The sequence below is a fragment of the Sporosarcina sp. FSL K6-1508 genome, assembly GCF_038007465.1.
Classification (GTDB): Bacteria; Bacillota; Bacilli; order Bacillales_A; family Planococcaceae; genus Sporosarcina; species Sporosarcina psychrophila_B.
In genome coordinates this window covers 4,691,402-4,738,966 of sequence record NZ_JBBOXF010000001.1, presented here as the reverse complement: position 1 = coordinate 4,738,966, position 47,565 = coordinate 4,691,402, and the positions used below count along the sequence as shown (strand labels likewise).

Below are 47,565 nucleotides of genomic sequence, written 5' to 3'. Positions count from 1 at the left end.
CCCGTCGGTCCAACAGCCCCATCAGCTCCGGTAGGTCCCGTAGCACCTGTAGGCCCAGTAACTCCATCGGCCCCAGTCGGTCCGGTTGGTCCAATAAGTCCGTCAGCTCCAGTTGCTCCAGTTGCGCCGGTAGCGCCCGTCGGTCCAACAGCCCCATCAGCTCCGGTAGGTCCCGTAGCACCTGTAGGCCCAGTAACTCCATCGGCCCCAGTCGGTCCGGTTGGTCCAATAAGTCCGTCAGCTCCAGTCGCTCCAGTTGCGCCGGTAGCGCCCGTCGGTCCAACAGCCCCATCAGCTCCGGTAGGTCCCGTAGCGCCTGTAGGCCCGGTAACTCCATCGGCTCCAGTCGGTCCGGTTGGTCCAATAAGTCCGTCAGCTCCAGTCGGGCCTGTTGCGCCAGTAGCGCCCGTCGGTCCAACAGCCCCATCAGCTCCGGTAGGTCCCGTAGCGCCTGTAGGCCCGGTAACTCCATCGGCTCCAGTCGGTCCGGTTGGTCCAATAAGTCCGTCAGCTCCAGTCGGACCAGTTGCGCCAGTAGCGCCAGTCGGTCCAACAATCCCGTCCGCTCCCGTAGGTCCCGTAGCACCTGTAGGCCCGGTAACTCCAGTCGGTCCAGTTGGTCCAATCAATCCGTCCGCACCAGTAGCGCCTGTTGCTCCTGTAGGCCCAGTAACTCCGTCTACGCCAGTAGCGCCCGTCGCCCCGGTTGCCCCAGTAACTCCGATCGGTCCCGTAGCCCCCGTCGGTCCAGTGATTCCGTTAGCTCCAGTAGGTCCCGTAGCACCAATTGGTCCAGTGGCTCCAGTAACCCCAGTAGGGCCGGTTGCGCCAGTTGGCCCAGTGATTCCGTTAGCACCTGTAGCTCCCGCTGGTCCAGTAGGTCCCGTAGTTCCAGTCGGTCCAATCGGTCCAGTAGCTCCAGTAGTACCAGTCGGTCCGATTGGTCCCGTGGCTCCGGTAGTGCCAGTCGGTCCGATTGGTCCCGTAGCTCCAGTAGTACCAGTCGGTCCGATTGGTCCCGTAGCTCCGGTAGCGCCAGTCGGTCCAATCGGTCCTCTAGGTCCCCTTCTACAACAACGTGAACAGTTATTGCATTTGTTATGGTTAGTACTCTCATCGCATTTATTACATTTGCGATTATTGTAATCATAATAATTCATTTTTTCACCCCCTTTCTGTAACATCCTATTCGAGCAATAGATGGAGGGACGGGCAATCAACTACGTGTATAAAATAATAGCTAATTAAATGAGTAGCAAAGGGTAGGTAATTTCTCGGATATTTCTAAACTCTGATTAATAAAATGGCTTTGATTTTGAATGCTCCAGAAGGATTGAAAGCTGATATTTCCACAGTAAACAGCCGCTCCGACAAATTATCGGAGCGGCTGTTTACCTAGATTAAGGGAGTCAGATGACAGTAAGCACTGGACGAATTCAACTATCGATGACTGTTTTAATCAATCTGTCGGTTACTTGTATAGACTCTTACTTTTTATCTTCTGAATCACTGATAGTTTTCTCTAAATACTTTTTGTTTTTCACTATAATATCATCATTCGGTTTGTATTTTCCAGCTAATTCATTATGTTGATAGGCTTTGTCATAGTCCTTTAAGCGATCATAAAGGACACATAATTGAAGGTTTGGCAGCCAGGTGGAAAATGAGGTATTTTGAAAACTGATCTGTTGGTGATTTTCATTAAGAAGCGCTTGACTATACCAATGAATCGCTTCGGTATTTTTAAATTGTTCCATAAAGTAATACCCCAGTCGGCAACACGCTTCGGGCCGGGGGACATCATAGGCAAGGCTTCTTAAAGTAGCATTAAGCTCTTTATCTTTGTCATTTAATTTATGGTAGCAGTCCGCAAGTTTAAAGCATGCCCTGATATTGTCTTCGACCCACCCCAGTTTTGAGTCAAGAAACATTTCATAATGAAGGATTGCCTTTTCAAAATCACTATGATCCATCAGTTCGTTGGCGTAATAGAATGTATCCCGCGGGGAGAGTGTTTTCCCGGATTCTAACAACTTTTTATAGATCGAAATGTTACGTTCACTATCATGGCTTAAAGGAGAATGAGTGACTGCTACATCACTATCGTATAGATTTCCTGACACAGAGAGAAATTCATGCACCGCTCCTATCCATTTAAACTCATTTGCTTTTTTGACTAACCGGTACCTTTTCAAAAGGGAAGTTACATTTCCTTCATGATCAAAACTTAAGTGATAATTCATTGAAATCGCATCAATCGCAGGTTGTATCGATTGTTTCAGCTTTTTAAACTTTTCCTGATCTTCCACTGTAAATACATCATCCGCATCAAGCCAAAGAATATAATCCTTTGACGCTTGTTGAAATGAAAAATTTCGTGCTGCCGAAAAATCGTCAATCCACTCGAAGTCAAAAATACGTTCAGTATACTGTTTCGCAATTTCCTTTGTCCGGTCTTCGGATCCTGTGTCTACAATATTTATCTCATCCACTAGTCCGCGGACCGATTCTAAACATCTCCCTATTACTTCCTCTTCATTTTTAACAATCATACACAAACTTATCGTTATCATTAGTCATCCCTCCAAGCTTTCTACCTATTTATATGCAGTGTCCAGGTTTTTGACGAATAAAGTGCCATCGGACGTTCCAAATATATATAGATTTTCTGAAGAAAATGTTCTAGTAAACATTTAGAGGTTTAGGGTGTATTTTTCTTTGTTTAAAAGGGTTTGTTATTGGGAGTCAATTGTGAATTCACTAAGTAATTCGGAGTTGTCCGTTAAGTTTACTGCAACTTTAAAAGATGTTATCTTAATGAAAGTTGATAAAAAAATTGTGCTTTTTGTCTGTTCATGTAATCGGTTACATAGAGGTTAAGAAAGGGGCATTTAATTCAGCGAAAAATAATGTATAGATAAGGAGAATAGTTATATGGATTTTTCACCGTGGGTTTTATTTACAGATATCGGTTTGATATCATTGCTACTGTTGGCAGGGACGATTATTCGAGCGAAGGTTAAGTTTGTCCAGCAAATGTTTTTGCCGGCCAGTATCATTGCGGGGCTTCTGGCTTTACTGTTAGGGCCGAATGGTTTCGGAGTTTTGCCATTTTCAGAACAAATGAAAGTCTATCCGGCAATCTTAATAGCAGTAATCTTTGGAACACTGCCGTTATTGTCACCACGGATTGACTGGAATGCAATTAAGACGAGAGTCGGGAGCATGTGGTCGTACTCTCAAATTGCAATGGTATTAATGTGGGGTGGAGGATTGTTATTCGCACTTCTACTGATTAATCCATTTTGGGATGTACATGACGGCTTCGGTTTGTTACTTGCGGCCGGCTTTGTAGGGGGACACGGAACTGCAGCGGCAATTGGTGCGACGTTTGAGCAAAATGGCTGGGAAGAAGCGACTTCTTTGGCTATGACATCTGCCACTGTAGGGATTATGAGTGCGATCCTAATTGGGATCCTCTTTATTAAATGGGGATCTTCGAAGGGGCATACATCATTCCTCGCTTCGTTCAAAGATTTGCCTGATGAGATGAGAACGGGATTAATCCCGCCAGAATCTAGAACGAAATCTGAAACGGATACGGTATCGTCAATTTCGATTGACCCATACGTTTTTCACTTATCTATCATTACGATTATCGCCATGGGCGGTTATTATTTAAGCCAATTAGGTGCTATGCTATTACCAAGCGTAGTTATACCGGCATTTTCACTAGCGTTTCTTGTTGGATTGTTCGTCAAGAAGATATTGAATTCTACAGGTACGGAAAAGTATGTCAGCAATGATGTTGTGTCACGGATCAGTGGAAGTGCAACGGATATTCTGGTTGCATTTGGAATCGGTTCAATCAGTGTTTCAGTTGTGCTAGATTATGCTGTTCCGCTAATTTTGTTATTTGTCTTTGGTCTTGTGTATGCATTTTTATTCTTCGCAGTCTTTTCGAAGAAGTTTTTCCCGCAATACTGGTTTGAAAAAGGCATATTCACATGGGGCTGGACAACAGGAACGGTCGCTATGGGTATGGCGCTACTTAGAATCGTGGATCCCAAATCGGAAAGTAAGACGCTGGATGATTACAGCTTGGCCTATATACCAATTGCGCCGGTTGAAATTATGCTCGTGACATTCGCTCCGATGCTTGTATTGAACTCACAAGGATTTGTCTTTGTTGCGATTACATTTGTATTTTCATTCGTTATTTATTTGATGGCGGTTAAATATAAATGGTTGAATAAAAAAGGATAACGAAATAGGACTCTTTGCCGTCGGTTGACAGCAAAGAGTCCTATTTTTATTGCTGTGTGGTTGTGTGGTGTGGTGACAGTCACCTAGTCAAATTGAGAACTATTCAGAATCTTCCTGGTGACAGTCACCCAAGCTAGTATTCGTTTAGCTATTGGTGTGTGCCTTGCTGCTCACACTTTTTTTATGTTAGGATAATACTTTAACTGAAGGAGGAGAACCTACTATGAAAAAATCATTATTGTTTGCAGCATTGTTAGGATCAGCTCTTTTACTTGGAGCATGCGGGGAATCGGATAAGAAAGATGAACCGAAAACTGATGAAGAAAAGAAAGTAGAGGAAACTGAAAAAAAACCTGAAAATCAAGGAGCCGTCGATAAATCGGAAACGACGAAATCAGACGATGACATGAAAGAAGAGTTTGAGAAAGAAGAAGGTGTTACTTCAACGAATATTATTGTAACAGAGGATAGCGGTGGCTTCGTGCTAGTGGATTTTGAAGTTGCTGAAGATGTAAAAGAAGAAAAAGCGAAAGAACTTGCTGGAAAGTTTGCTGAAAAATTGAAAGTGAAATATGAAGACTATAAAATTGATGTTCAAGCCCGTAAAAATGGAGAAACATTTGCACAAAGGACAATAGAATAACGAAATGACCTCCTGTTAAATGGGAGGTTTTTTCTATGCTCCACTATGGTATTATAGATGAATGACTGTACAAACTAAGTAAACGAGCAAGGAGGATAAATGTAAATGGTAGTAAAGAGAAAAATGAAAGGTCCAATGAAAGTGGGACTAATTATTGTTGTTCTTTCATTGTTCGGTTTTGGCATATTGAATGCCAGTGCAAATCCGATCAGTCCGAGTTTTACGGATATACATAATGATTTTTGGGCAAAAGATGAAGTTACACAACTTGTTGATCTAAAAATTATTAACGGCTATCCGGACAAGCAGTTCAGGCCGAGTTTGGAAGTATCACGGGCTCAGGCGGCTAACTTGATGACGAATGCGCTTGAGTTGCCTTTTTCACCCTACAAGCCAATCTTTAAGGATGTTAGCGCAAAGTCATCCCATTTGAAAGGCGCGATGGCTACATATGAAGCCGGCATTTTCTTAGGGAAAGAAGATGGGACGTTCGGCGTTGGCGACTCTTTGACGCGTGAACAGATGGCGACTGTCATCGTACGGGCTTTCAAACTGGAGGACACAGGAGAAAAAGTTACTTTCAAGGATGAGGACAGAATCAGTGAGTCTCATAAATTTGGCGTGAAAGTACTTGCACAGCATGGCATTACGACTGGTAAGGAAGACGGTACATTCGATCCGAAAACGCCGGTTAACCGAGCAACATATGTCGTTTTCCTGCACAGGGCAATGTTGCAAAACGGCCTAATTGAAAAATTACCCGCAACAGTATTTACAAAGCCAGACACATATGGTGCATTTGAATCGGTTCGACATGAGCAACAATTTATTGAAGTGCCGCTTTCGACTTCAGCCAAAACCTATTTACGTTCAAACTATATTATGCAGTTCGCGGGTGAGAAAACCGTCCAACATGCTCATGCTACAGATATCATTTACACATATCGAATTAGCGGTTTTCCATCTGTTACTGTAAAAATGACGAAAAGGGAACTACCAAACGGGGATTACTTTTTATTTAACGAACTGAGAAATCCTCAGAATGTACCGATTACGGTGGACGTTATTCAGACGGAATCAGAATTAACGAAAGCAGTCCTTCACGAATATAGCCGATTCCCAATCAAGAAAAGTGTCGATGAGACGTTTGGCTATGACTTGATGACGTATCCGACAGGTATTTTTGAAAAAATACAAACAGATGGTACAGTGTCTCAACGCATGATTGGAAAATCATACCAGTCGACTGAGTTGTATCAAAAGTATCCAACGGGGGCGGAAAGCCATACGAGGGAGTTGCATCAAGAAAGTGAAGCGTTTAGTGGCGTTATGCTTGGAGAAACGCAACTTTCTATTTACAGATTACAATCCAGGGGCTTCGATGTTGTCGATCAATGGCTCCTAGCTTCCGAAGAACGATTATTTGAAGACCGGAAGCAAATGGATTCCTGGATGTTGGAGTCAGCTGTGAATTATAAGAAACGAAACAAATGGTACACAGCTGAAGGTCCGTATAATAAAATGGCAGTAACGGTTGAACCGATGCCGAAGTCTGGCAGAGGATATGGCCGCAACCTTCTTCTTGTAAAAGAAGACCGAGTTATGGCGCTTTATTCTGAAACTGGCGGACGCTACTATGAAAATCTTCTCTATAATTCGTTTGCCAATCTGGACATATTCAGAGGGAAATCGACGTATTGGGAGACTGAAGTGACAAGCACATACCTGAAAAGCTTGTACGGTATAACAGCTCCGTTTGTCGATACTAGATTCAACGAACAAATTGCATTGTTCATGTATAATGGTGGCAAAGCGTTTGGACATACGGACTACAATGTCGGGCTAAAAAACTATGCGAATCTGCTTGTATCGCAAAAGGAGAAAGGGAATATCGTTAGGGTGGACAAAGAGTCCTACTACATTTCCGACTACTTCCCCTCGGCGCAAAAAGTGAAGACACACACTTCCATGAACCACGCGCTTGGCGGGATGAACATTCTTTTAATGGCGTATCAAGAGCTAAAAGATCCTGCATACTTGGCTACTGCAACGAGTATCCAGAAGGCGATTGAAAAAGAAAAGAATAAATGGATCCGTCCTGACGGTGATATCTGGTATAAAGTCTCGCCTGAACACGAATTTTCGGGTCGCGATTATGTACATTTGACATTGGAAGATTTGATCAATTCTTATGAACGATGGTCTGAAGTTGATCAAGCGAAATTGCCTGTCTTTGAAGAAATGATCCGGTCGAAAGCGGGTTATTTGGACAAGAATAAGCTAGGTTATACGACGAAAATTAAAAACGGCCTTGAGCGAATCGGCATGTCGGAACTACTTCCGGCGGGTAGCGAACATACGGATGCTCTGTAAGGGTAAGTGAGTAGAACGAAAAATCTCTCGTAGACTGGAATTAACCAGTACGAGGGATTTTTTTGTTGGGAGTAATGATGTTGAAATGTGAAATTTTCACCTTGAACAATGACTAACCCATCATTAGCCATGAAAAAAACGAATTTCATTAGCAAAAAAGTCCTAATCCCTCTAACACGAGGGATCAGGACTCATCATTTATTTACTCATTTCGAAATACGTTCGACGAGGTCTGAACGTATCCAGCCGTGCTCTGCAGGAGGATTGCTATCTGCAAGTACCTTATACCATTTAAAACCGTCGCTGCCGACTGTTTCGCCGACGATAACGAGTGGATAGCCAAATGCAGCGTTGAGGCCAGGGTCTTTTTGTTTGTAAGTGAATAGTTTAGTGCTTAACGGATCTGGATCTGTTCGTACATTAACACCTGCGGGTCCGACATATATGGTGCGTGCGAGATCCGCTTTTTGGTAATCCTTTTTACCAAGGAATGTATCGATTCGCCACATATGGCCGGCAACTTTGCTACCCCAGTATGGATCTGATGCATATTTCACGTTAAATCCAACCAATTTGTTTCCTGGGACAGCTCCGAATGAATGCGCACCGAGAGGGTTGGCATAATTAAGATTTGCATAACGCGTAACGAAGGCATCGATACTATTTTCTGGACGTGCATAGATTTCGCCTAAATCTGGACTGGAATCAAATACTTTGATTCCGAAAATATTATTTTTTGTTTGAGCATTTCCGCTTATTCCATAATCACTTTCGTGAATGGCTGTTGCAAGGATAAACAAAGCGTTGACGCGATGAGTTTCCTCAATTGTTTTTAAGTAATTTCCAAGACCAATTAACTTCGATTTGGTGGGAGCATCCTTGTAACGGGCGATACCCGTTTTTTGACGGTCTTTCAAAATTTCAGTGATAAAGGAATCTAGTTCTGCACCACTGTATGAAGAGGGTTGACGAACGGATTGGAATTGGAAGTAAGGGTAATGTGTAATAGTATTTTTGGCTCCTACTTCATCAAAATGGACGCCATCAAGACTTGTATACTTTTTCCCGTTTTTCATAGACGGGGCAGCAGGACCGATAGAATAGACACCTCGTGTTTTAGTTAGATTATTGTACGTATCATGATACAAAACTCCATCTGATCCCACTTCGTAAAAGCTGTAGCCTGTGACAAGTTCTGTTGGAACGAGGTCGACTTCACCAAGTTTAGCGTAGAAAGTTAATCCGCCAAGTTCCAAAATAACATGCTCAGCGCTGCTTCCGATATACTTCATCTCATAACCTTTTTGAATATAGGTTACTTCAGTCCGTAGAGTAGAGTCGCTGTAGAGTGAAGTATATTGTTTAGGATTTTCTGAACCAAAAGCTCGTCCAGATTTCATTTTAATAATTTTATTGTTTTTTTCAATAGCCCTGATAGATGAAGATGCATTGTAAACAGCCAATGCATCTTCATAATTTTTATACAGTGCCGTAGTCGGGACTACTTGTCCGCCAGAGATCGCACTTACTTTATATACTTCGGGATCGACGTCTGGGATACTTGGTGTATCGGGAACGCTGGGCTTATTCGGTTCTGTTGGTTTCAGCACGTCCGCCGCAGCGAATAATCTGAATAGGAAAGCCGAAGCGTGTGCAATTGTTGCATTGTCTTTCGGGTTAAAATAAACACCGTCTTTCCGGTGATCTCCCCGGATAATATTCAAATTGACTGCAGTTGAGACAGCATCTATAAAGTTAGCTGAAATCTTTTTAGAGTCTTTGAATTTTAAAGTTGTTTTTTGAACAGGAAGTTCCATATAACGCATCGCTTTATACATCATGCCTGCCATCTGTTGACGAGTGATTTTTTCACCGGCTTTGAATGTGCCATCCGGATAACCCGAAAGAATTCCCGCGCCAGCCGCATTTTGGATTTCAATTGTAAGACTAGTATTTGATTTTAAGTCTTTGAATGTATACTTTGTGGAAACAGGCAATTTGAGAGCACGTGCGATATATGAAGCAAATTCGCCTCTCGTAACGGCTTTATTGGGATTGTAATTCCCTTTTGCGTCTGCCTTGATGACGCCTTTCCCGATCCAATAATTCAAGTCGCTTTCCATCTGATGACCTTTAATGTCACTCGCCTGTGCTTCTAGCTGGAAGAAAGGAGAGAACATAAGTAGTGTGAGTAAAGTGAAAGTAATTAATTTTTTCACCTGTAAACCTCCTTCTATATTCTTACTTAATAGTAGCAGAAATCTGCTAGAATAATAGGACTAATTATCAATAGAAGAATTTGTAACAAATATGAAACTAAAGGTTAAACCACAACGTCCTATAAGATGCTATAATTACAGGGGACTTTGTCAATTATATTATGAGGCGATCTAGTCGTAGAAAGGGAAAACTATTTCATGACAACAATAAAACAGAACTTAAAAGATAAAGACACATTGTATTTCATTGCAGCATTAGCAATCCTAGGGATAGCATTGATGCTTCCGTCGTCAATTGCGCTTGTCCTAACGTCCCTGTTCTTTGCGCTATTCGCATTTTTCAGGCCGCAACAAAGTCTTTTATTCCTTGTAGTCTATGTCAGTATCCGACCACTTCTTGTAGAAGTGAACCCGGGACTTAAGCTAATCGGTGATCTCATCACATTGATCGCATTTGCAAAAGTAATCATTGCAGGAAGAAAAGATTGGAAGTCATTGTTTTCATTCAAATGGTTTGAATGGGCATTTTTTGCTTTCCTATTGTTCGGGGCTGTCAGCGGGTTGGTTCAAGGCGTGTTACCTTCCGCAGTCATTTTCCAATTACGGACGTTTATCATTATGTATGTGCTTTACTACACTGTTTCACGGATGCTGTTACCGGAAGGATGGTTCCAGCGTCTCGCATGGGTAACCGTATGGACAAGCCTAATCGTTTCAGTTCATGGCATTATTGAAAAATTGTCGATGAGACAATTTCTATTGCCGGATGTTTGGAAATATAAAACATTATCGGCAACGAACTTTGTAAGAATCTATGGACTGCCTGGAAATCCGAATTCACTCGCATTGTTACTGCTTTTCGGTATTCTTGCCATCCTGTTTCTTCAATCAATCTACAAGACCGAGAAATATAAATGGTTCCTGAATATTAATCTTGTCTTGTTCCTCGGTGTATTCATCCTTACTTATTCAAGAGGGACCTGGATTTCTGCTGTTGTTCTTGGTGTGATTTTCATTACGCTGTCGAAAAACTGGAAACTCCTGAAACGACTTGTGCTTGCAGGTGTGGCTGCATTCCTGCTGATCTATTACCCGGTCAATTTGGGTGTCCAATACTTCGAAACGCTCGGCCTTAAAGCACCACCAACCGGTCCAGGTAGCATTGGTGAACGTTTCGGTGAGACATTCGATCAAAAGAATTTGGCGCTTATGACGGAAAGCGGACGTTTCTTCTATATTAATAAAGGGTTTGAAGTATTCAAGGATTATCCTATAGCGGGTGCAGGATTCGGTTCATTTGGCGGATCTGCCACATTGTCATACGGATCGCCCATCTATAAGTATTATGGGATCCGTTCAGACATCTACGGTGGAAAGTACTTCTACTCGGACAATCAATACATCCAAGTAATTGCCGAAACTGGGGTTGCAGGAGTTGTGCTGTTTGCAGCGTTTCTCCTAGCCATGTTTGCGCTATTCTGGAAAGAACGTAAAACGGTATTTGGCAAGTTCATGATAGCCTTCTGGTTTGCAACCGGGTTTTCCGGATTCTACTATAATATTTGGGAACTGAAATTGTATACGATGTTCTATTTCATCATCTTTGGAGTATTTGCCTCCTATACAAGTCAGTATGTGAAGTTTAAAATTAAAGATTTGTAACAGAACTGTTCGAGGGAGATACATCTGCCTCGAACAGTTTTTTTGTAGAGAATATGTAATTTTTTTACGTACTCTCTTTGTCTAGCTCCAGCGCCTAGCCCCTCGAGTCGCTTCAGACCTAGAGAAAAGGCAAAAGGCGCCTTTATCTTCAGGTCTTCCAGCGCTTTTCGGAGCTGAACAGGCGCTTCCGCATTTCCTATTGTCTAGCTCCAGCGCCTAGCCCCTCGAGTCGGTTCAGACCTGGAGAAAAGGCAAAAGGCGCCTTTATCTTCAGGTCTTCCAGCGCTTTTCGGAGCTGAACAGGCGCTTCCGCATTTCCTATTGTCTAGCTCCAGCGCCTAGCCCCTCGAGTCGGTTCAGACCTGGAGAAAAGGCAAAAGGCGCCTTTATCTTCAGGTCTTCCAGCGCTTTTCGGGGCTGAGCAGGCGCTTCCGCATTTCCTATTGTCTAGCTCCAGCGCCTAGCCCCTCGAGTCGGTTCAGACCTGGAGAAAAGGCAAAAGGCGCCTTTATCTTCAGGTCCTCCAGCGCTTTTCGGGGCTGAACAGGCGCTTCCGCATTTCATATTGTCTAGCTCCGACGGCCAAATGCTCGGGTCAGAAGCTGATCCGGCTATGCGGCAAAGAACGCCGCTCCGCAGAATCGTCTTCTGCCTGTCGCATTTAAGCAGGCCGCCTCCACATTTCATAATTTCCTTCTTATGGATTATGGCAATCTGTCGAATCCTCTGGTAAGCTGTATATTCATAGGAAAGGAGAGTGTCGTTTTATCACTAGTAAAGTAGCTTCATTGAAACGTTTCAGTAAACAAGTTGCCATGACAGCAGTAGCAGCAACGCTACTTTGGACTGTACCAGCAAGTGCCTCGGCCAATCAGAATGCGTTGAAGAGTTATCCGGTATCATCAGGAGTAACTTATTCCCAATACACGCAGTCTTCTAAAAACTACATAAATCATTTGTCTGTCAATTTAGGGGATCAATATACAAAATTACAAGTCGGACTTCCTGCGCCGATAGCAAAAACACAAGCAACGACAGCATTGGCGAACCGTGATTCAAAGGATGGTAACCGTGTTGTTGGAGCCATTAATGCTTCATTTTTCGACATGAATAACGGACTCCCGATGTATTTGATTTCACAAGGGAACGAGATTGTTAATGGAGGCGTCATTTCCAATTCGACTAGTAACTATGTGAACCAACCAATCGCATTCGGCGTGACGAAAGACGGGCTTGCTGAAATCGATCAGTTTAATTTCAATGTTCGGATGGATTACAAAGGGACAAATCATCTATTGACGGGAATAAATCGTCAGCGACAAGATGATGAAACAATTATTTTTACACCGCAAAACATTGATAAATACACTAATTCCAATCAGTTTGGAATTGAAGTGGTTGTCGATACTGGACAGCCAATTACTACTACACAATACGGTCAGAAACTGACAGGGAAAGTTGTAAAAGTACGTGGTTATGGATCAAAAGAGAAAATAGAAATTCCTAAAACTGGATTTGTACTCTCTGTTCATGGCGGAAAAGGCCTTGAGAAATTTAAAAATATGCAAGTAGGGGAAGATGTATCCCTTGCATTGTCTATCGATGATAAATGGATGGATTCCGAGTTCATGCTGGCGAGCGGTCCGATGCTTTTGAAGGACGGCAAGCCAAACATTACAATGAACACATCCAATTGGCGGGCAAGTACATTAACTGCACGTACAGCAATTGCTATTAGTAAAGATAAAAAACAAGTGCATCTTGTAACAGTGGATAATCTTAAGGGTTACAGTAACGGGATGTCACTTACACAATTCGCAAATTATTTAGCTGCGCAAGGCTACGATCGGGCACTTAATTTTGATGGCGGCGGCTCAACAGCCATGGGTGTGCGAAATCACGGTAGCAATACGGTTGTGTTGGCAAACCGGACGACAAATTCTGCGGAACGAAGAGTATCCGCAATCATTGAAGCAATCAGTACTGCACCTGTAAGCGAGCCTGCTCAAATTAGCGTTTCGCGCAATCAAGTCGGCACGATGCTTGTAGGTTCGAAAACTTCTTTGACAGTGAACCATGTACTTGATGCTTATTACAATCCATTAAAAGTAGATAACAGTCAGATTCAAGTAACATCAGAAAAAGGCAGTGTTACCGGTTCTGGGCTGTCGTACAGTGCAGTGAAAGCTGGAGAAGATCGCGTTTCCATAGAATATGGAAATGCAAAACAATCATTCCCTGTATCAGTTGTCGATGCACCAGCAAAATTGACGATTTCACCTTCAACAACAAAAGTGGCTCCCGGTGGAAGTGTTACATTCAAAGCAAATGCAACGGATGTACAAGGGAAACCGATTATTTATTCGCCTGAACAATTGAAATGGAGCGTTACAGGGGATATCGGAACGATTACACAGTCCGGAAGCTTTAAAGCCGTCAATAAAGCAGGAAAAGGTTCAGTAAACGTGACACTGGGATCGAAAACAGCCAATATTCCAATCACATTAACTGACAATACACCAGCGTTCACAGATATCTCATCTACTTATGCATACTATACTGAAATCAGTTTTTTGAAAGATCTTGGGTATATTAAAGGGGACTTGGATGGTAAATTCAACCCGGGGAATACGTTGTCACGGGAACATGCGGCAGTCATCTTGAGCCGGGTGTTCAACTTGGACACAACAAAAGCCAGCGCACAGCAGTTTAAAGATGTACCTAAAAAGCATCGTTATTACAATGAAATCAACGCCATTGCAAATGCGAATCTGGTAGGGGGTAAAGGGGACGGAACTTTCGACCCGGCAGGCCAGTTAACACGAGCACAAATGGCAGCAATCCTTGTGAAAGCATACAGTCTAGAAGGCGAAGCGACTAAGAAATTCAAAGACGTTCCTTCAAGCCACTGGGCGTATAAGCAAGTCCATATTCTAGCGAAAAGCGGAATCACAACAGGGAACGAAAAAGGCAATTTCGAGCCGAATAAACCCGTAAATCGTGCGCAATTCAGCGCATTCTTGTATCGCAGTATTAATAAGTAAAAAAGATGGAACCAGTCATTCATGATTGGTTCCATATTCATGGAGTAGTACAGCTATGTTATACTGAAACCATCATGTAGTAGAGGAAGTCGGGAAATGAAAATTGGTATTGTAGGCAATTACGGCAACGATAATAACGGTGATGAAGCAATTTTACTCAGCATCATTAAACAAGTGACGTCAACGTTCAAGATAAACAGCAATGATTTAACGGTCTTCAGTAACAATCCTAAACAGACAGCAGAACGATACGGAGTCACAAGTTTTCCGCTGTATTATAAAAGTGGCAATGCAGTAAAAACATTTTTCGCAACGTACCAAAACAATAAGAGAATCGTTAAGACGTTTGATCTTCTTATTATTGGCGGCGGCGGAATCTTGATGGATTTATATAAACGGGAAGCACCATTGTTCGGATCTTACGCGATGATGGCTAAAAACTCGAAAACTCCTTACGTCGTTTACGGATGCGGAGCAGGTCCGCTTAGCAGTGGTTTAGGGAAATGGTTCATCCGCTATATGGCAAAACATGCAGACAGTATTTCGGTACGTGATCCGGAATCGGCCAACCTCTTGAAATCAATTGGCGTGAAAGAGCAAGTCTTGACTATCGGCGATCCAGCGTTTTCCCTCCGTCAAACGGGTGTTGAAAAATCGGAAGTGCCGACGAAAATCGGTATTACCGCTGTCCCCTATTACAATGCGGGGTATTGGCCAGAAGGGAATCCTGCAATCTATAACGATTATGTAGAAGGCATGGCAAAGAACCTGGACAATCTTGCAGCGGAACACAATGTTGAATTGACATTTTTCGCAACAAAATTCCCGCAAGACGCTGATGTCACTAAAGACATCGAAAAGAAAATGATACACAAAGACAATATTTCCATTATCGATGATAATCTTCTGCCCGATAAAATCCTTGAAATTACCGCACAGCAGGATATTATCATTGGCACAAGACTCCATTCATTAATTTTGGCAACTTGTACTGAAACACCTATTATGGCGATTTCCTATCATCATAAAGTGAATAATTTCATGAAACTTGCCCACTTGGAAAAATACGCATTCCCGATCGGGGACATCAACAAACAACAAACACTGTTCTTGGATGCATTCAATGAAATGAAGGAAAACTGGTCTACGACAATCGAAAATACAATAAGACTTTCTCAAGATTTATACGATGAATCGATGAATGGGACAGAACAGTTTGTAAAAGCAGTAAAGAAAAAGTGAATAACAGTAAAACAGCCGTAAGAGTGGATCACACTCTTACGGCTGTTTTGTATTTTGATTAACTGGATTAAAACTCTCATTGACAAACAAATCAATGGCTTGGTATAGTGTGTGTAACCGGTTACACATGCGGGAAGAAAGGGTGAAATAGTTGGCTACTATTCGGGATGTAGCGAAAGAGTCAGGTGTCTCAGTAGCGACTGTTTCACGCTTTATCAATAAAAAAGGCTACGTTAGTAAAGAAGCAAAAGAAGTGATTGAGCGAGCGATCAAGGAATTGGAATATAAACCGAATCTTGTGGCGCGATCATTAAGTACGAAGCAAACGAAACTAATCGGCTTAATTGTACCGGACATTATGAACCCTTTTTTTCCGGAACTTGCACGTGCAGTTGAAGACATCGCACTATCGTACGACTATACAGTCGTGTTGTGCAATTCGGATGAAAAAGCGGAAAAAGAAATTCATTATATCGAAACTTTAAAACAAAAATATGTATCCGGTTTCATTATTACAACCAATCAGTTGCAGGCGAGTTACTATCAGAAATTGGATATGCCCATAGTCGCTTTGGACCGGATGATTGATGAAACAATTCCAACAGTTTCATCGAACAACAAAGAAGGCGCACGTATAGGAACCGCCCATTTAATTGACCAAGGTTGTCAACATATTGTTTGCATGCGGGGACCCGCAGGACTAGTACCGGCAGATGATCGGCTTGACGGTTTTCTGGAGGCTATAAGAGGAAAAGGAATTGCGACGCATATTATCGAGTGTCCATTCCATTTCGAACAGTCGGAAGAGATAGCACGAAAATTCCTGTCAGAAAACAAAGAGATTGATGGCATTTTTGCAAGTAGTGATGTGTCTGCGGCAGGAGCGTTGAAAGCCGCACACTCGCTAGGAATTGCCGTACCCGATGAGTTGCAGATTGTCGGGTTTGACGGGATTGCGCTTGGCGGTATGTTGACGCCCGGACTAACGACAGTAGCGCAGGATATTTATAAGATGGGCGCACTTACTACACGGATGCTCATTAAGTTAATTGAAGAAATCGAGCTCGAAGAAAGAGATATACAAGTTCCGGTTGAACTGATTATTCGAGGGACAACGAGGAGTGAACAGGAATGATTACAGTCGTCGGAAGTATCAATATGGATTTAGTTGTGCAAACAGATCTATTTCCAAAGCAAGGTGAGACAGTTTTAGGCCAATTATTCACAACCGTACCAGGAGGCAAAGGAGCAAATCAAGCAGTTGCCACCGCCCGTCTCGGTGGAAATGTCCATATGGTGGCGAATGTTGGGAACGATGGTTTCGGAGAGGAATTAATCGAAAACTTGATTGTCAACTCAGTGGACGTTTCTGGAGTAACGGAGAGTACAGAGGTAGCCTCTGGAATCGCAAATATATTGTTATCGGATGGCGATAATCGAATCATCGTCGTACCGGGAGCGAATTATGAACTGACGCCTGCCTGTATCGATGAAATGAAAGAAACGATTAAAAAGAGCAGGCTTGTTTTATTGCAACTCGAAATACCGATCCCGACGATAAAACATACGTTGGAAATCTGTGCTGAGCTGAACGTTCCTGTCTTATTAAATCCGGCACCTGCTGGAGGTTTCCAAAAAGAATTCATGACTTATCTAACATACCTAACGCCGAATGAAACCGAATGTGAACAACTTTTTGGTTTAGATATGGAAGCCGCGCTGGAAAGCTATCCAAATCAATTAATCGTAACGCTCGGCAGTGCGGGTGCCCGTTACTTCGATGGAAAAAAACACATTATCGTAGAAGGTTTTAAGACAGAAGTGGTTGATACAACCGGAGCGGGAGATACATTCAACGGTGCATTTGCGTATGCAATTGTTGAAGGATTTGAGTTAACTGAGGCGGTTAAGTTCGCAAACGCAGCTGCATCCTTATCCGTCGAGAAATTTGGCGCACAAGGCGGCATGCCGGCACGCGCAGATGTTGAACTGCGACTTGTGAGTGAACGACGATGAAAAAACAGGGCATATTGAATCGTGAGCTGGCGGCCATTTTTGCGAAGCTTGGCCATACCGATCAAGTAACAATAGCAGATTGCGGCTTGCCTATACCGGAAGGGGTCCGTTGCATCGATCTTTCCTATACGATTGGAAAACCTTCGTTTACTGAAATAGTAGGCACGGTTTTGGAAGACTTGGAAGTGGAACATGCATTTATTGCGAGCGAAATGGAGAGTCAAAATACGAAGGTGTATGAAACCCTTCATAGTAAATTGCCAGCCATAACAAAGCTGCCGCATGAGAATTTCAAACAACTGACGCGCAAATCCAAAGTCATCATTCGTACTGGCGAGGCAACCCCTTATGCAAATATTGTCTTGCAATCGGGCGTCATATTTTAAGGAAAACGGATTGGCAAAAGCAAGAGTTGGGTGACAGTCACCTAGACAATTCAGACACTATTCGCAGTATTCGCAATATGCTTAGTGACTGTCACCGCAAAACCATCGCGAAAAGAAAGTGGGTGAAGAAGTATGATTGAAATGACTGGGATTTCAAAGTCTTTTAATGGAAACACCGTTCTTAATAACGTGGAATTCTCTGTAGAAAAGGGAGAAATTCATGCGCTTATGGGTGAAAATGGTGCCGGTAAATCAACTTTAATGAAAATACTAACCGGTATTTATACGCGTGATACAGGTGAAGTGAAAGTGAAAGGCGAGCTAGTCGATTTTAAAAATCCGAAAGAAGCGGAACGTGCTGGAATTGCGGTCATTCATCAGGAACTGAATATTTTACCGGACTTGACGGTGGCGGAAAACTTGTTCCTTGGGAATGAAAAGACGTTTGGAAAAAGCGGAATTTTAAAAACGAGGGAAATGAACAAGGAAGCGAAGACGATATTGGCGGAACTTGGATTGGATATCGATGTAAAAACAATTGCCCGTGAACTTTCTGTAGGCAAACAGCAAATTATTGAAATTGCAAAAGCTATGTCATCGAATGCAGAAGTGATAGTCATGGACGAGCCGACAGCGGCTTTGACCGAACGGGAAATCGTATCGTTGTTTGAAACAATTAGAGCTCTTCAATCGAATGGAGTCTCATTCGTTTATATATCCCACAGAATGGAAGAAATCTTTTCATTATGCGATCGGATTACCATTCTACGTGACGGCAATTATGTCGGGGTTAAAGAGATTAAAAAAACGTCGTTTGACGAAATTGTGCAGATGATGGTTGGGCGGGAACTGGGGGAACGATTCCCCGAGCGAAATGCCAAAATCGGTGATGTAAAATTGGCTGCGAATGGATTGACGCGCAATGGATATTTCGAAGATATATCATTTGAGTTGCGTAAAGGTGAAGTTCTCGGTATTGCAGGTTTGATGGGAGCAGGAAGAACCGAAGTTGCCCAGTCTCTATTCGGCTATAAAAAACTGCATAAAGGTGAAGTTTTACTCGATGGGAAACCTGTGAAAATCAGCAACCCACTGCAAGCGATAAAGCTGGGTTTCGGCTATGTAACAGAAGATCGTAAGTCGGAGGGCCTTATCGTGGATTTCTCAGTAAGAGACAATTTAAGCTTAACGAATTTCGATAAGGTTTCAGCCAAGGGTATCATCAAAGCAAATGAAGAAAAAGAACTGTATGAAACGATGGTCAAACGGTTAGGGGTGCGGACGTCGGGTCCGAACCAAGCGGCAAAATCGCTTAGCGGAGGAAACCAGCAGAAAGTCGTTATTGCGAAATGGCTTGGCATTGAACCGAATGTGCTGATTTTGGATGAGCCGACGCGCGGCGTCGATGTTGGAGCAAAAAAAGAAATATACTCGATCATTAATGAACTTGCTGAAAAAGGTGTTGCGATTTTAATGATTTCTTCGGAACTACCCGAAATTATTGGTATGACCGATCGAGTGCTTGTCATGCATGAAGGCACAATGACAGCTGAACTGCAAAAAACTGAAATGACACAAGAAAGAATTATGCATTATGCTACGGGGGGTGACAAAATTGCTCAAGTCTAATACACAGTCGGTACTACAAAAAATCGGACCATTTATCGGGCTCTTATTGATTGTCATCATCATTTCAATTATGAGTCCGAATTTCCTAACGTTGAACAACTTGCTCAACGTTTTAAGACAAGTATCCATTAATGCGCTCATTGCATTCGGGATGACTTTTGTTATTTTGACAGGCGGTATCGATTTATCTGTCGGGTCCATATTAGCGTTAACAGGAGCTGTGACTGCCGGGTTAATGGCCGGTGGAATGGATCCGCTTCTCGCGATGTTCCTGGGATTACTTCTTGGTGCGGTTCTCGGTGCAATCAACGGTGTCATTATTGCCAAAGGGAAAGTCGCTCCATTTATAGCAACGCTTGCGACAATGACGATTTATCGGGGGTTGACACTTGTATATACGGAAGGTAAACCAATTTCGGGACTTGGTGATTCACAAGCTTTCCAATTGCTAGGGAAAGGTTACTTTTTTGGAATTCCAGTCCCTGTCATAACAATGGCCATCACGTTTGGGATTTTGTATTTCATCTTGAAAAAGACGACGTTTGGCCGCCGTGTTTACGCAGTAGGCGGTAATGAGGAAGCTTCACGGCTTTCTGGGATCAGCGTAGACCGTATTAAAATTTACGTCTATGCACTGACAGGAATGCTAGCGGCGCTTGCTGCATTGATTTTAACATCGAGGCTCAATTCCGCTCAACCAACCGCGGGGAACATGTTTGAACTCGACGCAATTGCGGCAGTTGTTCTTGGTGGAACAAGTTTGACAGGCGGACGCGGTTGGATTGTGGGAACGCTAATTGGTGCACTCATTATTGGTGTTTTGAATAATGGACTCAATCTGATCGGCGTATCTTCCTTCTTCCAGCAAGTGGTTAAGGGAGCAGTTATATTGGTCGCGGTACTATTGGATCGTAAAAAAACAGCTTAAGGAGATGTTGAGAAATGAAAAAAGTGAAATTAGCATTGATCATGGCGATTATTCTTGTACTAGCAGCATGTTCGACAGAAGCACCAGGTACCAAGAAAGATGGGGAATCGAAAGGCGGAGAAGGCGATTATAAAATCGGCTTTTCCATTTCAACTTTGAACAACCCATTCTTCGTCACATTGAGCGAAGGAGCAAAAGCACAAGCAAAAGAAATGGGTGCCAATTTAACGGTTATCGATGCACAAGATGATGCAGCGAAACAGGCTAGTGACGTAGAGGACTTAATCCAACAAGGTGTCGATTTGATTTTGATTAACCCAACGGATTCCAGCGCAGTTGTTGCAGCGGTTGAATCTGCCAACAGTGCAGGAATTCCAGTTATTACAGTTGACCGTAGCGCTGAAGGTGGAGAGGTTGTTTCTCACATCGCTTCAGATAATAAAGCAGGCGGAGAATTAGCCGGCCAATACCTAGTCGATTTAGTTGGTGAAGGTGCAAAAGTTGTAGAATTAGAAGGAATTGCTGGTTCTTCAGCTGCACGTGACCGTGGAACAGGTTTCAATGAAATTGCAAACGGTAAATTAGATATCGTTGCTAAACAAACAGCGAATTTCAATCGTGCTGAAGGGTTGACAGTAATGGAAAACATCCTTCAAGCAAATCCTGATATCAAAGGTGTATTCACGCACAACGACGAAATGGCACTAGGTGCACTTGAAGCGATTGAGGCGGCAGGGAAAGATGTTAAAGTTGTTGGATTCGATGCAACAGACGACGCAGTAAAATCAGTTGAAGCAGGCAAGTTGGCTGGAACTGTCGCACAAAAACCTGAGCTTATCGGTGAAAAAGCGGTAGAAGCAGCAGTTCAATCGCTAAAAGGTGAAACAGTGGAAACTTCAATTCCAGTTGAATTGGAATTAATCAAGAAATAACATAAAGTAAATGATACAAGCCGCCCTAGATTACTTTCTAGGCGGCTTATTTTTTTATCCCTTGTCATTGAGCGACTAAATAACTGTGCCGACCGCTCCAAAGGCAATGCTGACCGCTCATATCATCCCGAAGACCGCTCCAAAGGCAATGCTGACCGCTCATATAATTCCGTAGACTGCTCAAAAAGCTGTGCCGACCGCTCATATAATTTCGTAGACCACTCAAAAAGTCTGCTAAACCAATCATAACCCCCTAAAATCCAAGCGCCTTCTTTACATCAGTCATATAAGTTTGGCTAACAGGCAACTCTGAACCATTCCTCAATGTAATCAATAGATTTGAAGAGATATCTCTGGAAATACGTTGGATAAATGGAATGTTAACAATGTAAGACCGATGGATACGAACAAATGATGTAGGAAGCCGCAACTGTAAATCCTTCAGTGTATAGCTGGTACAGTACTGTTCATTATCAACATAAAACCAGGTTTTCTTTTGCAAGCTTTCAATATAAGCTATCTCTTCAATTGGAACAGGACTCCATTCTTCATCCTGTTTTCCTGTAAGGAAACGAAATGGTTCATGGCGCAGTACATGATAAGTCGGTGGCAAGATGACAATTAGCGCAGCCGGCTCTCCTTGGAGGTCAATCGGGTAGCCGATTCCATAATAGGGAATCCCGAACAATGAGTTATCCATGATTGTATCCACTTTTCGGCGATGGGTAATTACTTGATCCGCAATGCTGCCAGGCATCACGGGTTGCCCTTCTTTTAATCGGATATCATGAATGCCCTCCACATAATAGATGTAGTAGTCGCTTATCGCAATTGCCACCGCTGCGTCTTTCGGTATCCAATCTTCCAAAATAGCAGCATATTGCTGCAACACTTCTCTCGCAATCTCCGTATTCGCATTTATCACATTTGTCTCCTCCTTTGTTTTCTATGGAACTCGTTTCATCGATCTAAAATCGTGTTCATCCTAAAAAAACAACATTTTGTCAGAATGTACAGACAACTTTGTGTATTCTGTTATATATTACTGTATAACAACTTCAGCTGTTATGAAACAGTACGAAAGAATTATTTTTCAATAAGTAGCTGAACGTTAAAAAAAATTGGAAGGCGTGACGTTGATATGACTAGACAAGAGCAGATTGCACAATTGGAGAAAAGCTGGGCGGAGGATAGCAGATGGAAAGGAATTGAACGTCCTTACACTGCTGAAGATGTTGTGAAACTTCGTGGGTCCGTTATGATTGAACAAACATTGGCAACTAAGGGTGCAACTCGTTTATGGAATTCATTGCATGAAGAGGATTTCGTCAATGCACTTGGCGCGTTAACGGGTAATCAGGCGGTGCAACAAGTAAAAGCCGGACTTCAAGCAATCTATCTAAGCGGTTGGCAAGTGGCGGCAGATGCAAACCTTTCAGGCCAAATGTATCCCGATCAAAGTCTATATCCAGCAAACAGTGTCCCGTCAGTTGTCAAACGTATCAACCAAGCACTTCAACGGGCTGATCAAATCGATCATTCGGAAGGGCGCGTAGACGGTTTTGACTGGTTTGCGCCAATTGTAGCAGATGCTGAAGCTGGTTTCGGCGGACCACTGAACGTTTATGAACTAATGAAAGGCATGATCGAAGCTGGAGCAGCAGGTGTTCACCTTGAAGACCAACTTGCATCGGAAAAGAAATGTGGACATTTGGGCGGAAAAGTATTACTGCCAACGCAAAATGCGATCCGTAACTTAGTCGCTGCAAGACTTGCGGCTGACGTTCTCGGCGTACCTACTGTTCTCATCTCACGTACAGACGCGGATGCAGCAGATATGGTCACAAGTGATATCGATCCAGTAGACAACGAATTTCTGACAGGAGAACGTACGCCAGAAGGATTCTACCGGACGAAACCTGGTATCGACCAAGCGATTGCACGCGGTTTGGCTTACGCTCCTTATGCCGACCTTGTCTGGTGTGAAACCTCTCATCCATCTCTTGAAGAAGCACAGCAATTCGCGGATGCAATTCATGCAAAATTCCCGGGGAAAATGCTTGCTTACAACTGCTCGCCTTCATTCAACTGGGAAGCAAATTTGGATGAAGCGACAATCGCGAAATACCAAGTGGAACTCGGTAAAATGGGCTACAAATTCCAGTTCGTTACACTTGCGGGCTTCCATTCATTGAACCACAGCATGTTTAATCTTGCGCATGACTACAAAGACAATGGCATGGCGGCCTATTCAAAACTGCAACAGGCTGAATTTGCGAATGAAGACAAAGGGTACACAGCGACACGTCACCAACGTGAAGTTGGAACAGGTTACTTTGATGAAGTATCACAGATCATCTCTGGCGGTACATCTTCTACCACAGCGATGAAAGGCTCAACGGAAACTGCGCAATTTGTTTGATCTGGATTAAGCATAATCGGAGAGGTGATCAATCTGTCAACGAAAGAAATAACATCTCATACTATAAAAGTTTTAGGCGAACTGACTGCTGAAAGTGAAGAGATTTTAACGCCGGATGCACTTACATTTCTACAATCCCTTCATGATAATTTCGACGGGAGACGTAAAGAACTACTGGCTAATCGGCAACAGCGTCAGAGCGATATCGACGGTGGAATAAAACTGGATTTCTTAGCTGAAACACAACATATTCGGGATGGGGAGTGGACAATTGCGCCCCTTCCTCCCGATCTCCAAGATAGACGAGTAGAAATTACAGGTCCCGTCGGTCGGAAAATGGTCATCAATGCATTGAATTCAGGGGCAAAAACATTCATGGCCTGTTTTGAAGATGCGACATCACCAACATGGGCAAACATGATGGAAGGCCAACTCAATATGAAAGATGCCGTCCGACGAACAATTGAGTTTGAACAGCATTCTAATGGTAAGACATACAAGTTGAACGAGGATCCTGCAGTGTTAATGATTCGGTCCCGCGGATTGCATCTTCTTGAAAAGAACGTCGCGATTGCTGGGGAGCCTATTGCTGGAAGTTTCTTCGACTTCGGACTTTATTTCTTCCATAATGCCAAGGAATTAATTGCCCGCGGAACAGGACCTTACTTCTACCTACCGAAGCTCGAAAGTCATTTAGAAGCAAGATTGTGGAACGATGTGTTCGTTTTTGCACAAGAGCAGCTTGGCATTCCAAATGGTACAATCCGGGCGACTGTGTTAATTGAAACAATCGCAGCAGCATTTGAAATGGACGAAATTCTTTATGAGCTACGGGATCATTCAGCAGGACTTAATTGTGGACGCTGGGATTATATTTTCAGCTATATTAAACGGCTGCGCAATCAACCAGATGTTATTTTACCGGATCGCGGGCAAGTAACGATGACGTCCCCATTCATGCGGGCTTACACATTGCTTTGTGTCCAAACCTGTCATAAGCGAAATGCACCGGCGGTCGGTGGAATGGCGGCACAAATTCCGATTAAAAATGATCCGGAAGCAAACGAGGCGGCATTCGGCAAAGTGAGCGAAGACAAACGCCGAGAAGCGACAGACGGGCATGACGGAACATGGGTAGCGCATCCTGGGCTCGTTGCAGTTGCGATGGAACAATTCAATGCGCATATGCCGACACCTAATCAGATCGGCCGTAAGCGTGAAGACGTCAAAGTGACTGCTGAAGATTTACTTGAAGTCCCGGAAGGAACAATTACGGAACAAGGCCTACGAATGAATTGCAGTGTCGGGGTCCAGTATATTGCTTCTTGGCTCAGAGGAAACGGGGCTGCGCCTATCAATAATTTGATGGAAGATGCAGCGACAGCGGAAATTTCCAGGTCGCAAGTCTGGCAATGGATTCGTCATCCGCAAGGTAAATTAAGCAATGGAGTGGATATTACCGGGGAATTGGTGACGGAGGTATTGCGAGAGGAACTTGAAGCCATCAAACAGTTAGTCGGTGAAAATGCATTCCGCACCGGCAGATATGATGAAGCTGCTAAACTGTTTTTGTCATTGGCTTTAGAAGATGACTTCGTTGAATTTTTGACACTGCCAGGTTATGACCAATTAAAATGATTTACAAGTGGAGGTAAAACAATATGAAAGTGGAGGAGATTACTATGCAAACAAACAAAAACAGGAAAGAATTGCCGAAAAAGATTTGCCGCGAATGTGGATGTGAAATTGTAGAGCAGGTCGAATCCCCATTGTTCGAGTGCGAGCGCTGTATCGGTTCGAACGAAGAGTGACATAGCAACGGCTCTATTCCCTAAATAGGAATAAAGCCGTTTTTACTTGCTTTCATTAAATATAAGAGGACTTGTGCGACAAATAGGGAAGTAGTAGTAGGGCTAGTAATTATATTCGGAAAATAGATAGGGGGAAATAGAATGAGAAACGAAGAAATGCTGCTGATACCAGGACCGACGCCCGTCGTCGATTCCATTTATGATGCAATGGCAAGTGAAACAAGAGGACATACGGACCCTCGATTTGTTGCGATTTATAAAAATGCGATTGAGCAGACGCGAAAGCTGTTTAAAACAGACGGGGAAGTATTTGTAGTTGCAGGCTCAGGAACGATTGCAATGGAAATGGCGCTCGTTAACACAGTCGCTGCCGGGGAAAAAATATTAGTCGTCAGCCAAGGCTATTTCGGTGACCGGTTCATTAAACTGGGGCAGGCTTTCGGCATTGAAGTGGACGTTCTTCAATCGGAATGGGGCAAGCAAGTTTTGCCCGAAGAAGTGGAAGCGAAACTTGCTGAAGGGCATTATAAAGCAGTGACCATCACTCATGCAGACACATCGACTGGTGTTGCAGCTGACCTTGAAGCACTTGTACCAATCGTGAAAAAGCATGGTGCACTTGTCATTTTAGATGGTGTTTGTGCAACGGCTGCAATGGAAGAAGATATGAGTAAAATATACGGCCACCCAGACTATAAAATTGATGTCATTTTGACAGGCTCTCAAAAAGCGATTGGTGTTCCACCGGGATTAGCGATTGTCGCCTTTAACAAAACTGCATTGGCTGCGAGAGCACAGATCGAACGAGTTCCAGCTTATTATTGTGATATCTACAATTGGATTCCAATCATGAATGATCCATCGAAATACTTTGCCACACCGCCAGTGAACTTGATTTATGCCTACAATGAAGGGATGAGACTCGTTCACACAGAAGGATTGCCGACAAGAATTGAACGTCACAAGTCATTCGGAAAAGCGGTGCGAGCTGCACTTTCTGAATATGATATGAAAGCAATTGCTGATGAAAATGTTGCAGCATCGACATTGAGCTGCATCCTTTATCCAGAGGGGGTCAACGATGCCGAATTCCGTGCAACACTTGGTAAAAAAGGTGTCATTGTGGCAGGCTCACTTGCTCATTTAGCAGAAAAAGCGTTCCGCATTGGGCACATGGGTAATACAACGGAGGAAATGTTGGAAAAAGCCATTGAATTGATTGGTGACACATTGAACGAAATCGGTCATTCAGTTGATGTGGCGAAGGCGGTTGAACGGTTTAAGCAAGAAATACAAGTAGTTGTTTGATCACAAAAATAATGGGGGCTTTCCATTAACGGATAGCCCTTTTTTTGTTGGAAACGGAGTGACCGATCATATAATCTTGTCCACCAATCAAATCAGCATGCGGACCGATCATATAACCCCGGCAACCGATCATATACCCTTGCTAACCGATCATATAATCCGGACGACCGATCATAAAGCCTTAGCAACTGCTCATAATCCACCCACTCTAACTCCAATATACATATTTCACTTGCCATTAACGTTAACGTCAATGTTAAACTAATAACATAGTTGAATATTCAAACATATTCAGAGGGGTGGCAACAATGAAGGATATTACTGAAGTTGCCCGTGCATATGATGTCTCGACGCGCACAATACGTTATTACGAGGAACTGGGTTTATTGAAACCTGACAGGACTGCGGGCAATATAAGGATTTATCCGAAAGCGGAGATTGTAAAGCTAAGACTTATCCTGCGTGGTAAAAAATACGGATTCACGCTGGATGAAATAAAGGAGATGATTTTGCTTTTCGACAAAGATCGGACTGGGCTAAAACAATTGGAGCGGACAATCGATTTCGGCAATGAAAAAATTGGACAAGTAGAAGCCAAAATTCAGGAGCTCACAGAAATGAAGATGGAAATGGAACAGCTGCTTGTGCAATTCACAGAGAAACTAGCCAACTTAAAGGGGGAGTAAGGGAATGAACAGTTCACAATTGTTGGAACGCAATGCACGGAAATATCCTAAGACTGAAGCGGTTATTGGAATGGGGAAACGCTATACGTATCAGGAACTTGATCAGCTTGTGAATCGTTTTGCACACGGACTTAAGCTTCTCGGAATCGGGCAAAGAGATAAAGCTGTTTTATATATGCCAAACGTTCCCGAATTTGCTATCGCCTATTTTGCAGTTCAACGGCTTGGTGCAATCATTGTCCCGATAAATGCCAAGATGACGCTGTCAGAAGTTGACTATGTACTTGAGAATTCCGATGCAAAAGCCTTTATTGCACATGACTTACTGATTGAATCGGTGAAAACCCTCGAGAGCGATTTAGTGTTAATCAAAACGGGAGCCCCCTTAGACGATAAGTGGATCAGTTTTGAAACAGTACTCGATAACAATGATTCCCCAATCGAATGCAATTTACCCGATTCCAGTGAATCGACAATTCTTTATACTTCCGGCACAACAGGTAAACCGAAAGGCGTGTTATTCAGTTATAAAAACATTCTAACGGTTGCGCAAATGATTTGTGTGGAGATGGAAATTAAACCGGAGAGCCGCTTGCTTATCATGATGCCGCTTAGTCATTCTGCGCCGCTCCATCTGTTTTTCATGGCGGGGCTAATAGTCGGTGCGACTAGCGTATTAACGCCAACATTCACACCTGATCTTTTAATCGATACTGTTGAACAAGAAAAAACGACACATTTCTTTGGGGCACCCGTCGTTTATTTGTTGACAGCGAAGAATCCGAAGATGGCAACAGCCGATTTGTCTTCAATGAAATGGTGGATTTACGGCAGTGCCCCTTTATCGCAACCGGAAGTTGAATTTGTGCAGGAAAAGTTCAAATCGGATAACTTCATCTGTGTCTATGGACTGACAGAAGCGGGTCCGAACGGTACATTATTGAGCGCAAGTGAACATAAAACGAAAGCAGGCAGTATTGGAAAACGGGCAGCACTTCATGCAGAGTTTAGAATTGTTAATCCGGATGGGGAAGACGTGCAACAAGGCGAAGTGGGGGAGATTCTTTTGCGCGGGGAAGGCAATATGCTTGGCTACTATAATAATAAAGAAGCGACGAACGAAACATTCATCGGGGACTGGCTGAAAACAGGCGACTTGGCGAAAATCGATGAAGACGGTTACATTTGGGTTGTCGACCGGAAAAAAGATCTGATCATTTCCGGCGGGGTCAATATTTACCCGAAAGAAGTCGAAGAAGTCCTCATTACACATCCGGCAATTCATGAAGTGGCAGTAGTCGGCGTGCCGCACCCGGAATGGGGAGAAACGGTCAAAGCCTATTTTGCGGCAAGTGAAGTGCTTAATCTGGAAGAGATTAAACAATTTGCGAAAGAACGACTTTCGCAGTATAAAGTACCGCGTTTGTATGAACAAGTTGATGCGCTTCCGCGTAATGCATCCGGTAAGATTTTAAAACAACCACTGAGAGAAGGCGAAGCAAATGGTCTTACAACAACGGTCTGAAATTGAAATAGCATTGAACTTCTTTGAACATGATGAGACATTACAAACACTATTAAAAGAATCTTTGTCTCCTAAGTTTTACGACTATGCACACAAAGAATTAATGAAATTTGGTTCACTAGTTGCCAATGAAATCGATGAACGTGCCAAACATACCGATCGCGAAGGGCAACCCCGACTCGAGAAATATGACAAGTACGGAGATGATCATTCACATGTTTGGGTCAATGAAGGCTATAAAAAGACAGTGGAAGAAACGTATCGGACAGGGATTGTTGGCTATGTTCATAAAGATATTCCGGAACTCGGCCATAAAGGAAACTACCTCTACAGTTTTGCGCAAGGCTACTTATTATCTCAAGCAGAACCAGGATTCCATTGTCCTGTAACATTGACGCAAGCCACAGCTTATTTGCTAGATCATTATGCTAATGAAGAAGTGAAAGAGAAGTTCCTGCCGCATGTTTGTGCAACGGGTGATAGGGAGTTATTTGAAGGCGCGACATTTTTAACGGAAAGACAGGGAGGTTCAGACGTCGGTGCCAACGTTGTGAAAGCAGTGGCAGACGGTGAAAACTATCGCTTATACGGTGAAAAGTATTTTGCATCCAATGCCGGAATGGCGGGCGTCGCGATGGTTCTTGCTAGAATGGAAGGTTTTGCAGAAGGGTCGCGCGGTCTAAGTTTATTCGCTGTGCCGTGGCGAAAAGAGGACGGTTCACTGAATGGTATTCAGATTCGGAGATTGAAAGACAAGCTCGGCGTGCGGGCAGTGCCATCCGGTGAAGTAGAATTTGACGGCGCCTTGGCTTATGTCGTGGGTGATCCCAACAAGGGCTTCTATTATATGATGGAAGCATTGAATTTATCGCGAATTTGCAATGCGGTCGCGTCACTCGGCATCATGCGTCGTGCGTTCAATGAAGCAGTGATGTATGCAGAAAGACGCAACGCATTTGGCAAAAAGTTGACTGACTTTCCAATGGTTCAAGAAAGTTTAGCGACCATGAAATCGAAGCTTGAAGTCGAACTGGCAACAACATTCGATCTGATCAAGCTGTTTGATAAAGTAACTTCTGGGAATGCATCTGACGAAGAAACTACATTGAACCGCCTGAAGATTGCGCTCATTAAAAAGGAAACCGCGGAACAGGCAATCCATTTCGCTCATGAAGCAATTGAAATGCATGGCGGAAATGGCTATATCGAAGATTTCGTCACACCGCGGTTGCTTCGGGATGCGCAAGTATTAACGGTTTGGGAAGGGACCGCGAATATTTTAGGATTGGAGCTCCTCAGACTCGTCAATAAATTCAGTGCACACTTGTTATTTATCGATGAAATGACAGAGAGACTAGATGCTGTTCCCGAAAGTTCATGGAAACTGCGCGTATCTACTGCGGTGGAGATACTAGCAAAAGACCTCATAACATTCGCAAATTTGGATCCTGACAATCAAACAGTCGAAGCGAAAGGATTAATGCGTACTATGGCTTTACTTTATGAAGGGGTCATTGCGCTTGAATGGGCGGCACAACATGGAGACCGTTATGAAAAGCTGATGGAAATTTTCATCGAAACGAACTGGCCCGAAAGAGCGATTGGTGAAATGAAGAGCGGTGTGAAATATTTTGAAGAGGTAATGTAACTAACTGAATCAGTTTCGTTTGCTGACACTCAATCCCCTACAGCCAATAAGTGCTGCTAGGGGATTTTACTTTGATGGAATTCATTACGGGAAGATAGTGTTGAGACTCGGGAATACATATGAACTAACGGCGGCAACCCGAAATGGCCTAAGACCATCGATGACCGATCAAATAAACATATGAACCGATCATATACCACTGACGACCGATCATATAACTTGGGGAACCGATCGTATCACGCTAAAGACCGATCATATAACCTGGGAGACCGATCAAATAACCCCAGCAACCGACCATATACCTTCAGCAACCAATCAAATAAGCGTACTCACACAGTAGCAATCTCAAAAATGATGAACTTGTAATCACCGGAGTATTGAAAAATTAGATAACTACCGTTATAGTAACAACAATGATAATAAGAAAGCAGGTCATCATCATGAAAACACTTTTACTCACAGGGTTTGAACCTTTCTTGAAATTCACTGTTAATCCGACGATGAAAATCGTGGAAGAACTACATGGCAAAGTGATCGGCAATTACAAAATTCACAGTGAAGTATTAACGGTAGACTTCCAATCATCAGGCGAGCAACTTCTTACACATATTGAAGCCCTAAAACCAGATGCCGTGATTTCACTGGGGCTTGCAGGAGGACGTTATAAAATGACGCCTGAACGGATTGCGATTAATATCAAAGACGGGGCTGCTGATAACAATGGCAATACACCTGTTGACGAACCGATCCGGGAGCGAGGCGAAGCTGGTTATATGTCAACACTGCCAGTTCGCGCGATGGTGAATCGATTACTGGAAAAAGGGCTGCCAGCCGAAGTTTCAAATACGGCAGGTACCTATCTATGCAACAATGTTATGTATGAAGGACTGCATTACGCTGCAACACAACGACCGATGATGAAATCTGGTTTCCTTCATATACCTGCTTCACATGAATTGGCGATTGAGCATGGCAAAATTCCAAGCTGGTCACATGAAGATTTGAAAAAAGGTGTCGCCGTATGCATCGAAGTGCTATCTGCTGATGAATCGTAACAAGCAAATTATCCCCCATGCAATGGTGATGAATGAACAAACAATACGTTTCGACTTTGGTCCGGATACGAGTCAGGAAACCTTTCACACGATACAGCAATTTTGTCAGCTTGTTGAAAATGATAGGAATCATTTACTTGAAGAGGTCGTACCAAGTAATAAAACTGTAACCGTTTTTTATCGCAAAGAACTCCTGAACCCTCGTGTAATCATTGAAGAATTACTGACAAAGTGGGCGCACAGAACTGATAGTGCATTGTTTGTAAACAGGCGTACTATTGAAATACCAGTCTGTTATGACGCCAAATTTAGTGAAGATATACCTCGGATATGCGACCATACGGGACTGACACGTGATGAGGTAATCGCTATTCATACAGGCACGAGCTATAAGGTGTATATGATAGGTTTTTTACCAGGTTTTCCGTATCTAGGAGAATTGCCGGAGGTACTCCATGTCCCACGTTTGGAAAAGCCCCGATTAAGTGTGCTTAAAGGAACCGTTGGGATTGGCGGAACGCAGACGGGTATTTACCCGTTAGAATCCCCAGGGGGTTGGAACATAATTGGGCGGACGCCACTCGATCTATATTGTTTGAAACGCATTGAACCGTTTCTAATTCGCGCGGGTGATCAGCTACAATTTCGTTCAATCTGTCTTGAAGCCTTTAATGAATTAAAAGAAGAGTTAGCACGTGAACCTGAAATGATTATGCAGTTTGTAAAGGAGTGATCGCAATGCGAATTGATCTGAATGCAGATGTCGGTGAAAGTTTTGGTCAATTTATGGTTGGGGAAGATGAAGCCCTTTTCAGTTCGATTACATCTGCCAATGTTGCATGCGGATTTCATGCAGGCGACTTTAATGTAATGCAGAAAACGGTAGAACAAGCGGCTGGACAACAGGTTTCAATCGGCGCACATCCCGGTTATCCGGATTTACAGGGATTTGGAAGAAGAGAGATGATGATGTCCTCTCGTGAAATTTACAATGCAGTTGTCTATCAAATCGGTGCACTCAAACAGTTTTGCGATATACAGGGTGTTACTTTGAACCATGTGAAGCCCCATGGTGCCCTTTATAATACTGCTTCGATTAACCGTACTGTTGCCGATGCAATCGCAGAAGCCGTTTATGATACTGTACCGAATGCGTATTTATATGGGCTTTGTACGAGCGAATTGTTGCAGGCTGGGAATAAAATCGGCTTAAAAACGGCGGGTGAGGCTTTTGCAGATCGCAGGTATACGGCAGAAGGTACATTATGCTCCAGATTATTGCCGGAAGCTGTCCTCCATACATATGAAGATATCGAAAAACAAGTGATGGATATTGTGGTAAACAAGCACGTACAAACAATAACCGGAGAAACAATTTTAATACAAGCAGATACAATTTGTTTCCATGGTGATGGACAGGGTGTGGCGTCCCATGCCCATCAAATTCGTCAAGCGTTGGCATCTGTTAATGTTCGTGTTAGCGCACTTGGAGACGCGATATGATTCCGTTATTTAGAATCGTCAAACCTGGCGTCTATGCCACGATACAGGACCAGGGCAGATTCGGTTTCCGGCGTTTCGGTATGCCAGTTGCTGGACCTATGGATCGAGAGGCATTCCAGCTAGGCCAAGACATTATTGGGAATGATGAAATCGGAAATGCACTGGAAATTTTTTTAGGCGGCCTTGCACTGGAAGTACTAACCGATCATAGGATTGTCATTGCAGGTGCAGACTTAGGTGCAATGATTGACGGGGAAACGCCAGCACCGCTCTGGAAAACGTTTCAGGTTTGGAAAGGGCAAATGATTTCTTTTTCTAAACCAATTAGCGGTGCGATTACGTACATTATTCCGGAAGGTGGGTATGCAGTTAAGGAAACTTTGGGTAGCAGTTCCAGTTATCCGAGGGGGTTAATTGGTGAAATCACAAAAAAAGACATGATTCTTTATGCGAATAAATTAAAACAAAAGCGTTTAAACCGTGGCTTGCTCGTGGGGAATATCCCGCGTTATGCCCAGGATATTACGGTTGACTTGTTCAAAAGTCCGCACATGGATCTGTTCGAAAAATCGAGTATCGATACATTTTTAAAAGCTACTTATACGTATCGAGGCGGAGATCGAATGGGTTACTTTTTCAACGGACCTCCACTTGAATTCATCGATAGCGGGGATATTTTCAGTGAAGCGACTCAATTTGGAACTGTGCAAGTTCCGACGAATGGTCAGCCAATTATTCTAATGGCAGATGCCCAAACGACGGGAGGATACGCGACAATTGGTACGGTTTCAAAGGCTGATTTGCCGAAAGTGGCCCAATTGAAAAACGGTGGAACTATCCGGTTTGTGTATCGAATGTAAAACAACTGTGAAAGCCTTTAGGATACTTGTATACGCTGTATCAATGAATAAGGTATTCACAAAGCGCGAATTGGTATTGAATGGAATCAGTAATTCTCAGTACCTAGATAGTGTGCACGGGCATCATGTCCAACCTTTGCAGGGGCGAATCATATACAAAACACTCCCGAAAAGAAGTAATTTTTTACTTCGTTCGGGAGTGTTTTTATTTCATTTCCTCTAGTAAGCTTATTGACCGGAATTGTCGAATCAATACAAGTAACATGATTTCGACAATAAAAGACACAATCGCAAGTAACAAAATGAGTGGCGCTAAAATTAAACCTATAGATAAAGCATAGGGTATTAAAATAAGCATGGAAACGATTTGTGTAGCGAGTGTCAAGATGATATAAAAACGCAGAAAAGTTCTTGTTTTCTTCTCAAGTGGTTTAAATGGATTTTCTTGTGCGATATCCATAAGTCCGCGCATAAAGTGATAAACGAATCCCAGGTGGACAAATGCGACACCTATATATATGGCCATCAATCCATAAGCGTTAGCCGTCATCTCTATCGGTTCTGCCATATTTACTTCGAACTGGTAGATTAACGGTAGAGACACCGCAGCCAGTATGAGCACATACGATTTCGCTTTTGAAAAGTGCTCTGAATAGGAGACTAGATCCGTTAAACCCAGGAAGATGATTATATACCCAAGGAAATCAGGCAAGATATCGAAATGATTGATATGGAAATTCAGAAAAACCAGAAGAGAGCCCCAGAAGATCTTATTGAGCGCTTTTGCCATGCTTCTCGCCCCTTTCTATTTCAATTAGCAGTCATTATAAAATCAAGCATACTTCTATCCTATAATACATTCGCTATCTACGGAAGGTTTTGTTCTAAATATAGTTGTTGAATTAAAGAATCCCATTAAATCTGCTGTGGCGCTCAATAAAGAGAGAGTTGTAATTCGGGGTGTGGATTATAGATCGCTTGGCGCTAAGGTGTTCATTATCGAGAGAAATGTGATTTTGAGATGTATATGCCGAGAGTATATGTGATTACTAGGTGATACTATATAAATTGAAATAAAGAACTCCATCGAACCGCTACGGCGCTAGGGGATGCCTTCCGCCATAAGCCAAGCAGCTTCGCCGCCAGTCTTATGGCTTCGGCTACCCCTGCTAAGGCGCCTTCGCTCAGTTTATACACCGGATTCAATAGTTCAACATAGATAATGAAATACATTTTCTCAAATAGACCATCCAGCGCAGACGCGACTTCGTGGTAGCCGGAGCGATAAGACTGAAAGTGCTCTCCTTTCCGGCTTATCGCGGGAGGCATCCACAAAGCGTCGAAGCGATATTAGCAGGAATTCTAATTCATTCCTCATGTATGGGAACATTCGTTGATCACATTCAATCGATTTATGGCACTCCGGGTTGTAGGTCTCATTTTCGATAATGAAATACGCTTTCTCAAATAGACCATCCAGCGAAGACGCGACTTCGTGGTAGCCGGAGCGGTAAGACTGAAAGCGCTCTCCTTTCCGGCTTATCGCAGGAGGCATCCACAAAGCGTCGAAGCGGTATTAGCAGAATCTCTAATTCATTCCTCATGTATTGGAACAATCGTTGATCACATTCAATCTATTTATGGCACTCCAGGTTACAGGTCTCATCCACAAAAACGAAATGCAATTTCTCAACATAGACCACCCAGCGAAGGCGCGACTTCGTGGTAGCCGGAGCGATGAGCCAGAAAGTGTTCTCCTTTCTGGCTTATCGCGGAAGGCATCCACAAAGCGTCGAAGCGGTATTAGCAGGAATTCTAATACACTCCAAGTATTAAATCTTTTTCAATGACCTCTCAAAAGCACTTGTAAAGCATATACGCCACATTCAATAGTTCACCACATATACCAATTATCTTGCAATAAAGTATTTTACTATTTATAATTATCTAATAAAACTAAAAGTAACAGTTATGGGGGCGTGTTGATGTTCATTGCAGAGAAATTGAAGGCCGTTTCCGAGACGCATCCGGAAAGAGTCATTACATCGTTTAATGGAAAAGAAATTTCATACGGTGATTTCTATAGCAAGTCTGAGAATCTGGCAAGGTATTTTCAAGATTTAGGTTATGTGAAAGATGACATTCTGGCATTCTGTCTGATGAATTCCGATTCCTTTTTAATCTGTTACTACGCATGCCATATAGGCGGATTTACAGCACTGCCGATCAATACGAAGTTGACTGCACCGGAAGTGAACTATATTTTAGCCCATTCAGAAGCGAAAGGACTCATTTACGACGAACGGCTTGCCGACGTGTTTGATTCCCTTGAAGGGAAGTTACCTGCGCTCCAACACAAAATGGTGATTAATCATGAATTTACAAGAATTATAGACGGTGAACGCCGTACTCTGGAAATACGAGAAGCGCTCGATGATGATACGGCAGTTGTCTTTTACACATCTGGGACAACTGGCCGACCGAAAGGAGTCATGCTGACGAATAAAAACGTTGCGGCAATTGCTGAAATATGGAGTGAATCGATGGAGATGGATCACAATGACCGCATGCATATCGTGGCTCCGCTCTTCCACTGTGCGGCGAGTCATGTATTCAGCATTCCTGTCATCTATCAAGGCGGCATGGTCATTATTGAAGAGTCATTTTCTCCGGAAGCGACAATCCGAACGATGGAGCAACAATGTGCAACGCTATTTTTCGGTGTGCCAGCCATGTACAGTATTCTCCTTAATACACCATCACTCGAAAAAGCTGATCTATCCAATTTGCGGCTGTTCTGTTATGGAGCCGCGCCAATGCCTTACGAACTCGTAAAAAAAGTGAAAGCATTATACCCGGACGTCAAAGTTCAAAACTTGTATGGACAAACTGAAAACTCACCTGGAGCTACGACGTTGAAAGATCGGCACGCGCTATCCAAAATTGGTTCCGTCGGAGAGGCATTGCCGCAGACAGAAGTAAAAGTCATGGATGAATTCGGCAAATCGTTGCCAATGGGCCAAGTAGGTGAAATCGCCGTGAAAGGGCCACAGGTGATGAAAGGATATTTGAAAAACGATGAGGAAACGGCGAGAACGATAAAAGAGGGCTGGATGTACAGCGGTGATCTTGGCCGTTTTGATGAAGACGGGCTTCTATATATTGTAGATCGTAAGAAAGATATGATCATCCGCGGCGGGGAAAACATTTATCCGCTAGAAGTGGAAGAGGTTTTGTATACCATGCCGGAAGTGCTCGAAGCTGCGGTCATCGGTATACCACATGAGGTGTATGGTGAGGTGGTAAAAGCGTTCATTGTATTGAAAGAGGGACAGAAGCTTACTGAACAAGCAGTACGCGATAGTTGTAAAAAACAGCTAGCATCCTTCAAAATTCCGGCTGCCATCGAGTTTCTTGATACACTGCCGCGAAACGCCAGCGGCAAGGTACTGAAAACGGTTCTTAGGGAACCAGTCAAAGTTTAATGACAATAACGCAGGTACCCTATTCAGAAGTGGTGGAATCTGCACGTGACAAAAAGCAGTAAGGATCTTATTTTGCATCCTTACTGCTTTCTTCACCTTCTACACGAACTGCACTATCGGGTGTATCTGTAAATACACCATCTGCGCCAATTTTAATAAGTGTGCGGATTGTCTCTTCATCATTGACGGTAAATGGATGGACATCCAACCCTTCCTTATGTGTCGCATCAACGAATTTTTTTGTTACTGAATCTACGTTCAAACCGATGCCGGATGCATATTGTTTAAGATCTTGCAGTTCTTTTTTTGAGAGATGCGCTTTCTGCTTGAAAGTGTATAGCTTAATCAGCGGAATGGAAGGTTCCATGGCAAAGACTTTTTTTAAACTGTCACTATTGAAAGATTGAATGATTATTGATGGTAGTCTTCCTTGCTTATTGAGGAGATCGTGAGCACGAAGCTGACGAACCAGTTCCTCTTCAATGCCAATATTCGTGTCAGGTGATTTCATTTCAATGTAATAGTTAACCGAATCTCCGAAATGAACCAAAATATCCTCCAGCTCAACGACACGTAAATTTGCATAACTTGGAGAGGCATACCGGGGATTCTCTTCATTAAAATCCTTCCCTGGAGAGTATAACTGAAGTTCATTCAGCGTAATATCAGCGACAGCCTGTTCAGCTTCAGGAAATGTTACCACTGAATCGTGCAGGGCGACGAGCTTGCCGTCTTTCGTCATATGTAAATCAAGTTCGATATAGTCTGCGCCCATCTGAACAGCCATTTCGTAGGCAGTTATTGTGTGACCGGGGGCATAAGCGGACGCCCCGCGATGCGCGATGACAAGGAACTCATCTTCAGGCAGAAGCGAACGTTCAACAGCGGGGTTCATGCACCCCAGTGACGATAGAAGTAAGAGCAACAGCAGCATCTTTTTCATCGCAATCACTCCTCGTTTGTATGAGAATTGTAAATGTTTATAAAGAATCCGTAAATAATAACAGATGATGTATCCAATTATAGTAGGCTATACCAAGAGACAGAAGAGACCAACTTGAAAATCCATAAATAAGAGCGGACTTTTTATTGGAAAGGGATTGAATTTGTGAAAAAAGTAGAACTTATTAACTTATCGAAGTCTTACGATAAACAAATAGATGTTATTTCCAATATAGACGTAACGATTGAACCTGGCGAGTTTTTTGTTCTTGTTGGTCCATCCGGTTGTGGAAAAAGCACAATGCTGCGAATGATTGCTGGCCTGGAGAATATTACAAGTGGGACGCTTAAAATCGGAGATAAGGTAGCAAATCATTTATCGCCCGATAAACGGGACCTTTCAATGGTATTCCAAAACTATGCACTCTATCCCCATTTGACGGTTCAGCAAAATATTACGTTCGGACTCGATGTGAAAAAAGTGAAGAAAGCTGCACAGCGGGAAAGGGCAGCCCAAGTGGCGGATATGCTTGGATTAACAGACTTTTTACAGAGGAAACCTCGCGAACTATCAGGTGGACAACGGCAACGTGTTGCGCTTGCACGTGCCATTGTAAGTGAATCGCCTATCTGTCTTATGGATGAACCACTATCCAATTTGGACGCGAAACTGCGGGCACATATGCGCACGGAAATCAGACGGATTCAGCGGAAACTTGGTATTACAATGATTTACGTTACACATGACCAAGTCGAGGCGATGACGATGGGGGATCGCATTATGATTCTTCATGAAGGAAAAATCCAGCAGATTGGTAAACCGATTGATATTTACAACAATCCGGCCAATCCATTCGTCGCGACATTCATCGGTTCTCCGCCCATGAATTTAGCGAATGCTGATGTCGACAAGAAAGCGTCAGAAATAGTCATTGGAGACGTACTGCGTTTGTCGGTTCCGGCTGGAGAGATTATTGAACTGCCAGAGTACCAGCTCATTGCAGGAATTCGTCCTGAACATTTGCGCCCGGCATTAAAAGATACACCAGAACAAGACAAGCTATATGTCGATGTGACGAACGTAGAAATTTTAGGAAATGAAACTGTATTTTCCTTTAAACTTGGTGCCAACGAATGGATGGCGAAATGGAGTGGACAATGGCATCTCGATATTGGCGATTCAATTCCTATCCTCGTGGATTACGGTGCGATCTGTCTATTTAAAGCTGAATCAGGAGAGATAATTAAACAGCCGACAGACCTCGGAAATTTCGTCTTTGGTAAAGAGGTGCTGTTATGAGCACACTTGAAAAGCCAGGAATGTGGAGAAAAACATTGAATGGCAGAACCGCACTTCTTTACTTACTGCCGTCGATCATCTTATTCTCGGTGTTTGTTTTCTATCCGATGTACAGAACAATTTACTTGAGTTTTTTCTTAACAGACCAAAACGGCAATGCAGCAATATGGGTAGGCTTAGAAAATTATTCATATTTACTGGAGTCAACTGAATTTATCAACAGTATGAAAGCAACCGGAATGTTTGTCTTATACACGGTGCCGATCGGAATCATCCTGGCCTTATTCTTCGCTTTATTAGCAAATGAAAAATTGAAAGGAATTGGATTCTTCCGGACATTATATTCGTCGACCATGGGAATTTCTGTTGCGGCGTCATCCGTCATTTGGTTATTCATGTTTAACCCAAGTATGGGCATGTTCAATCGAATGCTGAGCCTATTGGATTTACCGCAAATTCAGTGGCTGCTCGATCCGCAGTGGGCCCTTCTATCTGTATCCATTTCGACGATTTGGATGAACATCGGTTTTTCCTTTCTTATTTTACTCGGCGGATTACAAAATATTGATGAACACCTTTATGAAAGCTCAAGGATTGATGGGGCGGGGTACTTTTACCGATTGCGCCGCATTACTCTGCCGATGTTGTCGCCAACTTTGTTTTTCATCATTACCATTTCACTCATTAATGCGTTCCAATCATTTGGACAGATTGATATTTTAACACAAGGCGGCCCGTCCGCATCGACCAATCTTATTGTGTACTCGATTTATCGTGAAGCTTTCATCAACTACCAATTCGGAACAGCGAGTGCGCAGGCGGTCACGCTATTCATCATTATTTTGATTGTCACCATTCTTCAATTTAAACTGGGAGAAAGGAGGGTTCATTACCAATGACAACAAGCCTGCCTAAAAAGATTTGGATCTACTTCTTGCTGATTGTTACGTCACTTCTTGTCTTCTTTCCAGTTATGTATGCATTTTTGATATCTTTTATGACGGGGCCAGAACTATTGCAGGGAAAGTTTCTACCGCAGTCATTTAGTTTGGATAACTATATTAAAGTGTTTGATAGACTTCCATTGCTGAATTACTTATTGAACAGTTTCATCGTTTCCGTAGGTGTCATGCTAGGGCAGCTTGCGGTATGCAGTCTTGCGGCCTATGCATTCGTTTTTATCCGATTCAAGGGACGCGATTTCATCTTCTTCCTGTTCATATCAACAATGATGATCCCGTGGGAAGCAACGATGATCCCAAATAAATTCACCATCCAAAAACTCGATTGGCTCAATACGTATCAAGGGCTGACGCTGCCATTTTTCGCACTGGCATTTGGAACGTTCCTGCTTCGACAACATTTCAAAACGATTCCGAAAGAGTTGCACGAAGCCTCTCAAATTGCAGGTTTAAGTAAATTCGCCTTTTTCCGACGCGTGATTTTGCCAATCTCAAAAACGAGTCTTGTCACGCTTGGTGCATATGGCTTTTTAACGACTTGGAATATGTATTTATGGCCGTTACTTATTACGACAAATACATCTGTGCGAACCGTTCAAATCGGTTTGAAACAATTACAGTCTCAAGAAACGGGAACAGAATGGGGGGTGGTTATGGCAGGTGTTATCGTAGTCATTATTCCGACATTATTATTGTTATTTATCGGGCAGAAGCAATTGCAGAAAGGTTTATCTCAAGGTGCTTTAAAATAATGATTACTATTATGACAAAGGGGTGCTCAGTAGGATGAAAATGTTGAAATTATCGTTCGTTTGGATACTTATTTTGAGTTTGGCCGTTCTCGCAGCGTGTACGAACAGTGATAGTAGTACAAAAGATGATGAGACGGAAACGTCCAAACCTGCTACTAGCGAAGGAACAGAAACAAAAGAAAGCGATGAGAAAGTATCCATTGAATTTTGGCATGCAATGTCCGGGTCCGGGCAGGAATCACTTGACTCAATTGTTAAAGGTTTCAATGATTCACAGGATAAGTATGAAGTGGTAGCCGAATTCCAAGGTACGTATGAAGAATCACTGACAAAGTTACGTGGTGTCGGCGGGACAAAAGATGCACCGGCTATTACGCAAGTATTCGAAGTAGGAACGAAATATATGATTGACAGTGGTTATATCGAGCCAATGCAATCGTTCATCGACAAAGATAATTATGATCTTTCTCAACTGGAGGAAAACATTTTAAACTATTATAAAGTCGATGGAGAGCTGTATTCGATGCCATTCAACTCATCGACGCCGGTAATGATTTACAATAAAGATGCGTTCAAGGAGGCTGGACTTGACCCTGAAAAAGCACCCGAAACGTTTTCAGAAGTGATCGATGCTGCGGCTAAATTGAAAAAGGGTGAGATGTACGGATTTTCCATGCTGACGTATGGCTGGTTTTTCGAACAGCTTGTTGCAACGCAAGGCGGATTATATGTCAATGAAGACAATGGACGTTCAGGTGACGCTACGGAAGCGCTCTTTAACGGACCAGAAGGACTTAACGTCTTCAACTTCCTGGATACAATGAATAAAGCTGGTTCATTCGGCAACTTCGGAACGAACTGGGACGACATTCGTGCAGCATTCGCATCCGGAAAAGTTGCCATGTACATGGATTCATCAGCAGGCGTTGCAGGGGCCATTACTAACGCGCCATTTGATGTAGGTGTTGCCTATATTCCGCATGCGGATGAAGTAAAAAGAAACGGTGTTGTAATTGGCGGCGCTTCACTTTGGATGTCCAAAGGAATCGCTGAAAAAGAACAAGAAGCAGCCTGGGAGTTCATGAAATATATGACGACTCCGGAAGTGCAGGCAAAATGGCATCTGGATACTGGCTATTTCGCTATCAATCCGAAAGCGTATGATGAAGAGAACGTAAAAGAGAAGTGGGCAGAATTTCCGCAGTACAAAGTAACGGTAGATCAGTTGCAAGACACGGTACCAGGTCTTGCGACGCAAGGTGCGCTAATTTCGGTTTTCCCGGAATCACGCCAGCAAATCGTAACTGCTTTGGAAGACCTTTATCAAGGAAAAGATTCGCAAGAAGTACTTGATAAAGCAGCTGAAGGAACAAACCGTGCTATGGAAATTGCCAACAAAACGAAAAAATAGAATTATAGATGATAAGTCCCTATTTGAGTGCTTGCGAATAGGGGCTTATTTCTCATTGTCCGTAAAAGGAAGTGTTGAGAGTACAGAACATTCACATTACCATGATATGCTAGAAAATAAGTGAGTTGGCTAGTTTGCGAGAGATGTGGTTATTCCATGTATTTGCACGCAAACGAATACAAAATAAGGGAGATGAACGAATGTCTTTATTAAAAAAGACGGGACTATGGATTGTCACTTTGGCACTTACATTGAGCGGATTATCGTTTGCAACACATGCAAGCGCAGCTACCAAGACCCAAGATGTAACGCGAGGCGAATATATCACAGCCATCGTTAAAGCGCTTGAATTTGAACTGAGTGACGGTGAGACACTTGCGTTTACGGATGTAGATGCGAAATTGGCGCCTTACGTGGAAGCGGCGCAAAAAATGGGGCTCATCAAAGGAGCTACTTCAACAACTTTCAAGCCTGATCAAAAACTGACACGGGAGCATGCATTTCTGATTGCATCCCGGGCCATTATGTCAGAAGAAGTTTTTTCTACTGATCTGCTCGATAAATTCAAAGACAAAAGTTCATTTATGACAAATGAATCTGCGGAACTGGCAAGAAGTGTCGGACTCGGTCTGTTACAAGGGTATGAAGATGGGACGGCAAAACCTCAGAAGCTCGTAACGAAAGCACAAGTTACTAAAATTATTGATCGGTTGTTAAGCGCATATAACGTTGAACCGCCAACGAATTCAGTTTCACTTCGTATTTTAGGTACATCCGATTTGCATACAAACTTTGTGAATTATGATTATTACCAGGATAAAGTGTCGAATGAAGTCGGACTTGCGAAAACAGCGGTCTTGATTGAAGAAGCACGTGCAGAAAGCCCGAACAATCTCCTGTTCGATAATGGGGATTTGATCCAAGGAACACCTCTTGGCGGATATAAGGTAACAGTGGATAAGCTTGAAAAAGGTGAAATGCACCCGGCTCTGGCTGCTCTTGAGTCACTTAACTATGATGCAAGTACATTAGGAAACCATGAGTTTAACTATGGCCTGGACTATTTGGACATGGTATTGGAAGAGGCGTCATTCCCAGTGTTGAATGCCAATGTCTACGATGCGAAAACGAAGACCAATCGCTATACACCTTATGCTATTTTTGATAAAGAAGTAGTCGATGGAATAGGGGAAGCACATACTTTGAAAGTCGGCGTTATCGGTGTTGTTGCACCAGGAATCGTACGTTGGGACCGTGCACTTCTTGACGGTAAAGTGACGGTAGAGGATGCGGCACATTCAGTTGAGAAATTCATCCCTGAAATGAAGGGCCAAGGCGCTGATATTATCGTTGTTTTATCCCACTCAGGAATGGGCGATGAAATCCATACGGTTGATGAAGATGATGTAACTTATCAAATTTCACAACTTGATGGCGTGGATGCGATTTTGACAGGACATAACCACGCCGTATTCCCAGGAGATTTCGGCGATCTTAAAAATATTGATATGGAACAAGGAACAGTGAACGGAACGCCTGTCGTCATGCCGGGTAAATTTGGCAGCCATTTGGGTGTCATTGATCTTGAACTCGAAAAAGTGGGCGATCAATGGGCCGTTGTCAAAGGCAAAGGTGCGGTACGTGAAATTGATAAAAAGTCGGACATAGTCAATCAAAAAGTAATCGATGCAGTAAAAGAAGCACATGAAGGTACGATTAAATATGTGCGCAGCCCGGTTGGCAAAACAACAGCGCCAATCAACAGCTATTTTGCGCTTGTGCAAGACGATCCTTCCATTCAAATTGTGACAAATGCACAAAAATGGTTTGTCGAAGGGAAGATAAAAGGCACTGAATATGAAAAACTGCCTGTCCTATCCTCGGGCGCGCCATTCAAAGCAGGGGGCCGTAACGGAGCAAACTACTATACTGAAATACCTGCGGGTGAAATAGCCATCAAAAATGTGGCAGACCTTTACGTATTCGACAATACAGTGTTCGCGCTCGTTATGACTGGAGCATATGTTAAAGAATGGCTTGAAATGTCAGCAGGCCAATTTAACCAGATTGACCCTTCATCTAAAGAAGAGCAGAATTTGATCAACGAAGAATTCCGTACGTATAACTTCGATGTAATCGATGGCGTCACCTATGAATTTGACGTCACACAACCTGCTAAGTATGATTACGATGGAAAAACAATTAACGAATCAGCGAGTCGAGTTCTCAATTTGCAGTATGATGGAAAACCGATTGATTCGAATCAGAAATTCATTGTAGTAACGAACAACTATCGTGCTAGCGGGAACTTCCCAGGTGTACGCGGTGCTACAGATTCAATCGATTATGCGTATGAAAACCGTCAGGCAATCATGGATTACATGATTGATGTCGGTACAATCGATCCATCTGCAGACGGTAACTGGGCATTTGCACCATTGAATGAAAACCTGAAAGTTATATTTGAAACAGCTGGAACAGCGAAAGAATTCATTCCAGCAGGAAGCGGTATCGAATACCTTTCTCCCGCTGCTGAAGGTTTCGCGAAATACTCTTTGAAACAGAAATGATGAACTGAATGAAAAATGCGCAAAGAAGAGAATTTCTCCTCTTTGCGCATTTTTTGATTGATTGCTGTTGTAAACAATGAAATTGTGAAAGAAGACAATGTAATTTAGACAGTAGACAACGAGTCTCCTAATGTAAACAACGTTCAAGAGTAAGTAAAACAACCTACACTATAACTCTAAGTGATCCTTCAGCTCCGTTGTAATTTCTGCGAGTTCCTCGTCATCCATCAGATAATACCAGATGCCATTTATCCTTTGGCTATTCCCCTCTTGGAAGTGGAGCTGTTCCACTTCACCTATAGCCGCGTGATAATTCTTTTGGACATTTATCATTTCATCGAATGCCATATTTGTTCGTACATTGTCGCCAAGCGTATTGAAAATACTTTTGTAGTTCATAAGACCTGTAAGTGAAGCTCCTTTACGCAACATGCCTTCAATGACCTTTTTTTGCCTGTCCTGTCTACCAAAATCTCCACGGGGATCTTCATATCGCATACGTACATAAACTAGAGCTGTCTCTCCATCTAAATGGATTTCCCCTTCAGGGAAGGCGTAATTATCTACATTAAATCCAAGTTCATTTACAATCGAGACGCCACCAATATTGTCGACAATACTTTCAAAACCTTCCATATTAATGGTTGCAATATAATCGATTGGGATGTCGAGTAATGATTCAACGGATGCCACGGCCATTACCGTTCCCCCAAATGCATAGGCATGATTGATTTTATCCTTAGCATTTCGTCCTATTATTTCTGTATATGTATCTCTTGGAATACTGACCATTTTCGTTGATTGTACTGTTGGATTAACTGTCATAACAACGATTGTATCTGAACGCCCGGCATCACTTTCGCGCTCATCCACGCCTAATAACAAGACGGAAAAGGGATTCTGCTTCTTAAAAACAACTTCAGCATCACGCATAACCGAAATCTCCCGTCCGATTGGTTCCTGCATTTCAGCGACGGCCTCAGCCGCATTCAGATAGAATGCAAAAATCCAAATTACGGGAGCAACCACAATCAAGGCGATAATCCCGCCCAGTAGAATCCACTTTTTTTTAGCTGTCACATGCTATCTCCTTTATTAAACATTGCTTCATCATCCATTGTACGCAACTAATGTCTATGTATTCATTACAGAAGATAAGATAAATCATCTTGTGATGAATCTAACAAGGAATAATAATATGACTAAATATTCCGAATTAGTATATAAGTAATGCTATTATCCGTCAATAGTTATATAATTTGAATAGGCTAAAAGATCGTGGGGGGAAATGATGAAATTTACTGTAGCTAAAAAATTGTGGTTGGGTTTTGCAACGATATTGACATTACTTGTCATTGTGGGAGGCCTGAGTTTGTGGTCAACGATTCGTATTGACGCAGATTATACTTTTTTATTGGATGATCGTGTAAAGAAGGTTGAATTGGTAGATGAATTCATTCTGAAACACAATCAAATCCAGGATGATGTACGAGGCTATATGCTTTTCAAAGATGATAAATATTTGGAATCGCGGACGGAAAATGTTAACCGTTTTGATGAGTTGTATCAAGAACTATCTGCAATACTTAATACAGGAAAACATAAGGCCTTACTGGAAGATCTTGAGGTGGCACGTACGAAATATTTAAACCTACAAGATGAGATTGTACTGAATGTCCAAGAAGGAAAAGATCGAAAAGCGACAGAACTTGGACGCGCTTCGGCAAATGTGGGTGCTCTCGTGCTGGAAAATGCTGATCTCATTAAAGCAGACCAATTTCAGGAACAGAAGAAAACTCGTAGTGAGTTGGAAACATTCATGATGGGCACAATTATCTTTGTCATTGGAATTATTATTTTCGCGACGCTTATGGGTATTGTCATTTCTACATTCATCAGTCGGGGCATTTCGCGTCCTGTTCGTGTAGTGACGGATGGGTTGAATGAAATCGCATCAGGAAATTTGACGATTGATTTACTGAAGG

36 protein-coding genes and 1 pseudogene (1 of these 37 running past the window's edge) are annotated in these 47,565 nt (G+C 42.9%); 30 read left to right on the top strand and 7 right to left on the bottom strand.

What is annotated here, in order from left to right; all coding sequences use genetic code 11:
* Positions 1–1,160, bottom strand: a pseudogene (locus tag MKZ11_RS24020) (hypothetical protein); the annotation flags it as partial.
* Between the two features lie 327 nt (positions 1,161–1,487).
* Positions 1,488–2,573, bottom strand: a complete 1,086-nt coding sequence (locus tag MKZ11_RS24015; RefSeq protein WP_340796862.1) for a glycosyltransferase family 2 protein — start codon at positions 2,571–2,573, stop codon at positions 1,488–1,490.
* A 361-nt stretch (positions 2,574–2,934) separates the two neighbouring features.
* On the opposite strand from MKZ11_RS24015, the gene MKZ11_RS24010 reads away from it, so the two are divergent.
* The 3 genes from MKZ11_RS24010 (at position 2,935) to MKZ11_RS24000 (ending at position 7,282) form a co-directional block, all read left to right on the top strand.
* Positions 2,935–4,266 carry a sodium/glutamate symporter gene (locus MKZ11_RS24010; RefSeq protein ID WP_340796861.1) on the top strand — a complete coding sequence of 444 codons (1,332 nt, stop codon included), beginning with the start codon at positions 2,935–2,937 and terminating at the stop codon, positions 4,264–4,266.
* Positions 4,267–4,489: 223 nt separating this feature from the next.
* Positions 4,490–4,909: a hypothetical protein gene (locus tag MKZ11_RS24005; protein WP_340796860.1), complete on the top strand. Its 420-nt coding sequence runs from the start codon at positions 4,490–4,492 to the stop codon at positions 4,907–4,909.
* A gap of 105 nt (positions 4,910–5,014) precedes the next feature.
* Positions 5,015–7,282, top strand: a complete 2,268-nt coding sequence (locus MKZ11_RS24000) for an S-layer homology domain-containing protein (protein ID WP_340796859.1) — start codon at positions 5,015–5,017, stop codon at positions 7,280–7,282.
* 206 nt (positions 7,283–7,488) lie between these two features.
* Here the strand turns inward: MKZ11_RS24000 and MKZ11_RS23995 are convergent, their stop codons facing one another.
* Entirely contained in the window at positions 7,489–9,501 is a 2,013-nt protein-coding gene (locus MKZ11_RS23995) for an S-layer homology domain-containing protein (RefSeq protein WP_340796858.1), read from the bottom strand.
* Positions 9,502–9,699: 198 nt separating this feature from the next.
* Between MKZ11_RS23995 and MKZ11_RS23990 the strand changes: the two genes are divergently transcribed.
* The 9 genes from MKZ11_RS23990 (at position 9,700) to rbsB (ending at position 21,340) form a co-directional block, all read left to right on the top strand.
* Positions 9,700–11,163 (top strand): O-antigen ligase family protein, encoded by a 1,464-nt coding sequence (locus MKZ11_RS23990; RefSeq protein ID WP_340796857.1) that lies wholly within the window; start codon positions 9,700–9,702, stop codon positions 11,161–11,163.
* Positions 11,164–11,951: 788 nt separating this feature from the next.
* Complete coding sequence (locus MKZ11_RS23985) at positions 11,952–14,207, top strand: S-layer homology domain-containing protein (protein WP_340796856.1); 2,256 nt, start codon at positions 11,952–11,954, stop codon at positions 14,205–14,207.
* Between the two features lie 96 nt (positions 14,208–14,303).
* Complete coding sequence (locus MKZ11_RS23980; protein WP_340796854.1) at positions 14,304–15,449, top strand: polysaccharide pyruvyl transferase family protein; 1,146 nt, start codon at positions 14,304–14,306, stop codon at positions 15,447–15,449.
* Positions 15,450–15,600: 151 nt separating this feature from the next.
* Positions 15,601–16,584: a LacI family DNA-binding transcriptional regulator gene (locus tag MKZ11_RS23975; RefSeq protein WP_340796853.1), complete on the top strand. Its 984-nt coding sequence runs from the start codon at positions 15,601–15,603 to the stop codon at positions 16,582–16,584.
* Positions 16,581–17,465 (top strand): ribokinase, encoded by an 885-nt coding sequence (gene rbsK / locus MKZ11_RS23970; RefSeq protein WP_340796852.1) that lies wholly within the window; start codon positions 16,581–16,583, stop codon positions 17,463–17,465. Before MKZ11_RS23975 ends, rbsK begins: the two co-directional genes overlap by 4 nt.
* Positions 17,462–17,851: a D-ribose pyranase gene (rbsD, locus tag MKZ11_RS23965; protein ID WP_340796851.1), complete on the top strand. Its 390-nt coding sequence runs from the start codon at positions 17,462–17,464 to the stop codon at positions 17,849–17,851. Before rbsK ends, rbsD begins: the two co-directional genes overlap by 4 nt.
* 132 nt (positions 17,852–17,983) lie before the next feature.
* The gene (locus MKZ11_RS23960; RefSeq protein ID WP_340796850.1) at positions 17,984–19,480 is read left to right on the top strand and encodes a sugar ABC transporter ATP-binding protein; all 1,497 of its coding nucleotides are present in this window, start codon (positions 17,984–17,986) and stop codon (positions 19,478–19,480) included.
* The gene (rbsC, locus tag MKZ11_RS23955) at positions 19,467–20,408 is read left to right on the top strand and encodes a ribose ABC transporter permease (protein ID WP_340796849.1); all 942 of its coding nucleotides are present in this window, start codon (positions 19,467–19,469) and stop codon (positions 20,406–20,408) included. Before MKZ11_RS23960 ends, rbsC begins: the two co-directional genes overlap by 14 nt.
* A 14-nt stretch (positions 20,409–20,422) precedes the next feature.
* A complete protein-coding gene (gene rbsB / locus MKZ11_RS23950; RefSeq protein ID WP_340796848.1) occupies positions 20,423–21,340 on the top strand; it encodes a ribose ABC transporter substrate-binding protein RbsB in 918 nt (305 codons plus the stop codon).
* A gap of 253 nt (positions 21,341–21,593) precedes the next feature.
* Here rbsB and MKZ11_RS23945 read toward each other — a convergent pair whose 3' ends face one another.
* A complete protein-coding gene (locus MKZ11_RS23945; protein WP_340796847.1) occupies positions 21,594–22,265 on the bottom strand; it encodes a LytR/AlgR family response regulator transcription factor in 672 nt (223 codons plus the stop codon).
* A gap of 216 nt (positions 22,266–22,481) precedes the next feature.
* On the opposite strand from MKZ11_RS23945, the gene aceA reads away from it, so the two are divergent.
* From aceA to MKZ11_RS23890, 11 genes are all read left to right on the top strand, one after another.
* Complete coding sequence (gene aceA, locus MKZ11_RS23940; protein ID WP_340796846.1) at positions 22,482–23,762, top strand: isocitrate lyase; 1,281 nt, start codon at positions 22,482–22,484, stop codon at positions 23,760–23,762.
* 48 nt (positions 23,763–23,810) lie between these two features.
* Positions 23,811–25,400, top strand: coding sequence for a malate synthase A (gene aceB, locus MKZ11_RS23935; protein WP_445327063.1), 1,590 nt, complete (start codon positions 23,811–23,813; stop codon positions 25,398–25,400).
* Between the two features lie 44 nt (positions 25,401–25,444).
* Positions 25,445–25,573, top strand: a complete 129-nt coding sequence (gene yhfH, locus MKZ11_RS23930; RefSeq protein WP_340796845.1) for a protein YhfH — start codon at positions 25,445–25,447, stop codon at positions 25,571–25,573.
* Positions 25,574–25,714: 141 nt separating this feature from the next.
* The gene (locus tag MKZ11_RS23925; RefSeq protein ID WP_340796844.1) at positions 25,715–26,881 is read left to right on the top strand and encodes a pyridoxal-phosphate-dependent aminotransferase family protein; all 1,167 of its coding nucleotides are present in this window, start codon (positions 25,715–25,717) and stop codon (positions 26,879–26,881) included.
* Between the two features lie 308 nt (positions 26,882–27,189).
* The gene (locus tag MKZ11_RS23920; protein WP_340796843.1) at positions 27,190–27,567 is read left to right on the top strand and encodes a MerR family transcriptional regulator; all 378 of its coding nucleotides are present in this window, start codon (positions 27,190–27,192) and stop codon (positions 27,565–27,567) included.
* A gap of 4 nt (positions 27,568–27,571) precedes the next feature.
* Positions 27,572–29,092 carry a class I adenylate-forming enzyme family protein gene (locus MKZ11_RS23915; RefSeq protein ID WP_340796842.1) on the top strand — a complete coding sequence of 507 codons (1,521 nt, stop codon included), beginning with the start codon at positions 27,572–27,574 and terminating at the stop codon, positions 29,090–29,092.
* A complete protein-coding gene (locus MKZ11_RS23910; protein WP_340796841.1) occupies positions 29,070–30,740 on the top strand; it encodes an acyl-CoA dehydrogenase family protein in 1,671 nt (556 codons plus the stop codon). The genes MKZ11_RS23915 and MKZ11_RS23910 overlap by 23 nt, the downstream gene beginning before the upstream one ends.
* Positions 30,741–31,180: 440 nt before the next feature.
* A complete protein-coding gene (gene pcp, locus MKZ11_RS23905) occupies positions 31,181–31,795 on the top strand; it encodes a pyroglutamyl-peptidase I (RefSeq protein ID WP_340796840.1) in 615 nt (204 codons plus the stop codon).
* Entirely contained in the window at positions 31,785–32,528 is a 744-nt protein-coding gene (gene pxpB / locus MKZ11_RS23900; protein WP_340796839.1) for a 5-oxoprolinase subunit PxpB, read from the top strand. Before pcp ends, pxpB begins: the two co-directional genes overlap by 11 nt.
* Positions 32,529–32,533: 5 nt before the next feature.
* A complete protein-coding gene (locus MKZ11_RS23895) occupies positions 32,534–33,298 on the top strand; it encodes a LamB/YcsF family protein (protein WP_340796838.1) in 765 nt (254 codons plus the stop codon).
* Positions 33,295–34,158, top strand: coding sequence for a 5-oxoprolinase subunit C family protein (locus MKZ11_RS23890; protein WP_340796837.1), 864 nt, complete (start codon positions 33,295–33,297; stop codon positions 34,156–34,158). Before MKZ11_RS23895 ends, MKZ11_RS23890 begins: the two co-directional genes overlap by 4 nt.
* A 205-nt stretch (positions 34,159–34,363) precedes the next feature.
* Here the strand turns inward: MKZ11_RS23890 and MKZ11_RS23885 are convergent, their stop codons facing one another.
* A complete protein-coding gene (locus tag MKZ11_RS23885; protein ID WP_340796836.1) occupies positions 34,364–34,948 on the bottom strand; it encodes a hypothetical protein in 585 nt (194 codons plus the stop codon).
* Positions 34,949–36,143: 1,195 nt separating this feature from the next.
* Here MKZ11_RS23885 and MKZ11_RS23880 point away from each other — a divergent pair.
* Positions 36,144–37,643, top strand: a complete 1,500-nt coding sequence (locus MKZ11_RS23880) for a class I adenylate-forming enzyme family protein (RefSeq protein ID WP_340796835.1) — start codon at positions 36,144–36,146, stop codon at positions 37,641–37,643.
* Between the two features lie 67 nt (positions 37,644–37,710).
* Here MKZ11_RS23880 and MKZ11_RS23875 read toward each other — a convergent pair whose 3' ends face one another.
* Positions 37,711–38,586 (bottom strand): glycerophosphodiester phosphodiesterase family protein, encoded by an 876-nt coding sequence (locus MKZ11_RS23875; protein ID WP_340796834.1) that lies wholly within the window; start codon positions 38,584–38,586, stop codon positions 37,711–37,713.
* Positions 38,587–38,751: 165 nt separating this feature from the next.
* Here MKZ11_RS23875 and MKZ11_RS23870 point away from each other — a divergent pair, with 165 nt between their 5' ends.
* The 5 genes from MKZ11_RS23870 (at position 38,752) to MKZ11_RS23850 (ending at position 45,580) form a co-directional block, all read left to right on the top strand.
* Positions 38,752–39,885 carry an ABC transporter ATP-binding protein gene (locus MKZ11_RS23870; RefSeq protein ID WP_340796833.1) on the top strand — a complete coding sequence of 378 codons (1,134 nt, stop codon included), beginning with the start codon at positions 38,752–38,754 and terminating at the stop codon, positions 39,883–39,885.
* Positions 39,882–40,784 carry a carbohydrate ABC transporter permease gene (locus MKZ11_RS23865; protein ID WP_340796832.1) on the top strand — a complete coding sequence of 301 codons (903 nt, stop codon included), beginning with the start codon at positions 39,882–39,884 and terminating at the stop codon, positions 40,782–40,784. Before MKZ11_RS23870 ends, MKZ11_RS23865 begins: the two co-directional genes overlap by 4 nt.
* Entirely contained in the window at positions 40,781–41,599 is an 819-nt protein-coding gene (locus MKZ11_RS23860) for a carbohydrate ABC transporter permease (protein WP_340796831.1), read from the top strand. The genes MKZ11_RS23865 and MKZ11_RS23860 overlap by 4 nt, the downstream gene beginning before the upstream one ends.
* Before the next feature lie 34 nt (positions 41,600–41,633).
* Positions 41,634–43,010 (top strand): ABC transporter substrate-binding protein, encoded by a 1,377-nt coding sequence (locus MKZ11_RS23855; protein WP_445327015.1) that lies wholly within the window; start codon positions 41,634–41,636, stop codon positions 43,008–43,010.
* 200 nt (positions 43,011–43,210) lie between these two features.
* Complete coding sequence (locus MKZ11_RS23850; RefSeq protein WP_340796830.1) at positions 43,211–45,580, top strand: bifunctional 2',3'-cyclic-nucleotide 2'-phosphodiesterase/3'-nucleotidase; 2,370 nt, start codon at positions 43,211–43,213, stop codon at positions 45,578–45,580.
* A gap of 168 nt (positions 45,581–45,748) precedes the next feature.
* Here MKZ11_RS23850 and MKZ11_RS23845 read toward each other — a convergent pair whose 3' ends face one another.
* Positions 45,749–46,660, bottom strand: a complete 912-nt coding sequence (locus MKZ11_RS23845) for an LCP family glycopolymer transferase (protein WP_340796829.1) — start codon at positions 46,658–46,660, stop codon at positions 45,749–45,751.
* A gap of 211 nt (positions 46,661–46,871) precedes the next feature.
* Between MKZ11_RS23845 and MKZ11_RS23840 the strand changes: the two genes are divergently transcribed.
* On the top strand, positions 46,872–47,565 hold the beginning of the coding sequence (locus tag MKZ11_RS23840) for a methyl-accepting chemotaxis protein (protein ID WP_340796828.1). Its footprint extends 995 nt past the window's final position; the window shows 694 of its 1,689 coding nt (coding positions 1–694); the start codon lies at positions 46,872–46,874; its stop codon lies beyond the right edge, outside the window.

Excerpts from the sequence above, each read along its gene's own strand:
- MKZ11_RS24015 (WP_340796862.1), bottom strand. The coding sequence starts at position 2,573 with ATGATAACGATAAGTTTGTGTATGATTGTTAAAAATGAAGAGGAAGTA.
- MKZ11_RS24010 (WP_340796861.1), top strand. The coding sequence starts at position 2,935 with ATGGATTTTTCACCGTGGGTTTTATTTACAGATATCGGTTTGATATCA.
- MKZ11_RS24005 (WP_340796860.1), top strand. The coding sequence starts at position 4,490 with ATGAAAAAATCATTATTGTTTGCAGCATTGTTAGGATCAGCTCTTTTA.
- MKZ11_RS24000 (WP_340796859.1), top strand. The coding sequence starts at position 5,015 with ATGGTAGTAAAGAGAAAAATGAAAGGTCCAATGAAAGTGGGACTAATT.
- MKZ11_RS23990 (WP_340796857.1), top strand. The coding sequence starts at position 9,700 with ATGACAACAATAAAACAGAACTTAAAAGATAAAGACACATTGTATTTC.
- MKZ11_RS23980 (WP_340796854.1), top strand. The coding sequence starts at position 14,304 with ATGAAAATTGGTATTGTAGGCAATTACGGCAACGATAATAACGGTGAT.
- rbsK (WP_340796852.1), top strand. The coding sequence starts at position 16,581 with ATGATTACAGTCGTCGGAAGTATCAATATGGATTTAGTTGTGCAAACA.
- rbsD (WP_340796851.1), top strand. The coding sequence starts at position 17,462 with ATGAAAAAACAGGGCATATTGAATCGTGAGCTGGCGGCCATTTTTGCG.
- MKZ11_RS23960 (WP_340796850.1), top strand. The coding sequence starts at position 17,984 with ATGATTGAAATGACTGGGATTTCAAAGTCTTTTAATGGAAACACCGTT.
- rbsB (WP_340796848.1), top strand. The coding sequence starts at position 20,423 with ATGAAAAAAGTGAAATTAGCATTGATCATGGCGATTATTCTTGTACTA.
- aceA (WP_340796846.1), top strand. The coding sequence starts at position 22,482 with ATGACTAGACAAGAGCAGATTGCACAATTGGAGAAAAGCTGGGCGGAG.
- yhfH (WP_340796845.1), top strand. The coding sequence starts at position 25,445 with ATGCAAACAAACAAAAACAGGAAAGAATTGCCGAAAAAGATTTGCCGC.
- MKZ11_RS23925 (WP_340796844.1), top strand. The coding sequence starts at position 25,715 with ATGAGAAACGAAGAAATGCTGCTGATACCAGGACCGACGCCCGTCGTC.
- MKZ11_RS23920 (WP_340796843.1), top strand. The coding sequence starts at position 27,190 with ATGAAGGATATTACTGAAGTTGCCCGTGCATATGATGTCTCGACGCGC.
- MKZ11_RS23915 (WP_340796842.1), top strand. The coding sequence starts at position 27,572 with ATGAACAGTTCACAATTGTTGGAACGCAATGCACGGAAATATCCTAAG.
- MKZ11_RS23910 (WP_340796841.1), top strand. The coding sequence starts at position 29,070 with ATGGTCTTACAACAACGGTCTGAAATTGAAATAGCATTGAACTTCTTT.
- pcp (WP_340796840.1), top strand. The coding sequence starts at position 31,181 with ATGAAAACACTTTTACTCACAGGGTTTGAACCTTTCTTGAAATTCACT.
- pxpB (WP_340796839.1), top strand. The coding sequence starts at position 31,785 with ATGAATCGTAACAAGCAAATTATCCCCCATGCAATGGTGATGAATGAA.
- MKZ11_RS23895 (WP_340796838.1), top strand. The coding sequence starts at position 32,534 with ATGCGAATTGATCTGAATGCAGATGTCGGTGAAAGTTTTGGTCAATTT.
- MKZ11_RS23890 (WP_340796837.1), top strand. The coding sequence starts at position 33,295 with ATGATTCCGTTATTTAGAATCGTCAAACCTGGCGTCTATGCCACGATA.
- MKZ11_RS23885 (WP_340796836.1), bottom strand. The coding sequence starts at position 34,948 with ATGGCAAAAGCGCTCAATAAGATCTTCTGGGGCTCTCTTCTGGTTTTT.
- MKZ11_RS23880 (WP_340796835.1), top strand. The coding sequence starts at position 36,144 with ATGTTCATTGCAGAGAAATTGAAGGCCGTTTCCGAGACGCATCCGGAA.
- MKZ11_RS23875 (WP_340796834.1), bottom strand. The coding sequence starts at position 38,586 with ATGAAAAAGATGCTGCTGTTGCTCTTACTTCTATCGTCACTGGGGTGC.
- MKZ11_RS23865 (WP_340796832.1), top strand. The coding sequence starts at position 39,882 with ATGAGCACACTTGAAAAGCCAGGAATGTGGAGAAAAACATTGAATGGC.
- MKZ11_RS23860 (WP_340796831.1), top strand. The coding sequence starts at position 40,781 with ATGACAACAAGCCTGCCTAAAAAGATTTGGATCTACTTCTTGCTGATT.
- MKZ11_RS23855 (WP_445327015.1), top strand. The coding sequence starts at position 41,634 with ATGAAAATGTTGAAATTATCGTTCGTTTGGATACTTATTTTGAGTTTG.
- MKZ11_RS23850 (WP_340796830.1), top strand. The coding sequence starts at position 43,211 with ATGTCTTTATTAAAAAAGACGGGACTATGGATTGTCACTTTGGCACTT.